51 protein-coding genes and 1 riboswitch (1 of these 52 cut by a window edge) are annotated in these 57,671 nt (G+C 46.3%); of the genes, 9 read left to right on the forward strand and 42 right to left on the reverse strand.

What is annotated here, in order from left to right; translation table 11 throughout:
- Positions 1-66: 66 nt before the first annotated feature.
- From MHH76_RS20850 to tenA, 4 genes are read right to left on the reverse strand one after another with little or no spacing between them, the layout of a single operon-like run.
- The gene (locus MHH76_RS20850) at positions 67-801 is read right to left on the reverse strand and encodes an energy-coupling factor transporter transmembrane component T (RefSeq protein ID WP_020453499.1); all 735 of its coding nucleotides are present in this window, start codon (positions 799-801) and stop codon (positions 67-69) included.
- A complete protein-coding gene (locus tag MHH76_RS20855; protein ID WP_020453500.1) occupies positions 798-2,390 on the reverse strand; it encodes an ABC transporter ATP-binding protein in 1,593 nt (530 codons plus the stop codon). Before MHH76_RS20855 ends, MHH76_RS20850 begins: the two co-directional genes overlap by 4 nt.
- On the reverse strand, positions 2,365-2,964 hold the full coding sequence (locus MHH76_RS20860; RefSeq protein WP_020453501.1) for an ECF transporter S component: 600 nt from the start codon (positions 2,962-2,964) through the stop codon (positions 2,365-2,367). The genes MHH76_RS20855 and MHH76_RS20860 overlap by 26 nt, the downstream gene beginning before the upstream one ends.
- A complete protein-coding gene (tenA, locus tag MHH76_RS20865; protein ID WP_020453502.1) occupies positions 2,961-3,647 on the reverse strand; it encodes a thiaminase II in 687 nt (228 codons plus the stop codon). The genes MHH76_RS20860 and tenA overlap by 4 nt, the downstream gene beginning before the upstream one ends.
- Before the next feature lie 114 nt (positions 3,648-3,761).
- Positions 3,762-3,866, reverse strand: a riboswitch (TPP riboswitch).
- Positions 3,867-4,070: 204 nt separating this feature from the next.
- Between tenA and MHH76_RS20870 the strand changes: the two genes are divergently transcribed.
- The gene (locus MHH76_RS20870; RefSeq protein WP_020453503.1) at positions 4,071-4,229 is read left to right on the forward strand and encodes a hypothetical protein; all 159 of its coding nucleotides are present in this window, start codon (positions 4,071-4,073) and stop codon (positions 4,227-4,229) included.
- 50 nt (positions 4,230-4,279) lie between these two features.
- On the opposite strand, the gene aceA is transcribed toward MHH76_RS20870, so the two are convergent.
- Genes aceA through yhfH form a run of 3 tightly spaced genes read right to left on the reverse strand, consistent with a single transcriptional unit; the run spans position 4,280 to position 7,335 of the window.
- Positions 4,280-5,551, reverse strand: a complete 1,272-nt coding sequence (aceA, locus tag MHH76_RS20875; RefSeq protein ID WP_020453504.1) for an isocitrate lyase — start codon at positions 5,549-5,551, stop codon at positions 4,280-4,282.
- Between the two features lie 14 nt (positions 5,552-5,565).
- Positions 5,566-7,155 carry a malate synthase A gene (gene aceB / locus MHH76_RS20880; RefSeq protein ID WP_020453505.1) on the reverse strand — a complete coding sequence of 530 codons (1,590 nt, stop codon included), beginning with the start codon at positions 7,153-7,155 and terminating at the stop codon, positions 5,566-5,568.
- A gap of 42 nt (positions 7,156-7,197) precedes the next feature.
- Complete coding sequence (gene yhfH / locus MHH76_RS20885) at positions 7,198-7,335, reverse strand: protein YhfH (RefSeq protein ID WP_023856901.1); 138 nt, start codon at positions 7,333-7,335, stop codon at positions 7,198-7,200.
- A gap of 214 nt (positions 7,336-7,549) precedes the next feature.
- Between yhfH and MHH76_RS20890 the strand changes: the two genes are divergently transcribed.
- Positions 7,550-9,730 (forward strand): glycosyltransferase family 39 protein, encoded by a 2,181-nt coding sequence (locus MHH76_RS20890; RefSeq protein ID WP_165688288.1) that lies wholly within the window; start codon positions 7,550-7,552, stop codon positions 9,728-9,730.
- A gap of 154 nt (positions 9,731-9,884) precedes the next feature.
- On the opposite strand, the gene MHH76_RS20895 is transcribed toward MHH76_RS20890, so the two are convergent.
- From MHH76_RS20895 to MHH76_RS20990, 20 genes are all read right to left on the reverse strand, one after another.
- On the reverse strand, positions 9,885-11,825 hold the full coding sequence (locus tag MHH76_RS20895; protein WP_020453507.1) for an ABC transporter permease: 1,941 nt from the start codon (positions 11,823-11,825) through the stop codon (positions 9,885-9,887).
- Positions 11,815-12,576: an ABC transporter ATP-binding protein gene (locus tag MHH76_RS20900; RefSeq protein ID WP_020453508.1), complete on the reverse strand. Its 762-nt coding sequence runs from the start codon at positions 12,574-12,576 to the stop codon at positions 11,815-11,817. The genes MHH76_RS20895 and MHH76_RS20900 overlap by 11 nt, the downstream gene beginning before the upstream one ends.
- 101 nt (positions 12,577-12,677) lie before the next feature.
- Entirely contained in the window at positions 12,678-13,682 is a 1,005-nt protein-coding gene (locus MHH76_RS20905; protein ID WP_020453509.1) for an ATP-binding protein, read from the reverse strand.
- A 5-nt stretch (positions 13,683-13,687) separates the two neighbouring features.
- Complete coding sequence (locus tag MHH76_RS20910; RefSeq protein WP_020453510.1) at positions 13,688-14,374, reverse strand: response regulator transcription factor; 687 nt, start codon at positions 14,372-14,374, stop codon at positions 13,688-13,690.
- 107 nt (positions 14,375-14,481) lie between these two features.
- The gene (locus MHH76_RS20915; protein WP_020453511.1) at positions 14,482-15,891 is read right to left on the reverse strand and encodes a glycoside hydrolase family 1 protein; all 1,410 of its coding nucleotides are present in this window, start codon (positions 15,889-15,891) and stop codon (positions 14,482-14,484) included.
- 40 nt (positions 15,892-15,931) lie between these two features.
- Positions 15,932-17,776 carry a beta-glucoside-specific PTS transporter subunit IIABC gene (locus MHH76_RS20920; RefSeq protein ID WP_020453512.1) on the reverse strand — a complete coding sequence of 615 codons (1,845 nt, stop codon included), beginning with the start codon at positions 17,774-17,776 and terminating at the stop codon, positions 15,932-15,934.
- A 329-nt stretch (positions 17,777-18,105) separates the two neighbouring features.
- Positions 18,106-18,585: a hypothetical protein gene (locus MHH76_RS20925; protein WP_224066772.1), complete on the reverse strand. Its 480-nt coding sequence runs from the start codon at positions 18,583-18,585 to the stop codon at positions 18,106-18,108.
- Positions 18,586-18,666: 81 nt separating this feature from the next.
- Positions 18,667-19,656: a choloylglycine hydrolase family protein gene (locus MHH76_RS20930; protein WP_020453514.1), complete on the reverse strand. Its 990-nt coding sequence runs from the start codon at positions 19,654-19,656 to the stop codon at positions 18,667-18,669.
- A 133-nt stretch (positions 19,657-19,789) separates the two neighbouring features.
- A complete protein-coding gene (locus tag MHH76_RS20935; protein ID WP_230368479.1) occupies positions 19,790-21,151 on the reverse strand; it encodes a glycoside hydrolase family 43 protein in 1,362 nt (453 codons plus the stop codon).
- A gap of 158 nt (positions 21,152-21,309) precedes the next feature.
- A complete protein-coding gene (locus tag MHH76_RS20940) occupies positions 21,310-22,755 on the reverse strand; it encodes a DEAD/DEAH box helicase (RefSeq protein ID WP_043054509.1) in 1,446 nt (481 codons plus the stop codon).
- A gap of 137 nt (positions 22,756-22,892) precedes the next feature.
- Positions 22,893-23,495: a hypothetical protein gene (locus tag MHH76_RS20945; protein WP_023856889.1), complete on the reverse strand. Its 603-nt coding sequence runs from the start codon at positions 23,493-23,495 to the stop codon at positions 22,893-22,895.
- An 18-nt stretch (positions 23,496-23,513) separates the two neighbouring features.
- Positions 23,514-24,293: a hypothetical protein gene (locus MHH76_RS20950; protein ID WP_006639697.1), complete on the reverse strand. Its 780-nt coding sequence runs from the start codon at positions 24,291-24,293 to the stop codon at positions 23,514-23,516.
- Positions 24,294-24,307: 14 nt separating this feature from the next.
- Entirely contained in the window at positions 24,308-25,900 is a 1,593-nt protein-coding gene (locus MHH76_RS20955) for an LXG domain-containing protein (RefSeq protein ID WP_043054510.1), read from the reverse strand.
- Positions 25,901-25,917: 17 nt separating this feature from the next.
- Positions 25,918-26,187, reverse strand: coding sequence for a YwqI/YxiC family protein (locus tag MHH76_RS20960; protein WP_020453522.1), 270 nt, complete (start codon positions 26,185-26,187; stop codon positions 25,918-25,920).
- 9 nt (positions 26,188-26,196) lie between these two features.
- A complete protein-coding gene (locus MHH76_RS20965; RefSeq protein WP_023856887.1) occupies positions 26,197-26,589 on the reverse strand; it encodes a DUF5082 domain-containing protein in 393 nt (130 codons plus the stop codon).
- Between the two features lie 782 nt (positions 26,590-27,371).
- Complete coding sequence (locus MHH76_RS20970; RefSeq protein WP_025810546.1) at positions 27,372-28,673, reverse strand: pyrimidine-nucleoside phosphorylase; 1,302 nt, start codon at positions 28,671-28,673, stop codon at positions 27,372-27,374.
- 30 nt (positions 28,674-28,703) lie between these two features.
- Complete coding sequence (locus MHH76_RS20975; protein ID WP_020453525.1) at positions 28,704-29,885, reverse strand: NupC/NupG family nucleoside CNT transporter; 1,182 nt, start codon at positions 29,883-29,885, stop codon at positions 28,704-28,706.
- An 81-nt stretch (positions 29,886-29,966) separates the two neighbouring features.
- Positions 29,967-30,638, reverse strand: a complete 672-nt coding sequence (gene deoC, locus MHH76_RS20980) for a deoxyribose-phosphate aldolase (protein WP_020453526.1) — start codon at positions 30,636-30,638, stop codon at positions 29,967-29,969.
- Between the two features lie 125 nt (positions 30,639-30,763).
- Positions 30,764-31,702 carry a sugar-binding transcriptional regulator gene (locus MHH76_RS20985; protein ID WP_043054511.1) on the reverse strand — a complete coding sequence of 313 codons (939 nt, stop codon included), beginning with the start codon at positions 31,700-31,702 and terminating at the stop codon, positions 30,764-30,766.
- A gap of 138 nt (positions 31,703-31,840) precedes the next feature.
- Entirely contained in the window at positions 31,841-31,966 is a 126-nt protein-coding gene (locus MHH76_RS20990) for a hypothetical protein (protein WP_257419523.1), read from the reverse strand.
- Positions 31,967-32,252: 286 nt separating this feature from the next.
- Between MHH76_RS20990 and MHH76_RS20995 the strand changes: the two genes are divergently transcribed.
- The 5 genes from MHH76_RS20995 to MHH76_RS21015 are packed head-to-tail and all read left to right on the forward strand — an operon-like array spanning position 32,253 to position 39,262.
- Entirely contained in the window at positions 32,253-33,335 is a 1,083-nt protein-coding gene (locus MHH76_RS20995) for a hypothetical protein (RefSeq protein ID WP_043054614.1), read from the forward strand.
- Complete coding sequence (locus tag MHH76_RS21000; protein ID WP_043054512.1) at positions 33,316-34,155, forward strand: diguanylate cyclase; 840 nt, start codon at positions 33,316-33,318, stop codon at positions 34,153-34,155. Before MHH76_RS20995 ends, MHH76_RS21000 begins: the two co-directional genes overlap by 20 nt.
- On the forward strand, positions 34,145-35,875 hold the full coding sequence (locus tag MHH76_RS21005; protein WP_043054513.1) for a DUF2334 domain-containing protein: 1,731 nt from the start codon (positions 34,145-34,147) through the stop codon (positions 35,873-35,875). The genes MHH76_RS21000 and MHH76_RS21005 overlap by 11 nt, the downstream gene beginning before the upstream one ends.
- Positions 35,868-37,130 (forward strand): glycosyltransferase, encoded by a 1,263-nt coding sequence (locus MHH76_RS21010; protein ID WP_043054514.1) that lies wholly within the window; start codon positions 35,868-35,870, stop codon positions 37,128-37,130. The genes MHH76_RS21005 and MHH76_RS21010 overlap by 8 nt, the downstream gene beginning before the upstream one ends.
- Before the next feature lie 5 nt (positions 37,131-37,135).
- Complete coding sequence (locus MHH76_RS21015; RefSeq protein WP_043054615.1) at positions 37,136-39,262, forward strand: cellulose biosynthesis cyclic di-GMP-binding regulatory protein BcsB; 2,127 nt, start codon at positions 37,136-37,138, stop codon at positions 39,260-39,262.
- 30 nt (positions 39,263-39,292) lie between these two features.
- On the opposite strand, the gene MHH76_RS21020 is transcribed toward MHH76_RS21015, so the two are convergent.
- From MHH76_RS21020 to iolA, 15 genes are all read right to left on the reverse strand, one after another.
- Positions 39,293-40,582 carry a valine--pyruvate transaminase gene (locus MHH76_RS21020; protein ID WP_035338060.1) on the reverse strand — a complete coding sequence of 430 codons (1,290 nt, stop codon included), beginning with the start codon at positions 40,580-40,582 and terminating at the stop codon, positions 39,293-39,295.
- On the reverse strand, positions 40,579-41,817 hold the full coding sequence (locus MHH76_RS21025) for a DUF6421 family protein (RefSeq protein ID WP_043054515.1): 1,239 nt from the start codon (positions 41,815-41,817) through the stop codon (positions 40,579-40,581). The genes MHH76_RS21020 and MHH76_RS21025 overlap by 4 nt, the downstream gene beginning before the upstream one ends.
- Positions 41,814-42,380 (reverse strand): prephenate dehydratase domain-containing protein, encoded by a 567-nt coding sequence (locus tag MHH76_RS21030; RefSeq protein ID WP_023856878.1) that lies wholly within the window; start codon positions 42,378-42,380, stop codon positions 41,814-41,816. Before MHH76_RS21030 ends, MHH76_RS21025 begins: the two co-directional genes overlap by 4 nt.
- Position 42,381: 1 nt before the next feature.
- The gene (locus tag MHH76_RS21035) at positions 42,382-43,659 is read right to left on the reverse strand and encodes an ATP-grasp domain-containing protein (RefSeq protein WP_043054516.1); all 1,278 of its coding nucleotides are present in this window, start codon (positions 43,657-43,659) and stop codon (positions 42,382-42,384) included.
- Positions 43,616-44,554: an EamA family transporter gene (locus MHH76_RS21040; protein ID WP_020453537.1), complete on the reverse strand. Its 939-nt coding sequence runs from the start codon at positions 44,552-44,554 to the stop codon at positions 43,616-43,618. The genes MHH76_RS21035 and MHH76_RS21040 overlap by 44 nt, the downstream gene beginning before the upstream one ends.
- A gap of 206 nt (positions 44,555-44,760) precedes the next feature.
- Positions 44,761-45,639 (reverse strand): class II fructose-1,6-bisphosphate aldolase, encoded by an 879-nt coding sequence (gene fba / locus MHH76_RS21045; RefSeq protein WP_023856876.1) that lies wholly within the window; start codon positions 45,637-45,639, stop codon positions 44,761-44,763.
- A gap of 21 nt (positions 45,640-45,660) precedes the next feature.
- On the reverse strand, positions 45,661-46,497 hold the full coding sequence (gene iolI / locus MHH76_RS21050; RefSeq protein WP_023856875.1) for a 2-keto-myo-inositol isomerase: 837 nt from the start codon (positions 46,495-46,497) through the stop codon (positions 45,661-45,663).
- A 66-nt stretch (positions 46,498-46,563) separates the two neighbouring features.
- Positions 46,564-47,430: a sugar phosphate isomerase/epimerase gene (locus MHH76_RS21055; protein ID WP_023856874.1), complete on the reverse strand. Its 867-nt coding sequence runs from the start codon at positions 47,428-47,430 to the stop codon at positions 46,564-46,566.
- Between the two features lie 23 nt (positions 47,431-47,453).
- Positions 47,454-48,488: a Gfo/Idh/MocA family oxidoreductase gene (locus MHH76_RS21060; protein ID WP_020453541.1), complete on the reverse strand. Its 1,035-nt coding sequence runs from the start codon at positions 48,486-48,488 to the stop codon at positions 47,454-47,456.
- 23 nt (positions 48,489-48,511) lie between these two features.
- Positions 48,512-49,816, reverse strand: coding sequence for an MFS transporter (locus tag MHH76_RS21065; RefSeq protein ID WP_020453542.1), 1,305 nt, complete (start codon positions 49,814-49,816; stop codon positions 48,512-48,514).
- Positions 49,817-49,828: 12 nt separating this feature from the next.
- A complete protein-coding gene (iolE, locus tag MHH76_RS21070) occupies positions 49,829-50,731 on the reverse strand; it encodes a myo-inosose-2 dehydratase (protein WP_020453543.1) in 903 nt (300 codons plus the stop codon).
- Between the two features lie 13 nt (positions 50,732-50,744).
- Positions 50,745-52,658: a 3D-(3,5/4)-trihydroxycyclohexane-1,2-dione acylhydrolase (decyclizing) gene (gene iolD, locus MHH76_RS21075; RefSeq protein WP_020453544.1), complete on the reverse strand. Its 1,914-nt coding sequence runs from the start codon at positions 52,656-52,658 to the stop codon at positions 50,745-50,747.
- Between the two features lie 31 nt (positions 52,659-52,689).
- Complete coding sequence (iolC, locus tag MHH76_RS21080; RefSeq protein WP_020453545.1) at positions 52,690-53,667, reverse strand: 5-dehydro-2-deoxygluconokinase; 978 nt, start codon at positions 53,665-53,667, stop codon at positions 52,690-52,692.
- Between the two features lie 27 nt (positions 53,668-53,694).
- Positions 53,695-54,510: a 5-deoxy-glucuronate isomerase gene (iolB, locus tag MHH76_RS21085; protein WP_020453546.1), complete on the reverse strand. Its 816-nt coding sequence runs from the start codon at positions 54,508-54,510 to the stop codon at positions 53,695-53,697.
- 74 nt (positions 54,511-54,584) lie between these two features.
- Complete coding sequence (gene iolA, locus MHH76_RS21090; RefSeq protein ID WP_020453547.1) at positions 54,585-56,048, reverse strand: methylmalonate-semialdehyde dehydrogenase; 1,464 nt, start codon at positions 56,046-56,048, stop codon at positions 54,585-54,587.
- A 469-nt stretch (positions 56,049-56,517) separates the two neighbouring features.
- Here iolA and MHH76_RS21095 point away from each other — a divergent pair, with 469 nt between their 5' ends.
- Positions 56,518-57,282 carry a DeoR/GlpR family DNA-binding transcription regulator gene (locus MHH76_RS21095; RefSeq protein WP_020453548.1) on the forward strand — a complete coding sequence of 255 codons (765 nt, stop codon included), beginning with the start codon at positions 56,518-56,520 and terminating at the stop codon, positions 57,280-57,282.
- A gap of 83 nt (positions 57,283-57,365) precedes the next feature.
- On the forward strand, positions 57,366-57,671 hold the 5' portion of the coding sequence (locus tag MHH76_RS21100; RefSeq protein WP_020453549.1) for an aldo/keto reductase. It continues 630 nt past the right edge of the window; the window shows 306 of its 936 coding nt (coding positions 1-306); it begins with the start codon at positions 57,366-57,368; its stop codon lies beyond the right edge, outside the window.

Here is a 57,671-nt window from a genome sequence, read left to right on the forward strand (position 1 = left end):
TTTACATTTTACAGAATGCCCGATTTATAAAAAAAGAGCCGCAGTGCGGCCCTGTAAAAAACCCTCTTAAAAAATGAGCAAAATTCCCGCTGTGACTGACGCCAGACCCGCAAAATAAACGAAGTCTTTTCCGGAAAGCCGCGCTGTTTGATAGTAGGTGCGGTCTTTTGCACCGGTAAACCCTCTCGCTTCCATGGCAACGGCGATTCTTTCCGACTTGCGGATGCCTTGCGAAAACAAAGGCAGCGCATAGCGAATAAACGCCTTCCAGCTGTTTTTTTGCTTATAGCCCCTGATTTTGTGCGCCGCCTTCATTTGCGAAAGCTCAGACTGAAAAAGCGGGACAAAACGGAAGCCGGCCAGCAAGCCATAAGCCCATTTAGGCGACAGCCTGCATTGATGAACCAGGCTCATAATAAACTGCGTCAAATCGGTTGTTGATGTAAACAAAAGACCGTATGTGACAAACCCGAGCATCCGGAGCGCGATTGTCAGCCCATTGCCGACGCTTTCCTCGGTGACGCGGAACCAGGCCCATTCCCAAATCGTTTCCTCGCCTTTTCCAAAAGCGGCCATCATCCAAAAGACGAGAATAAAAAAGACGAGATAAGGCAACAGCCGCTTACTTAAATAAGACAAAGTCCATCCCCCGAAAAAAATTCCGATGGCAACCGCAAACAGCCAAATGAATAGAGTCGGTTTCGGATTTGAAACAAACATGAGCAAGCACATGACCAGGAGGTGGGAAAAGAGCTTGGCGCTCGGGTTCAATGCCGAAAGAAGTGAACCATTGCTTTTCATACGGGAACCCTCTCCTTTCTTTCATGCATGAACCGGTAATGAAGCGGCGGTATCAATGAAAAGCGGCGGACGAGGCCTTGATCAGAAAATAATCGATACGGCGTTCCTTGAAATGCCGCTTTCCCTTGATGAAACACGATGACACGGCCGGAATGCTCATCTACGATGTCCATGTCGTGCGTCACCATCACAATCGTCGTTCCCCGTTCCTGCCGTTCCTTTAACCGCTTGATTAATTCTTGCGCCGTCCTTTCGTCCTGACCGAATGTCGGCTCGTCAAGCAGCAGCAGATCCTGGTCAAACAAAAGCATTGTCGCAACGCTTAAACGCCGTTTCTGCCCGAGGCTTAATGTAAAGGGGTGCGCTTTTTGATGAGCGTCAAGTCCGAATTCCCGCAGCAATTCAGCCGTTTTCTTTTCGACCCGGTCCTCCGGCCATCCCCGCTGCCTCGCCCCGAACGCGATCTCGTCAAACACCGTGTCCCGAATAAATTGAAGCTCGGGATTTTGAAAAACAAAGCCGGCCTTCTCATAGAGCGTACGGTCGGACCATTTCTTCAGCTCCCGATCCTCAAGATAAAGGCGCCCTTTTTTGACGGCTTCAAGCCTGATCAGACTTTTTAAAAACGTACTCTTTCCGCTCCCGTTCTCGCCGATGACCGAAATCCATTCTCCCCTTGGAATCTCAAGGGTGATGCCGTCGGCAACGATCTTTTTCCGATAGCCGATCGCCGCGTCGTCTGCGCGGATCAATATGTCTCTGTCAGCTGTAGGCCTGTTTTTCGCCTCCTCCTCTTTCATTTTCAATGTAGAAGAGAGCTTGACGGCGAGCGGATGATCATCTTGTGTGATGACATCTTCCCATACCGCAGGGTACAGTTTCGGCTGCCAGATGCCCGCCGCTTTCATCTCCGGCTGAAAATGTTTCACGATTTCTTCCGGCTTTCCGTCAGCGATGATCTGTCCCTTTCCATTGAAAAGAATGACGCGGTCCATCCACTCGATACAGCCGTCCAGCACGTGTTCGACGAACACCATCGTCTGTCCGCTTTTTCGTGAAACGTTACGAAGCAAGGCAAAGATGTCTTTCCGGCTGGCCGGGTCCAGCTGCGCCGTCGGCTCGTCAAAAAACAGCACTTCAGGCTCCAGAGCGAGCAGGCACGCTAATGCCAGTCTCTGCTTCATACCGCCTGACAAGGTTTCGATCGGCGTTTTCTTATCTATCTTTAATCCGACTTGCTCCATCAGCTCCGAGATGATGCCGTCCATATCTTTTGGGGAGACAGACCGGTTTTCTAGGCTAAAAGCGATTTCCTCATCAACATGAAGCATGCAGAACTGCGAATCCGGATCCTGAAACATAACGCCGGCGCTCTTTCTGCGATTGACCTCTCCGCTGACCTCAGCTTCGACATGTTCAGGAATGATGCCGGAAAGCACGGACAACAGTGTCGATTTGCCGCTTCCGCTCGGACCGAGTATCAGCACTTTCTCTCCCTGCCCAATCGACAGCGAGACCCGGTCTAGGACTGTTTCAGGACGATGATAAAAACGGACGGAAAGGTTACTGCATCCGAGAAATGAACGCATCGGCATCATCCTTCTTCCGCTGTTCCTTCATGATCTCATACTGATTCAGGACGCCCGTTTTCGCAAGCGCTTCGACAACGGCTTTTGCCAGCCAGCCGCCGAGTACAATGCCGCTGATGATTTGGATGATAAGCGTCATGATCAGCGTTTGCGTCGTATAGTAGGCAAAACCGTTCGCCATCAGGCTGTATGTCATGCTTCCGACCGCGGCAAGCGCACCGGAAAGCATAAGGGTAAACAAGTTGTAACGCTTATAGCGAAAGATCGCAAAAGCGATTTCCGCACCGGCTCCCTGGAACACACCGATTAATAATGCTGACAGTCCAAAGTGGCTTCCGGTCAGCAGTTCGACCGCCGCAGCTGCCGTCTCGGCAATCAGCGCCGCACCCGGTTTACGGATGATATAAGCGACAATCGGGCTGGCGATCACCCAAATGCCGAACATAAAGTTCGCTCCGACAGGCCCGACAATAGCTGAAACAGGGATCCACAAGGTGGACCATCCTAAGTAAATGACGCCGCATGCAACGGACAAGATCACTGCCATCACGACTTCTTTCATGTTCCAATTCATCGTCTCACCGCCTCCATTTCCACAGGCCAATCTTCAACTGTATAAGCCATCTCCCAAAAGCCGTATTCAAGCTGACAACTTTGCAAAAAAAGCTCCTTCATTTTTTCTTTTTCAGCCTTGCCCGCTGTTTCGGCCCATTCATCCAGGCGGGCGCAAAACTTCGTCGTGATTGAATCGGTTCGGTCTCCGTAAAAACAGATCCAGTCATAAAATGGATGCGACGGGTCAGGCTGAACGTCCATCATCAGTTTTTTTCCGATCTCCCAATATGTCCACGGACAAGGCAGCAAGACGGCTAATATCTCTCCCAGCGTGCCTTCGTGCGCCGCCGTCAGCATATGGCGGATATAATGATGGGCAGAAGGCGCAAGCGGATAGCCCTGCAGAGATTCATACTCCACCCCCGCGGCCCGGCACAGGTTGTTGTGCGGGTGCACTTCGCTGTTTAATACAAATGAAATCTGCTCATGAAACATCTCCATGTCTTTCCGGTTTTGACACTTGGAAATTGCAATTCCGTAGATTTGAATAAAAGCGTTCAAATACTCGTAATCTTGCTTCACATAATGAATAAGCTGCTCCTTTTTCAGCTTGCCGGACGCCAGTCCCAATACAAACGGATGCTCAAAAATGGCTTCAAAAATAGGGTCTGCCTCGCGGCGAAGTTCTGCAGAAAAACTCATGTAGATAGCCTCCTCAGCAATCGGTTTTATAAGGAAGGCACAGGGGGGAGCGAGCCGCTTTATACGCAAAAAAGCCGCCCCAAAATGGAGCGGCCTTTGTATGATGAAATCATAAAGACACCGGCTCCACTTCCCTACGCTAGTATGAACTAGATCAGGTTCAAAGGGTCCAAGATCGCTACTTGTCTCAGCCGGCTTACGGCTCCCCTAGTGGACTTCCTATTACATTAACTTTTACTCTACACATCAATGATTATGATGTCAACCTGAGTTTTTCAGTTTTATTCTTGTATAAAACCGCCGGGTTTCATACAGAAGATGCAGCGGGTAAAAATATTTATGGAAAAATGTTAATTTTCTGAAACCTTTTGCGGGCTTGTTCGTCTAATATAGTGAAGACAAAAAAATTTGGAGGGGATATTTATGATGATGTTTATCTTGATTTTGACAATGGCTGTGTATTTGTTCTATTCTTTCAGCAAAGACAACCGGCCGGCCAAAAGAAACAACAAGAATCATCAGACACTGACTGTTATTAGGGAAAACCCTTTTACCGCCCCTTCCAATGATGTCAATTGCTAACTTGATAGACAACAAGCAAGCCGCCCAATGACGGGCGGCTTTTTACGTTTTTAGGATTGAAATTGTTCCGCTTCAGTCGATCCCTTCAGTGCAGTGGTTGATGAAGTCCCGCCTGTCACAACCTGGGCGACTTCATCAAAGTAGCTCGTTCCGACTTCGCGCTGATGCCTTGTCGCCGTATAGCCGTGGACTTCGCTGGCAAACTCGGCCTGCTGCAGATCAGAATACGCCGCCATTCCGCGGTGCTTATATTGACGGGCCAATTCAAACATGCCGTGGTTTAAGGCGTGGAAGCCTGCCAGTGTGACAAATTGAAATTTATAGCCCATTTCACTGAGCTGTTTCTGGAAGTTCAAGATGGTGTTGTCATCCAGTTTGGCCTTCCAGTTGAACGAAGGGGAGCAGTTGTAGGCGAGCAGTTTGCCCGGGAATTTTTCATGGATCGCCTGTGCAAACCGGTGGGCTTCTTCAATATTCGGCTCAGACGTTTCACACCAGATCAAATCGGCATACGGCGCATACGCCAAACCTCTCGCAATCGCCTGATCAAGACCCGGCTTTGTTTTGAAGAACCCTTCCGCTGTTCGCTCTCCCGTCAAAAACGGCGCATCATATGAATCGACGTCGCTTGTGATCAGGTCGGCCGCATTCGCGTCCGTACGGGCAATAAGAATGGTCGGGACTCCCATCACGTCTGCGGCGAGGCGCGCGGCAATCAAATTACGCACCGCCGTTTGCGTCGGAAGCAGCACTTTCCCGCCCAAATGCCCGCACTTTTTCTCAGACGACAACTGGTCTTCAAAGTGAACTCCCGCGGCGCCGGCTTCAATCATACCTTTCATCAGCTCGAACACATTCAGCTGTCCGCCGAAGCCCGCTTCAGCGTCGGCCACAATCGGAGCAAACCAATCGATGTCTTCTTTTCCTTCCATATGGTGAATTTGATCGGCGCGCTGCAGCGTACGGTTGATTTTTTTGACGACTTCCGGCACGCTGTTTGCCGGATAAAGGCTTTGGTCAGGATACATGCTCCCTGACAAATTGGCATCGGCCGCCACCTGCCAACCGCTTAAATAAATCGCTTTCAATCCGGCTTTTACTTGCTGCATGGCTTGATTTCCGGTCAAAGCGCCCAGCGCCGGCACGAAGTCCTCTGTGTGGAGAAGCTTCCACAGCTTTTCGGCGCCGCGCCTTGCAATCGTGTATTCAATCTCAAGCGTGCCTCTCAGCCGAATAACGTCAGCCGCCTGATACGGCCTTGTGATCCCTTTCCAGCGTTCTTCATGCTCCCAGCTTTCTGCGAGTTGTTTTTCTTTCAGCATCGCACATTCCCCCATCATATTTTTTCATAAGCGGGTATCGTTAGAAATTCCGCGAATTCATCATCCAAAATCAGCTGTTCAAATAACTGTCCGGCCTCTTCGAACCGGCCGCTCCGAAAATGTTCTATGCCGGCTTCTTCGAAGATTTTCTGCATTTCTTCCTCTTTCATCATCTTGACCATTTCGGCGTTGACTTTCCGGCCATCGTCAAGAACCCCTTTCGGATGGCGAATCCATTGCCAAAGCTGGGCTCTGGAAATCTCCGCCGTTGCTGCGTCCTCCATTAAGTGGTCGATCGGAGCGGCGCCTCTGCCCGACAGCCATGAAGCTAAATAGCGGATGCCGGCGCTGATATTGGTACGGACGCCTGCTTCTGTAATCCGGCCTTGCGGTACTTCCAGCAAGTCTTTTTCCTCGACCTTTACGTCTTCCCGCTTTCTATGAATCTGGTTCGCCGACGGCATATGCTGATTGAATACATCGAGCGCCGTTTGAATCATGCCGGGATGCGCGATCCATGTTCCGTCATGTCCGTCTTTTACTTCACGTTCCTTATCTTCGCGGATTTTGGCAAATGCGGCTTCATTGATCTCAGGTTTGTCTTTAGCGGGAATTTGCGCCGCCATTCCCCCGATCGCATGGACGTTGCGTTTATGACACGTTTGAATCGCCAAGAGGGAGTACGCCCTCATGTTTGGAACCGTCATCGTCACGGCTGAGCGGTCTGGAAGAATGACGTCTTCCCTGTTCCTGAATTTCTTAATAAAGCTGAAAATATAATCCCACCTGCCGCAGTTAAGTCCGGCTGAATGCTCCTTCAATTCATAGAGGATTTCATCCATTTCAAAAGCCGCCAGGATCGTTTCAACGAGAACCGTCGCTTTAATCGTCCCCTGCGGAATGCGCAAGTCGTTTTGCGCATAAACAAACACGTCGTTCCACAGCCTTGCTTCCAGATGGTTTTCGATTTTTGGAAGGTAGAAATAAGGGCCGCTTCCTTTTTTGATCAGCTCTTTTGCATTATGGAAAAAATAAAGGCCAAAATCGAACAGGCTTGCTGACACGGGCTTGCCGCCGATCAGCACATGCTTCTCTTCCAAGTGCCATCCCCTCGGTCTTACAATGATGACGGCGGGGTTTTCTTTCAGCTCATAGCGTTTGCCCTGTTCATTCGTAAAAGAAATCGTCCCGCGAACCGCGTCCCGCAAATTAACCTGGCCTTCAATGCAGTTTTTCCAAGTCGGCGAGTTCGCATCTTCAAAGTCGGCCATAAAGACTTTGGCTCCTGAATTTAAAGCATTGATGACCATTTTTCTGTCGACCGGGCCGGTGATTTCAACCCTGCGGTCCTCCAAATCCCGGGGGAGCGGGGCGACCGTCCAGTCCGCCTCGCGGATGTGCTTCGTTTCCGCCAAAAAACCGGGATTCTTCCCTTGATCAATTTCAGCCTGCCTGATCGTTCGCAAATGCAGCAATTCCCGTCTTCTTCCCCCGAAATGTCGTTCAAGACGTCCGATAAACTCCAGCGCTTCTTTTGTCAAAATCTCTTCATACTGCGGATTCATCGATCCGGTTATCTGAGTTCTCTTCTCCTCTGTTTTCATGTCTCCCTACCCCTTTACATGCATTGTTATAAAACAGTTTGCTTACTCGCCTTTTTTGGAAAGACAGCGCTCACATTCCATAAAGTAAGATTCAGCCTGCTCCTCCATCTTTTCACCGCATTCAGGGCACGTTTTTTTTGGAAGCGTTCTGAAAAATTCCATCGGACTTTTCAAGCTCATTTGTGTCACTCTCCTTTTTATAGAACAGTTTTATATTTTTTATTTCTGTTGTAGTACAGTATACAGCGCAAAAAGAAAAAAGTACACACCTTTTTCCAAAAAATATTTATTTTTTTCCATTCAAACAAAAATAGATTGTTCTCTTTTTATTCATAACTTGTTCATATTTTTCTTCTAGAATAGGGAACATAAAGAGGTGAAAGTGATGATGAAAATAAAAAACAAACAACTTGATGTCACTCTGATTCTGATTTTGTTGGCAGCTCTTATTCTGAATACATATAACATTTGGCAGGACAATGCCGCCAACCAGTATTACTTGGCGGCGGTCAAAAGCATGACGCAAAGCTTCCACAATTTCTTCTTTGCGTCATTCGACTCTTCCGGATTCGTATCAGTAGATAAGCCGCCCCTCGTTTTATGGATTCAGACCATATTTGCGAAAATCTTCGGCGTGCATACGTGGAGTGTGATTTTGCCGCAGGCGCTTGCAGGTGCGGGTTCCGTCTATCTGCTATACGTACTGATTAAACCGAAATTCGGAAAAGGAGCCGCCCGCATTTCAGCGCTGGTGATGGCGCTGACGCCGATCGCGGTTGCCGTAAGCCGGACGAATAATATCGACAGCATGCTCGTCTTCACGCTCCTTTTTGGTACATGGTGCCTGATGAAGACGGTCAAACAAGGCAGGCTGCTCTGGCTGCTCGCTGCATTTGGCCTCATCGGCCTCGGGTTCAATATGAAGATGCTTCAGGCATTCATGGTGCTTCCCGCGTTCTTGCTGTTTTATCTCATCGCGGCCCATGCGAATTGGAAGAAAAAAATTGTGTCCGCTGTTTTATCGCTTATTGTTCTCACCGGCGTTTCGCTTTCTTGGGCGCTTGCTGTCGACTATACATCGGCCGACAGCCGCCCGTATGTCGGAAGCAGTCAAACCAACTCCGTGCTTGAACTGGCTTTCGGCTACAACGGCACAGAGCGGCTGCTCGGCCAGACGACGGGCAACGCCCGCGGCGATATGAACGGTTTTAGAGGAGACATGCAGCAGCCGAACGGCAATGCACACACTCAGAACGGGAACAATGCAGCCGACAGCTCCAATGGACAAAATGGCGCGATGCAGCCGCCGGGTGCAAGCAGCGCGACCAACGGCAATGCGCAAACTCAAGACGGAAGCCGTTCATCCGACGGCTCCGATGGACAAAACGGTGCAATGCAGCCGCCGGCTGCGGGCAACGCGACCGATGACGGTTCTCAAGGAGCAAACGGCGGCAGTCAGCCGCCAACCGGAGGCGGACCGGGTGGAGGCAACGGCGGGCCCGGTGGCAATGGCGGACCGGGTGCAGGTCAAGGCAGCGGACAAAGCATGAACATGTTCGGCACCGGTGACGCAGGACCCCTGCGGCTCTTCCAATCTGCTTTATCGGGCCAAATCAGCTGGATGCTTCCATTCGCATTATTCGGACTGCTCGGCATGATCATCAGCTGGCTCCGCAGCCGCCGTGGAAAAGCAGGCGAAATGAAAGAAACAATCTTTTGGGCTGCATGGCTCGTTCCTGTTGCCGGGTTCTTCAGCATCGCCGGATTCTTTCACCACTATTACTTGATTATGCTGGCACCGCCGATCGCCGCACTGTCAGGAATCGGATGGTACGCGATGTACGGCCTTTACAAAAGTCACAAAGACTGGGCAAGCTATCTGCTGCCGGCGGCCGTTCTGACAACGGCAGCATTCCAAGTGTATATTTTAAGCGCATATACAAGCCAAATCGGCAGCGCCTGGATGTATGTCATGGGCCTCTTGGGGCTGGGTGTCACCATCGCCTTACTGATGCTGAAGCGAAGTCATCCATTCGGAAAGCAGCTCACCATCATCAGCTTGTGCGTGTTTCTTTTGACACCGGTCTATTGGTCGGCAACACCGATCCTTTACGGAGGAAACAGCGTTCTTCCTGAATCGGGGCCTCAGCTGCAAAGCTCCAACGGAGGCGGAATGTTCAGCTCGGATGTGGACACAGGATTGCTCACATACCTCCGGAAAAATAATACCGGCGAAGAGTACCTGTTCGCGACATTGACAACGGTAACCGCAGCTCCGTATATCATTAATGCCGACGAAAATGTCATGGCGCTCGGAGGCTTCAACGGCACAGATCCGATCTTGTCGGTCAGTGAGCTGAAAAACCTCGTCAAAGAAGGAAAAATAAAATACTTTCTAATCAGTGACAACTCAGGCAACAGTGAGCTCGTCTCCTGGATTAAAGAAAACGGAACCGAAATTTCGTCTGATGAATACAACAGTACCACGAACAATACAGACCGCTCCGCACAACAGGGCGCAAGGGGCGGCCCGGGCGGCGGACAGCAGCAAACACTCTACAAGGTTGAGCTGTAGGAAATATGAGGAAGCCCATCGGACTCATCCGATGGGCTTTTGATTATGCTTTTCTAAAAATAACCGGCGGATGATGTTCAATATGGTCAAGAAGTTTTTCTCCATATAGGGTCATCGTTTGCCGCCGACCTGCACGAGATTCCACACGGCTCAGCTACAGCGCCGACTTGATCACTTTCTTACCGTAAAGAACGGACAGCAAACCGAAAATAGAATACAGAACGGTGTACAGCACCATCACGATGATCATCGGCGTCCGCACCTCTGCTCCGAATAAGAACCAGCCGGATTGGACAGCAAAGTAACTGTGAGACAGGCCGATAACCAATGGAATTCCGAAATTATACATTTGCTTGATTCGTATCCCCTTCAGAAGATCCCCGCGCGTGAAACCAAGTTTTCTCAAGATCGTGTAATTCGGTTTCTCATCTTCGCTTTCGTCCATTTGTTTAAAGTAAAGGATGCATCCTGATGTGATCAGAAACGTAAGTCCTAGAAATCCTACGATAAACATGGCAAGTCCGAAAAGCGATTTTTGAGCTGTGCTTGCATCGAGGAGCGATAAATGCTGATCGTTTTGATTCACTGTTGCAAACAATTCATTTGCCTGCTGAATCTGATCTTCATCTTTTAAATTGATCCCGTAAAAAAGACTCGACTTCTGCTGTAATTTTGGATCTTTGTCTTGGCTCAGACGTTTAAACAGCGCATCATCCACAACGGCTACAGGCAATCCGCCGCTGGTAAAGTTGAAGGATAAGAGCGACTCTTTTCTCAAGCCTATATAGTTTAATGGGATTGTCTCATGCCTGCTCTTTACCTTTACGGCACCGGTCTCTTTTAAAGCCATAAATTTCTGGAGAAGGTCGGTATACCCTGAGAAAATGACGTCTCCTTTATGCACGTCAATCCCGTCAATTTGTGCATCGCTGACCACAGCAAGAGGTAATTTCCCCGGGTCGCCAGCCATATTTTCAGGATCCCCTTCGACAACTTGTTCCAGATTGAAAGTCGCCTGAATGACATGAATTTCTTTTTTGCTGTATGGAATGTTGTTTTCATCCAATAGTTGTTCGAACCGTTTTGCATCCTTTTGATTTGTCATAGCGAAATCAGCCGCCACATTTTGTTCGGCGGCTTTCTCTGCAGAGTAGTACGAAATATAGCACAAGGATAACAAACCGATCGCCAGTGCCGTAACAGTGGTGATGATCGTTAATAATAGAGCGTTTGATTTCAGCCGGAACATGATCGATGAAAGGGACAGCACTTCATAAATATTTAAGTAGCCTCCTTTGCTTTTGCGGATGATGTTGGAGACAAAGCTGACCGATCCTTTATAAAAGAAGTACGTTCCGATGATAACGGTACCGAGAATAAAGCTCATCGCATAAAACAGCTCATCTATGGTCTTGAATTTTCCGCTGAACAACTCAGTAGAAATGTAATATCCCGACAAAATAAACAAGATGCCCAATAAACCAATGATCATTTGAAAAACGGATATTCTCTTTACCTTATCTTCCGTAGCTGATGTCGCTTTAAATAATGATAAAATGCTTTGCTTTTTGATAAACGTATAATTCATCACCATCACCAGCAGGTAGATTCCGCAGAATACAATGACAGTTTGCACAAGCGCTTCTCCGGAAAAATTCAATTCGGTTTCAGCTTGAACATCTACTATTTTAAATAAAGTCATAAGCACGAGCTTTGAGATCGAAAACCCGGCAAACACCCCAATGACCAAAGAGCCGAAATACAGCATGACATTTTCCAAACTTAAAATGCGGAAGATTTTTTGCTTCCTCATGCCGATTAGCTGGAATAAACCGATTTCTTTGCTGCGCCGCTTAATAAAAATCGTATTGGCATACAAAATAAAAACTGCTACTACTGCCACTAGAAGAATGGAAGCTGCTTTCAAAGCCGCTGCGCCTTTTATCGATGCCTTCACTTCATCGATCGCCGGATCATATTGCAGCGTAACAAACGCAAAATAAAGCGCCACGCTGAAGATTAACGCAAACACATAAAGGTAATAGTTCCGTATATTCTTTTTCAGGTTGCGGAAGATCAGCTGATTAATACTCATGCTGAACCCCGCCTAACACGCCTTGCGTTTTCATGATGTCCTGAAAGAACATCTGCCTGTCTTGTCCGCCTTTATTCAGCTGCGTATAAATTTGTCCGTCTTTAATGAAAACCACTCTGCTGCAGAAGCTCGCGGCGACGGGATCATGGGTGACCATAATGATTGTGGCCCGGCGCTTTTGATTTAACTGGCTCAGCTTGTTTAACAAGTCTGATGCGGATTTCGAATCAAGCGCACCGGTCGGTTCGTCAGCGAAAATAATGCTCGGTTCATGAATAAACGCCCTGGCTGCTGATGTGCGCTGTTTTTGCCCGCCGGAAATTTCATTCGGATATTTATTCTTCAGCTCAAAGATGCCTAATTCTTTCGCGACTTCCTCAAATTTTTGACCGGCTTCTTTTTTTGATATTTTCGTAATCGACAGCGGCAGAAGGATATTTTCTTTCACTGTCAGCGTATCGAGCAAATTGTATTCTTGAAAGATAAATCCTAAATGCTGCTTCCTGAATTCAGCAAGCTGTTTTTCCTTCAGATTCGTCATCTCAGCTTGGTTGATGTTAATCGTTCCGCCGCTCACCTGGTCAATAGAGGACAGAACATTGAGCAATGTTGTTTTGCCTGAACCTGACGGGCCCATAATACTGACAAATTCACCCTTTTGGATCTGAATGTCGATTCCCTTTAACACTTCGTGTTTATTGTGCTTATTTCCATAGCTTTTTCGTATTTTTTTCGCTTCTAAAATCATCATTTTTAAAATCTCCTTTTGACTGGATATTTTTATTATAGAAAGGAGGACAGCCGTTTTCCTTCGATTCAGCGAACAAAAAAGAAAAGCGTGTGACACTTTTGTCACACGCCAAGCACACGGGAAAATTCGTTCCGCTTCGGAAAAATCAGCGTAAAGGTTGTCCCCGTTCCTGGTTTAGAATCAACCTCGATATGAATCAGGAGCGGCTTTGCCGCTTTTTTCGCCAAATACAGCCCCATTCCCGTGGCGGCCTGATCATGATGCTCCGTTGTTGATGTGAAACCTTTGTCAAACACACGCGGTATATCTTTTGGATCGATGCCCCGTCCAAAATCTTGAACTGCGAGATGCACCTGGCCATCTTGTTCATAGCTTTTAATCAAAATATCGGATGCTTCGCTGTATTTCACTGCGTTTGTCAGCAGCTGCCTCATGATAAAAGACAGCCATTTCGCATCGCTGAGCACTTCCCCGGCCTCAAGCTGTATATCAAACCCGATCCCTTTTGGAATGCACCATGATTGCAAATCTTTTAGTTCTTTAAAGATTAAAGGTTTGAGCTCTAGAGCTTCAAGAGACAAGTCATTTTCGATAAACGACATCCGCTTTTGATGAAGCTGGCGATCGAGCAGCAGGTGAACGCGCAGCCATTCATAGTCGAGTCTCGATTTTAATGATTGATCGTCAATCGTCTCCATGATCAAATGCATGGCGGTAAGCGGCGTTTTGACTTCGTGTATCCAGGCCATGAGCTCATCTTTTTCATTCTCCAATGCCAGGCGATGCTGCGCCGCCTCTTGCTTTAACTGTTTCGTTTGTTCGGCTATGCTTTTTTCAATCATCGTTTCGAAAGGCGTTTCCGCCTCTCGAATGTTTGTCACATCGAGATTGTGATCCCATTCTTCCAGGCTTTTATAAAACTTCGTTTCCCTCCGAAAGCGGACAAGTACAAAAACGATAAAAATAAATGAAGACAAATAGGTCATATATAAAATCGATGCAAAAGGAATGGATGAATCGACATAAGCGATAAACAGAAAGACGATCTGCTGCAAGACAAATATGGCGATCCAGCTTCGCCTCTCGGTCAAAAACGCTTTCAGCATTCTCATCATCCTTCTTCTTTCGCCATATAGCCCTGGCCGACCTTTGTCTCAATATATTGCCCCAAGTTCAAGGTATCCAGTTTTTTTCTCAAACGGTTTACGTTGACCGTCAGCGTGTTATCGCTGACAAAACGCTCATCGTTCCATAAGCTTCTCATCAATTCTTCCCTGCTGACAATTTTGTTTTTTTGGTCGATCAATTGTTTTAAAATGAACATTTCATTCCTCGTCAACTCGATCGACCCCGCCTTATTGCTGACGCGGTTTTGCTCGGGATCAACGGTTGCACCGCACCACGCTTTCTTCAGAATCTCAGGCTCCGTATTATAGTCGTAAACACGGCGGAAAATCGCCTGGATTTTGGCAATCAGCACGTCAAAATGAAACGGTTTCTGAATATAATCATCTGCTCCAAACTGCATGGACATGACCATATCAGCCGGATGGTCGCGCGAAGATAAAAAGAGAATCGGAACGTTGGAACGGGAACGGATCTGCCGGCACCAATGAAACCCGTCATATTTCGGCAGCTGAATATCGATAATGACGCAATCGGGCTTAATCGCCGCAAACTCCTGCATCACTTCGCTGAAATCGTCGATGCCGTACACCTCGTATGACCACCCGGTTAACCGTTCTTTTATTTCCTGAAACAGCGATTCATCGTCTTCGATCAACAGCAGTTTAAACATTTGCCTCACCGCACTTTTTGTCTTTTTTCTAAGTCAAGTGTATAGCAAATCGTTTTCATGCGCTACAGAGAAAAAAGCTGTCCTGTAAAGGACAGCCATTTTAAATATCACAAACTCTCGCCATTCGTTTCGATCACTTTTTTATACCAGTAAAAGCTTTTCTTTCTCGTTCTTGCAAACGTGCCGTTTCCTTCATTGTCACGGTCGACATAAATATAGCCGTAGCGTTTTTTCATTTCGGCGGTGGATGCGCTGACCAAGTCGATCGGGCCCCATGATGTGTAGCCGATTAAGTCGACGCCGTCTGCGATCGCTTCTCTTACTTCTTTTAAGTGATCGCGCAAATAGTTGATTCTGTAGTCATCTTGTATCGAACCGTCTTCTTCGACGACATCGACGGCGCCGAGCCCATTTTCAACAATGAAAAGCGGCTTTTGATAGCGGTCATACAATGCATTCAGCGTAATGCGGATTCCTTTAGGGTCGATCTGCCAGCCCCATTCGGACGATTCAAGGTACGGGTTTTTAACCCCTCCGAGCAAGTTGCCTCCCGTTTTTGCCAAATCTTCCGGATTCGTGCTCGCAACCATTGACATGTAGTAGCTGAAACCGATATAGTCGACTGTGTTTTCCTTCAGAATGTCTTCATCACCTTCAGCCATCTCAATCGCAATTCCATTTTCCTTAAAGAAGCGCTTCATATAGCCCGGATAAGCTCCGCGTGCCTGTACGTCCGAGAAAAACAGCGTTCTTCTCTCATTTTCCATCGCGGCGAGCACGTCTTCCGGTTTTGGCGTCATTGGGTATGTCGTCGTTGCGGCAATCATACAGCCGATTTTAGCGTCCGGAATAATATCCTTGCCTGCTTTTACCGCAAGGGCGCTTGCAACAAATAGATGATGCGCCGCTTGGTACATCGCATTTAACTGGTTTTCGCCTTCTTCAAATACAAGGCCACCGCCTGTAAACGGCGCATGCAGGACCATGTTGATTTCGTTGAACGTCATCCAATATTTCACTTTGTCTTTATAGCGGGTGAAAACCGTTTTCGCATAATGTTCATAGCACTCGATCACTTTCCGGTTTTTCCAGCCTCCGTATTTTTTAATTAAACCGAGCGGCATTTCATAGTGGGATATCGTCACGACTGGCTCAATATTGTATTTTAATAGCTCATCAAAGAGGCGATCGTAAAATTCGAGTCCCTCTTCATTCGGTTCACTTTCATCACCGTTAGGAAAAATCCGCGTCCAGGCAATCGATGTCCGAAACGCTTTAAATCCCATTTCGGCGAAAAGAGCGATATCTTCTTTGTAGCGGTGGTAAAAATCGATGCCTTCGTGATACAGGTTCAATGACTCCATCGACTCATCGAATGGATACATAACCCCGTTCGGCGACACATCAGCTGTCGAGAGCCCCTTTCCGCCGACATTATAGGCGCCTTCTACTTGGTTTGCGGCAACCGCTCCGCCCCATAAAAAACCATCAGGGAATTTTTTCGTTTGTTCAGTCATATCCTTTCACCTCATCCAAATTTGTCGAGCTTTCCTCTCTCTACGCCAGCGCGATCAGCGCTTCCTCAATGTCAACGCTTTCATCTGTTTTCAAAGACTTGATCGACTGGTACCGGTCCGTATTTGTGATGATAACCGGCGTGATTAACTGATAGCCTGCATCCTTAATCGCATCCATATCAAATGAGACAAGCTGGTCTCCCGGCTTTACAGCGTCTCCTTTATTGACATGCACGGTAAAGTGCTCACCGTTCAATTTCACCGTATCGATTCCGATATGGATAATAATTTCTGCCCCATTGTCGCTAGTGATGCCGAGGGCGTGCTTCGTTTGAAAAACGGTCGTGATCGTGCCTGATACAGGCGACACCACTTTGCCTTCTTCTGGCTCAATGGCAACACCTTTTCCCATGACTTCTCCTGAAAATGTCGCATCATCCACTTCACTCAATGCTTTGACTTCGCCTTTCAGCGGGCTTTGAATAATTTCACTACCGCCAGTCGTAGAAGAAGCAGCCGCCGGTTCATCGGCTTCATCTGACGGAATGTCTTCAAATCCCAATACAAAAGCAAACGCTGTAGCGGCAAAGAACGCGATGACGATCCCGATCATGGCCTGTATAAAAGTCGGACCGATAAACGTTGTAATTCCCGGCAAACCGACGTTTCCGCCAATAATATATGCTGCTACGCCGGTGATGCCGTAAAATGCACCTCCGACAGCGGCGCCGAGAAGCGCAGAAACAAACGGCTTTTTCAGCCTCATGTTGACACCGTACATCGCCGGCTCTGTAATCCCCATCAAAGCCGTGATGCTTGTCGTCAGCGACAATGATTTGAATTTCTTATTTCTGGATCGCAGGAAGACGGCAAATGACGCGCCAGCCTGCCCCATATTCGCCAAGAACATCGCAGGTATCAAATAATCGTAGCCGTTTTGCGTAATGTTGTTGAACATAACCGGAATGAAAGCATAGTGCATTCCTGTCATGACGATCAAAGAAAACGTTCCGGCTAAAAGGATCATCGTGATTAAACCGGCGTTTTCAAATAAACCGTTCACACCGATTGACAGATAGTTCCCTGCAATCGCACCGAGCGGACCGACTGTAATTAATGTGACAGGCACCACAATCAGCAGCGTCAGTGTCGGTACAAAAATCATCTTCAACGAAGTCGGGGTGACTCTGTCAATCCATTTCTCAACGTAAGATGCAATCCAAATCGCGAGCAGGATCGGAATGACTGTGGACGAATAAGTGGCAGCGGTTACAGGCAATCCGACAAAAGAAATGCTTTTCCCTGAACCGAGGAGCGCTGTCAGATCGGGATGCAGAATCGCCGCTCCGATCGCCGCCGCAACATAAGGATTGCTGCCGAATTTTCTCGCGGCGCTGACCGCCAGCAAAATCGGCAGGAAGTAAAATGCTCCGTCGCCGATAGCCGATAAAATGGTATGGACCTGGCTATTTTCACTCATCCAGCCGAACGTGACGGCGATAGCAATGATCCCCTTGATCATACCCGCTCCGGCAATCGCCGGGAGAATCGGCGTAAATACGCCTGATATCACATCAAAAATGGCGGACAGCACGTTTTTCTTTTTGCCGGCTTGCTGCTCGCCCGCTTTTTCATCGCTGAGCCCGCTGTTGGCAATGATCGCTTTGTACACCTTAGGGACATCATTTCCAATGATGATTTGAAACTGCTGGCCGCTGATGTTGGTGCCCATTACAGCCGGAAGACTTTCCAGTTTCGCGCGGTCTGCCTTCGCATTGTCATAAAGGTTGAAACGCAGTCTTGTCATGCAGTGAATCACGCTCTGTACGTTCTCTTCACCGCCCACGAGTTGTAAAATGTCCTTCGATACTTTATTATAATCCATATGAGTACCTCCTCTTTTGGGGGAATCTGCCGGACTGAAGGTGGCCGCCTTCACCCGGCTTTTTTATTGGCTTGGAACCGCAATGAATCCTCGGAATCTCACATCACCTCCTCATTTTGGGTATAAAAAAAACCTAAATTACGCCGGCTTGAATGGGACGATGTCCCAGAAAGCTGTACGCAACTTAGGTTTTGCCTGCAAAAGCAGTAACAATCCTTAAGAAACTTGCTGATATTAGTTTGTAACTATACTGTAGCACCTGTTTTTGTTCATGTCAACGCTTTCATTACAATTGTCTCATAAAAAATAGAATACACGCAAACTAGAAACTAAGACTTTATACCTTTATTTCTATGTTTTCTAGCTTTCGCCGCCTTTTTCATAAGCAATGCAGGGTTTCGCCTTGCTTTCCTTCGCGCTGCCGGCTGTGCAACTGCGTCTTTCGGTTCCTGCTGCTTATGAAGAATGAATCCGGCGGCCATGAACGGAATCCCTGATAAGTTTGTGAAAATGTTTTTAATGCCCATCGCTAAAATAAAAGAGCCCCATGGAGAAAACGGATCTTTTTTGATTTTCACGTAAGCGGTGATTTCCAGGGCAATAAAAATGACCGACTGTACTAAAATTACAATCAACAAGCTCAAAATGAACAAGAGAGCCAAATTAAACAACGTGCCTGAGTAGATCATCAACTTCAGCGCGGCCACGAAAGTCCCAGCCTCCATATATCCGTCTGTGACATTCGGATTCCAAACGGCATAAACGTCAAATTGATGTTTGAAATGAAAAAACAAAAATAATATAAACAACCAATATATGCTATGTAAGCTAATGCCTAATAAAATGAGTCTGTTTGCTGCTTTGTTTTGCAATATTGTTCCTTCTTTCGTTTATGATTGAAGAGAATGAAACGTCTCTTCCTGCTTTGGCGGAAACACCTTTATTTCGTTGCTGTCCAGGTCTTCCTGTAATATGCAAACCTTTTGAATCTGCCTGTTTTGATAATGGTGAAAATAGTAGCTGCACGTCTCGCTGCACATCACCGCCGTATATTGGGTGTAATCGTCTTCGCCATTGTCAGTTATGACAATCCCTTTGGGAATATTCATATGGGAGAGAATATGAAACGCGGCAGAAACGCCTTCTGTTTCATCGGACACGGGCTTCATGTGCTCTTTCAAAACTGCTGCCCTGACAAAACGGGATGGCGGTGTAAAGTCTCCCGGCAATCCGGACAGCCCGGAACCTTGGCCAAAAGCCGACAGCGTCAGGTCTCCCATCTTTTTCGCGGCAAACTGTCCCGGCTGAAGACCGATATAATTACGCAAATTGGTCAAATGCCAAGGAAAATCCGGACTGTTCGTCAGCACGCCGACCGGATTATCATGAATTTGAATGCCTCCGGCCGCCGGTTCAACAACGATGCTCGCACCGGAGCGGTCCGTTAATAGCCAATGAAGCGGCGTCACCGTACCGAGCAAGCTGACCTCTCTCTCAACAATGTTTACGGAAACAGCCGCTTTTTTCACTTCCTCCAAATCGTCGCATTCCGACAGCACCCATGTCACAAATTCGTGCGGCGCAAGATTGCGGCATTGCTCTTTCGTCTCGCTTTCATACACAGCATAATCCGGGAAATAAAGCGCCGCGCAAGACAATCCTTTTTCATTCACACCATCAGCAAACAGCGCATTATTGAGCCTTCTGCCCATCCCGATAAACGCATACCGGCCGGCATGCTCGCTGCCGTCTGCTTCACTTTTCCATTTGTAGCGACGCGGATGCAACAGCACTTCCCCATTAAGCTCAAAATCAAAATCCATCGTCCTCGCCAATAAATGCTCCCGACCCGCAGTCGTCAACGTGATACTTGTACACATGGCGCTCCATCCTTTTTGTTTGATATTACACTTCGTGAACTATTTTTATGTTATCGAATTGGAAAAGATTCGTCAAAATGAAAGGGGTTATTTATAAAAATGACCTCCAGAACAGAGGTCATTTTTAATCACATCATTTACTCCCCCAAACCGCATCTCCCTCACGAGACAACGCACTAAACGTCATCACCTTCCGCTCAGAAGCTGCATCCCACTGGCGCAAAAATACGCCATCATATGTTTTTCCGTCGAGCTTGAGTTCGATTTTGTTGTCTCCCGTGTTCTTCCACGTCCCGGCCGCTGCGCCGGTTATTTTGCCGTTTTGATTTAAGTGGATTTCTTTCGATTCTTTAATATCTGCAGATATGTCTTTTCCATGACGCACCAATTCGTAGGCGCCAATCACATCTGACTTTTTCACCTTGTCGAGCTTCTCTCCGGCATAGCGGTGAGGGGCGGCAACCGGCCAGCCTTGTTTGTTCATCAACAGTTGGTGGACGCGGACTTCGTGCTCCTCGCCCCGTCCCGGGAAGCGGGTGTGGAAGATTAAATACGATTTGCCGCTTTTTTCATCGTAAAAGGCAGAGTTATGGCCCGGCGATACATAGCCGTTTTGATTGCTAAATGAGAAATTCCCCATCAGTTTGACACCGTACGGTTCGATTGAGCGATCGTCAAAAAACGTTCCTTCTTTGCCGCGGACGTCAATCATCGCATGGCCTTCTGCGTCATAATAAGGGCCGTCAGGGTTTTTTGAGCGGGCGACGCGAATGTTGTACCCGCCGTCAGCGGCAAGCCCTCCGAAGGACATGTACAGGTAGTAATACTGTGTTTCAGGATTGTAGAGAATGTATGCGCCTTCAATCCGGCTGTGATTGCCGCCGATCAGCTTTTTGCCGTACCCCTGTCCCGGAAGCGGAAGTCCGGTTTTCTTATCCATTTCTAAAATAAAAATTCCCCCGGAATAGGAGCCGTACACCATCCACAGCTTTCCTTTTTGATCAAAGAATGTATGCGGATCGACGACATTTGGGTGCTTTGTCGCGTCATAAGGCGTGCCGTCATTGCTGATCCCGTCCATTCCCGACTTCAGGAAAATGCCTTTATTTTTGTATGGGCCTTCAATGTCGTCCGCGACAGCAAGTCCGAGCGCAGATCTCGGAGAATCCCCGCGGCAGGCGTTGTAATACATATAAAACTTGCCGTCCTCAAGCTGGGTGACATCAGGCGCCCACAACGTATCAGTTTCAGCCCATTCAAAGGCCTCTTTTAATTCTTCATATACGTTCGGAATCAGAGGATTGCCATCGTGGACACTCGAGGAAATTTGCGTCCATTTCATGAGGTCCGTCGATTTGGCCGAAGCTAAATGGGAGCCGAAGACATAGTACGTGCCATTCGCTTTAATAATGGATGGATCGTGAACCGCCACTTCTGAAAATACAGGTTTTTGAGTTTGTGCAGAAGCTTGGTTTGGCGCGAAACATGCAGCCATGATGAAAAGCAATGCAAGGACTTGGATGAAACACTTTCTCATATTCATTTGTTCTCCTTTCTTTTGAAGCGCTTTCATTTTTTGACAATTCATCATATGCTGCTTATCCAAGGTTTATTACGAACAAAAAAGCTCCCGACAAAGTCGGCAGCCTAAGTTTATTTCCTCGCTTTATGCACTTTCAGCAATTTCCCTTTCACGGTTGTGTTTTTCATCGCTTCTAAGACGAGCGGTCCTTTGCCGTTTAAAATTTCAACGAATGAACCTTGCTCTTGTATCGTGATAATCCCAATATCCTCAGCGGAGACGCCGTCAATTTTAGCAATCGTCCCAACGAAATCAACAGCTCTCAGCTTCTTCTTTTTTCCCCCGTTAAAGTAGAGTCTCATAATTTCTTTATTTAACGATTCGCTCTTGTCCTGTTTAAGCTCAGGCTTCCTATTGATTTTCTTTTGAAATGCCGCTTTTGCCCGTGCAATTTCTTCTTTTGACGGCGCCTCAATAATAGGAATGGAAAAACCGATATAGTCTTCAATGTCAGCGATCATCCTTTTTTCACGCGGACTGGCAAGCGTAATCGCTTTTCCCCGGCTGCCGGCTCGGCCTGTTCTTCCGGTACGATGCACATAGCTTTCTTGATCTAATGGCAGCTCATAGTTGATGACATGTGTGATGTTCTCAATATCGATGCCCCTTGCCGCTACATCTGTCGCGATTAAATAGCGAAACGCTCCCCGTCTAAAGCGGTTCATCACGGCAAAACGTTCCTCCTGAGGCATGCCGCCGTGAATTTTCGCGCACGGATAACCCAAACCGGCTAAGCGCCGCTGCAACTCATTCACTTGCTCCTGTGTGCGGCAAAAGACGATGCAGCTGTCCGGATTCTCAACAATGAACAGATCCACTAAAAGCGGAAATGAATCATTTTCATTTACAAAGATCAGTTGATGCTCGATATCTGCAGTTGTCGTACCGCCTGCTTGAATCTCGATTTTCAAAGGATCTTTCATATATTGAAGGGATAGATGCTCCACATCCTCCGGAAAAGTTGCTGAAAACAGCATCGTCAGCCGTTCTTCAGGCAAATGGCGGATGATCGCTCCTACTTGATCGATAAATCCCATATTCAGCATTTCATCGGCCTCATCGATGACAAGGTATTTCAGTTTTTCTAATGGAAAGGTCCCTTTTTCAATGTGATCCAATACGCGTCCAGGTGTCCCGACAACGATATGGCATTTTTGCTTGAGCTCTGTTTTTTGCCGTTCAAAGGACGATTTCCCGTAAACAGCCGCTGCTTTTATTCTTTTATAGCGGCCGATGTTCGTCAAATCCTCCTTAACCTGAGCGGCAAGCTCGCGCGTCGGTGTCAAAACCAAAGCTTGTGGTTTGTTTTCTTCCCATTCGGTTAGCTCGCAAAGCGGAATTCCGAACGCGGCCGTCTTCCCGCTCCCCGTCCGCGATTTCACCACAACATCCCGCTTTTTAAGCGCCGCGGGAATCACTTCGCTTTGCACCGCAGTCGGCTGCTTATACCCTAAATGATCGAGCGCTTTCGTAATATCGCCGCTTAATGCATAGTCTGTAAAACTGGCTTTGCTCATGTATGAACTCCTTTTGGTCATATGATTTCCAGTGAATGATGGTGTTATGAATGTGATTATACGCGAATCATGACTGATTTCAAAAAGACATGAAAAAGAGGCTGTAATAGACACAGCCGCAAGAAACACCTACAATATCAATTGTTTTCAAAAATTAATCCGATCATAGTAAGCTCCCACAGCAAAGCAGCGATGAAAATGACGCCCATTAGACGCTGTAATACAAAAGGGAGGCGGGCTAAAACGATTTGGACTTCATAATTTAAAGAGGAAACCAGAATGGCTACATATCGAAAAAAGTCGGTGACTAGCCCATTTGATTCATCATATACATTGGTTTCATATAGCTTAATGATTAATGTTGGTACAAACAAAGAAACAAATGCAAACACCATGTTGATTGTTAAATATATGATAAGCGCAGAATTCGGATACGGTATATCCCCTGACATCGCAAATCCAAAAAATAAACTAAAAATAGAAAAAACAAATATACCTATTGGGATATTGGTCTTTCTTATAGCCCTTGAAGGAGGGCGCGTAACTGTCTTTTTTGTTTGAAAACCATATACCAACGAAAGTAAAATGATAAACAGCTCGGCAGTGAAAACAAACATAAAGAACATAACATTGGCGTCTTTTTCCCAATAAGGTTTATTCAACAACAATAAAGCAGTTAACAACAAAAGAATAAAATTGCTTCTCAGCCAAAGGAATCGGCTTTTTTTAAAAGAGAACATAAATAGAAATCCTTTCTACTATAAATCATAAAATTCATTCATTGTATCCACTATTTTCCCGAAATATTCGTCGACTGCCACTGGTTGAAGATATAGCGAGCCAGTTTTTTTAATATTTTCATAATCTAAATGCCAAATGAAATTATCACTTCTTAATAAAAAAGCAACTTGATCTAATCTTGTTTGATTTTGAATATAGTCACTTTCTACAAAAGAAATATTATCGAGCTCTTGGTTGTTTGCTAAAAAATCAAAAGAAAATTGACTTATAGTTGGATGCGTTTCCGGGTCTTCTGCCATTCTTTTAATAACGGCAGCTTCAACCTCGTGAAACTCGTCAAATGAACCTTCATCCATTTCAAAAATTTCATGTTCTGGTTTTTTATCTATATATGAATGATAAAACATTTTCAGCATTTCTAAAAACAGCTCTCTGCTTCTTAAAATCGAAAAACAATGATTTTGGTTTTCAATCTCCTGGACAATCAGTTCATCTTTTTGGATATGGTGTATTATCATCACCTTTTTTCGATGGATACAGCGAACTTTTCGCTTTGATTGAATGAGTAAGTGAATCAGGTTTTCTAACCCTTTTTGTAAATTAGATTCTGTGTCATCAGCCCAATATCCTCTCTGTTTTAAAAGATTTTCGGCTTGAATTGAAAATGGCTCAATATCTTTTTCATCTTGAATCAACTGCTGATCATTGATAATATCTTCAGCAGCTTTTTCATATCTACACAATAACAATGCAGCAACGAGTTCATTTGTTGTTAATATAATTTTAGAGTCTAACATTATACTCCTCCTTATTACCTGAACCAGCTAGTGACAAATTCCTTTGCACCTGAGAGTCCGTCTGAAATTGTATCTGCCGTTTCAGAGGCCTTTTGACTTAACCATTCACCAGCTTCCTTACCTTTATCTTCTATCCAACCTGCAGCATCTTCTCCCCATTCTTTTACTTGATCTCCCGCAATTATGGATCCAGTTATACCAATACCAGCTCCAATTGCTCCTCCAATAAGAGTGCCAGGACCTGGACATATTAATGAACCCAGTCCAGCTCCGCTAGCGGTCAACGCTCCAACTCCAGCATCCATTCCAATCCCTGCTGAAAATCGGCCAAATTTTTCGAACCAAGATTTATCTTTATTATCATCACTAAAAAACTCAGCTCCATTTGTAGTCAAGGAGAATATTGTTCCAGCATAAGGTATTTTTTTGGCGAGTTTTGTAATACTAGCTTCATCCTTAAACTTCCCAAGAGTCCCTTTCACATCAAGCTTAGTCTTATAACTCTTCAGTTCCTCTGGCTTATGCTTTAGGAAACTTTGGCTTTCTAAAATCTTTTCATATGATATTCTTGTTGTGTTAGGCCCCAACCCAACAATCTTTCTCAAAAGGCCGCTTGGTTTATTTTGAAATTTGCCGAGCCATTTTTTGATTGGTTTGCTTGAGTTTGGATCGCCTTTTTTCAGGATATTGTAAACAAACTGAGCCACCTTGGAATCGTATTTTCCGTTAGCTCTCTGCGTCCATTTCGGAGAGGCTTTCACACGGAAGTTTCCTTTTCCGTCTTTTTCAAGCTCAAGCATTTTCGTCGCCAGTACATTCACGGCTATGACGCCTTTTGTTACAGCCAAAGCGCCGTTTCCTGTACCGATTAAATCGAGCCATTCAGCGATTCTGCCCATCATTGTCGGATCGTCTTGTTTTTCTGCTAAATCAACGGCTTCGTCAATCATTTGTTTAACGACATCTGTTTCAGAAAAGTAGTTTTCAACCTCTTTAATCGTTTTTTTAGATAGGATCGCGCCTCCCTTTGACCAAGTGTTCACTTTTTCAGTGAGCTTGGAAAGCTGAGCGATCGAATTTGACGATTGTTTTAATATAGAATTAGTATCACGATCAAGCTCTTTTAAATCAGACACTGTGTTGTTCACATGTTTTTTTGCTTCGGAAATATGCTCATTAAATGATGCCAAAGAGATAGATCCGCCCCCAATCAACTGGCTGATTTTATCAAATTCGTCATTAATCGAATCAACCGTATCATTCGTTTGACGTTTCAGTTCTGTTAAGCCCTTCTTGACGTCATGCGTCAGAAACTCTTCTTTTACAAAACCCTCTGTCGATTCATAGGTTCTGATTTTTGCTTTAATATCTTTTAAATTCTGTATGTATTGATCAATAAAGTGCTGAAAATAAAGCAGCACGGGAAGATGAAGAACCGAAAAGTGTTCTTTGATCGCATTTCCGCCTTCTCCTTTTAATGCATCATCAAGCTCTGCAATTTTTTGTACACTTTCCCTTATGGCATTGATTTCTTTTTCCTCTTGCTTTTTTTCCTTAATCAATTGGTCTATCGCGTCAATGACTTCAGAGACATCTAAAACTTTCAAGAGAAAACCAGCCCTCCTTATTTCATTTTTTGAGAGATATTTTTATCAGTATCAATCAGGACTTTAATGTTTGACCATGCGTCCTTTTCAACTGAAGATAGCGCCTCCTTGTATTTTTTTAATAGCTGCTCGTATTCCTTTTCGATTTTTTTTATTTTGTTCACTACATCCATTGAAGAATTAGTGATATCGGCTTTTGAACCTGCTATCGAAAGTGCGCTGATTTTTGTCTGAAGGCTTGAAAACGCCGTTTTGACTTCTTCTGCTTTTACCTTTATTTCTGCCATTCTTTCACCTCAATGATTGACTTGTTTTTTTATATCTGTAAGCTGTTGTTTTTGTATACTTAGAAACATCTCCATATTAGAGATTTGCATTTCAAGATTTTCAATCTCTTGCTCAATATGTGAAATCAGACCATCTGTTTCTCTCTGTATATTTTGATAGCTGTGTGCAATATTTGATCTTATATTGATAAATTGATTTGTATGTCTACCGTTCCATATATGCGAAGTAATATCTGGCTGATTGATGAGATTGGCATTGTTTGAAAGGGTGTGAAGTTCACCGGTAATAGCTGTTTTTGCTTTTTTCAGTTCAGCGATTTTGCTTTGTGTATCCTTTATATTGTGAGATAAAGAAGAAATATCTTTTTCCAAAGAAGCGATTTTAGCAGCATGGTTTGACATATCGGGTTCACCTCGTTTTTCAGAAAATAAACGTCTGCACGTTACTATTCGCTTATTCCACAGTATTTCGGTTAGGTATATTGTTGCTCTCCGATTGAATCCAACGTTCTTATAAATCAGACCTTTTTCATATTACAATATCATCCAAAATAGGTAAATAGGATAATGGACTTGGTTTTTTTGGATTTTCTTGAATTGATCCATTCAAGCTTCTCACAATGTTCTTTGAAATAGCATCAGGTGCTTAGTTCAAATGACCTTCTTCAAATCTTGCCATTAAACAAACAGCACACACCCAAGGTTTTCTCAAAATATCCGTTTTTAAAAACCGCCGGATTTTCCGGCGGTTCCCTTTTAACTGCTCCATTTCTTGAATTTTTTGAAATATATACAAAAGGAAATGATTCCGCCAATTATGCCTGTCAAAATTGCCAATATGAATGAAATAAACAACAAACCCAAATACCCCCATCCCAGCGCTTCATCCTGGGAAGGTTCGCCCGTCACAAAAGATTGCATGTAAAAATGCGACAGTATGGCGTATAGGATAAATGAGCATATACCTATAAGGATAAAGATTAAAACACTAATACCAGAAGATACTAGAATACGTTTGGCCACGTTTAAAAAAACCTCCTATTTATCTATACCTTTCCGTCCATGTAAAAAGATGACACCTAAGACGTATTCATGCTACAAGAAAGATTAAAATAGGTAAATGAGAAAAAAAGCCCATAAAAACAGCACACACCCAAGGGTATGTGCTGTTTCTGCATGTTCTTCTATTCCGTAATCACCGTATGCACGAGCTTCGGCGCTTCGGCTTTTTCAGCGATTTGAATGTTGTCGTAGACTTTTGCGATGACGTCATCGACATTTTCGCGGTTTGCGTATAGGGTAACCAATGGTTCGCCTTTTTCGACTGCGTCGCCGACTTTTTTGCGAAGCATGATACCGACGGCGAGGTCGATTTTGTCTTCTTTTGTTGCGCGGCCGGCGCCCAGCAGCATGGCCGCGACGCCGATTTGATCGGCGACGATTTCAGACACGACGCCCGCTTCTTTGGCAGGAATGTCGATTTTGTAGGCAGCCTGAGGCAGCTTTTCAGGGTTATCCGCGACAGAACTGTCGCCGCCTTGGTTCTGAAGGAAATCCTTGAATTTTTGCAGCGCTTTTCCGTTTTTCATTACATCGATCAGTTTCTCTCTTGCTTCGTCAAGGGTCTCTGCCTTTTTGGCAAGAACGACCATTTGGCTGCCCAATGTTAAGACAAGCTCAGTCAAGTCTTCCGGACCTTCCCCTTTTAATGTATCGATCGCCTCTTTCACCTCAAGGGCATTTCCGATGGCAAACCCCAGCGGCTGGGACATGTCAGAGATGACAGCCATCGTTTGGCGGCCGACATTGTTTCCGATGCGGACCATCGCTTTTGCAAGGTTGACGGCGTCTTCATCCGTTTTCATAAAGGCGCCGGCGCCTGTTTTGACGTCAAGGACAATCGCGTCCGCCCCCGCGGCGATTTTCTTGCTCATAATCGAGCTGGCAATCAGCGGGATCGAATTGACCGTGCCTGTCACATCGCGAAGGGCGTACAGTTTTTTGTCAGCAGGCGTCAAGTTTCCGCTTTGGCCGATGACGGCAACCTTGTCGCGGTTGACAAGTTTGATGAATTCGTCTTTAGAAAGTTCCACGTGAAACCCTTTGATCGCTTCGAGCTTGTCAATTGTTCCCCCTGTGTGTCCAAGGCCGCGGCCCGACATTTTGGCGACCGGGACGTCGAGAGCCGCAACAAGCGGCGCAAGTACGAGCGTCGTCGTGTCGCCGACGCCTCCTGTTGAGTGTTTGTCGACTTTGATGCCTTCAATCGCGGAAAGATCGATCGTTTCGCCTGAGTTGACCATCGCCATCGTGAGATCGGCCCGTTCTCTGTCCGTCATGTCCTGAAAATAGATGGCCATCGCCAGAGCGCTCGCCTGATAGTCAGGAATGCTGCCGTCTGTGTAGCCTTTAATGAAAAATTGAATTTCTTCTGTTGTCAATTCTTCTCCATTTTGTTTTTTAGTGATGATATCAACCATTCTCATTGTGATCACCAGTCCTTTTTTCAATGTTTATCAATAGATCAATCCTACAACGGTCGCTGTCAAGAAACTGACGAGCGTTGCGCCATATAGCAATTTCAAGCCAAAGCGTGCGACGACGTTTCCTTGTTTCTCATTCAGTCCTTTAACAGCGCCGGCGATAATTCCGATCGATGAGAAATTGGCAAATGAGACGAGGAAGACAGAAACAATCGCTTCGGTGCGGCCGCTGAAATGGAAGCTGCCTTGTGCGAGAGACTGCATCGCGACAAATTCATTTGAGACCATCTTGGTTGCCATGATACTTCCAGCATTCACCGCTTCATGCCATGGAATACCCATCAGGAAGGCAAACGGCGCAAAAATAAATCCGAGCAGTTCCTGGAATGATATGCCTAGTGCGGCGCTGAAAATGCCGTTAATCATTGCGATGATCGCGACAAATCCGATCAGCATAGCGGCCACGACGACGGCGACTTTAAAGCCGTCCATAATATATTCGCCCAGCATTTCAAAGAAGGATTGTTTTTCCTCTTCCTGTACCTCTACCATATCATGTTCTCGATCGACTTCATAAGGATTGATAATCGAAGCAATAATAAATCCGCCGAATAAGTTCAATACGAGCGCGGTGACAACGTATTCTGGCTTCAGCATCGTCATATAGGCGCCGACGATAGACATCGAGACAGTTGACATCGCTGAAGCGCACAGCGTGTAAAGTCTGTGCTTAGGCAGCAGCCCCAGCTGCTTTTTTAACGAAATGAATACTTCAGATTGCCCCAGTATCGCCGAGGCCACGGCATTGTATGACTCAAGTTTGCCCATCCCGTTGATTTTGCTAAGCGCAAGACCAATATATTTTATAATGAACGGAAGGATTCTCCAATATTGCAAAATACCGATTAAAGCAGAGATAAAAACAATCGGGAGCAGCACGCTGATGAAGAATGTGGATTCATTCACATTCACCAGCCCGCCAAAGACAAAATTCACACCTTCTGCGGCATATTCAAGCAAATACCCGAAGCCTTTGGCAAACCCGCCGACGAGATAGTTTCCGACGCCCGTGTTCAGCAAAACATATCCCAATGCAAATTGCAGCACGATCATGACGATAACCGGACGGTACTTCACTCTTTTTTTTCCGCTGCTGACCAGCCATGCAAGCCCTAAGACGACAAATAAACCGATGAGCCCGATAAGATATTTCATGTTTTGATCCTCCTGAGGATGTATTCGCTTACATTTTTGTGTCTGTGCGCAGGAAGCTTTCGCTTCCCGCCGCACTGGATCTTAGTAGTTATCTTCATTTTTTCCTTCTGCTCCGCTGACGATGGAAACGCCTGCACTTGCACCGATCCGGGTCGCTCCGGCTGAGATCATGCTTTCAACGTCCTCTTTTGTTCGAATGCCTCCAGATGCTTTGACACCGATGTCGGGTCCGACTGTTTTCCGCATGAGGGCAATATCTTCCGCTGTCGCTCCGCCGGTTGAGAACCCGGTTGAAGTTTTGACAAAGTCGGCACCGGCAGCAACAGCCAAGCGGCAAGCCCGCTCTTTTTCCTCGTCTGTCAACAGACACGTTTCAATGATGACTTTAACAAGCGCTTTACCTTTTGCGGCTTCAACGACTCCGCGGATGTCCGCCTCGACAAAGTCATCGTCTCCGTCTTTTAAAGCGGCGATGTTGATGACCATGTCCACCTCTGTCGCGCCTTTTGCGATCGCGTCCTTCGTTTCAAACGCTTTTGTTTCTGTCGTGTTGGCGCCCAGCGGAAAACCGATGACTGTGCAAACATCGATTTCCGTTCCTTTCAGCTCTTTGGCGGCGAATTCAACCCATGTCGGGTTGACGCAAACTGAAGCGAATTGGTGCGTTTTCGCTTCTTCTATTAATTTTTCAATCTCGGATTTTTGTGTATGCGGTTTCAATGCTGTATGATCAATGAGATTTGCAATCGTCATATACTAGCACTTCCTTTGTATAAGATAGTTTCAGCATAACCGATTTTTGAACAAATGTAAATTACCATATGAAATTTTGTTCAATAGAAAATAAAGTAAAATCCAGGCTGTTCTTCCTGGACACTTTAATCATCTAGCAGTTCTTTCGCCGTATGCTGATCAATAATCAGCACATTGGCATATTTGCCTTTTAGTGCACCATGAATAGCGGCTTTTTTCCGGCTGCCGCCCGCTACGAGAATCGACCGTTCTTTTTCCCTCAAGTCAGCCAATTCAATGCCGATCGTCCGCGAGTCGATAGCATGGCTGCAAATGTTTCCCTCCGCATCAAAAAAGCGCGAACAAATATCGCCGACTCCACGTTCTTTCAGAAGGGCTTTTTCCTCATCATGAAAATACCCCAGCCTGAACAGCAGGGCTTCATCACGGACTGTGCCGACTGTAAATAACGCAATGTTCGCCTGTTTGCCCATTTCTATGATCCGCTTAATGTGCCTGTCCCGCTCTACCATCTGTTTAACTTCCGGGTTGTCAAACACGACCGGAAGCGGCAGATACCTCGGCATCGTTTGAAAGGCTTCGGCAAACAGCTGAATCGTTTCAGACGAATAGGTGTTGACACTTGAGTGGCTGATTCCGCCTTTCAGTTGTACGACCTCTGCGCCCTTCACTTGTTTGGGCTGCATATTTTGAGCGATTTGGTACATTGTCGTCCCCCAGCTGACGCCGACAATGTCGCCGTCCTTGACTGCGCCGTGCATGTATTCGGCCCCGAAGCGGCTGAGATAATGCGTGATGGTCGTATAATCCGCGGTCGGCGAAAAGACAACATGCGCTTCAAGGAGCCCGTATTTTTCCTCAAGCATCGCACCGAGCGCATCCATATCTTCAAACGGATCCATGACGCGAATTTGGACATACCCCTTTTCCTTGGCGAACTGCAGCAGCCTTGATACCGTCGGTCTTGAAATCTGCAGCTGTTCGGCGATTTGCTGCTGGCTGTAGTCAGACTGATAGTAGAGCCTCGCAGCTTCAATGCTCAATTGCTGTTTTTCCTTGTCCATCACGTTCCTCCCCTTTAGTAACGCTTTAACCCATATTATATAGGTTCATGCTCCTTATCATCCAGCTGAATTGCAAAAAGACGGCCCGGCCGGCCCATGCGCCACTACATATGCCCATGTCATGTCTTTATCCGTTATTTATGCATCTTCTGCTGCTGTCAGTTCTTCAGCTTGTTCAAGCATACAGGCGTCATCCGAGTGCTGATCAAACAAAAGGCAAGCGCGCTTCAGCTGCGCCTGTCCGCCGGTAAAACACGGCTTCATCTCATAGCTGAATCAATACCTCACCAAGATTTTTTCTGGTCGCTCTGATCTCACACAGGCTATCCATTCACGTCCTCCGTTTATTTCTTTCGGTATTTTTTATGAAAATCAATACAAAAATCCTACTATTGCTGGAAAAATATTTTATTATTGGACTTACGACCTCTTTTTGGATAGTCCTAAAAGATCAAAAAAATCTATCAATCTCCATTTTTTCATTTATAATAAATAAGTCAAAATCATTCTCAAAAAAAAACATTCGGGGTGATCTATCGTGAAAGCACCCGTGAGGTATATATGGATTGGTATGATCCTGTGCTTTTTATCGGCCAGTCTGGCCGTCGGTTGTATCAAAGCTGAAGATCAGTCAGATGATGACAAAAATGATGAAGCGCTGCAGCCTGCTGAACAATTCGTTTACCATCATTTAATGAGCGATCAGGGGCTGATCAAAACCAGCTTTTCTGACCAGCCTGTTTACTTGTCGGAATCGCTTGGCTTGTGGATGGAGTTTTTGATCAGCAAAAAAGACGGCGATCATTTTCATGAGCAATATCAGCACCTGACCGAATCCTTCCTTATGAAAAACAACCTGGTCTCATGGCAAATCCAAAACGGCCAGGCAAGCGGGGTAAACGCCTTGATCGATGATCTCAGAATCATGGTGAGCCTCGATCAAGCGGCAGCTCTATGGGGAAACAGCGAGTATAAACAAACCGCTCTGAACATCGGTTCCGCATTAAAGACGCTCAACATGAACAACGGGATATTGACGGACTTTTACGACTCCGCCTCTCAATCCGCATCAAAGGATATCACGCTTTCCTATATCATGCCAGATGCGCTATCCGTCTTGAAAAAAAACGGAGTGATAGATAAGGAAACCGAAAGGCGGAACGCCAACATTCTTTACCGCGCCCCTTTGAAAAACGGTTTTCTTCCGAAAGTGTACAGTACAGAAACGAAAGCATACACCTATGACCATGAAGTCAATCTCATTGATCAGCTTTACACAGCTTGGCATTTACCGCCGAAGGATCAAAAAGCCGCTGTATTAGCGGATTGGCTCAAACAGACGTTTCAAACCGGCGGCAAACTGTATGGCCGGTACTCGATCGATACAAAAAAGCCGGCGGTTCAATACGAATCTCCATCCGTCTACGCTTTGGCGATATTATTTTTCATCAACCAAAACGAAGATCAAGACGTCATCAAAGCGCTGTACGATCGAATGAATGATTTTGAAATTCTTGATTCGTCTGAGACGTATTATGGGGGATATATGAGCGGAAATGATACGCATTCTTTTGATAATCTGCTGCCCCTATTAGCCGAAAGGAAGCTTTTAAATGAAAATATCATTCAATGATTCGCAAAAAATGTTCGCTTATATGACGGGGCTTGCAGCAGCTCTTGCGTTGTTCATCCATTATGTCTCAGCCCGGCAGTCCGAATCCATTCTCATCATTTGCATCACACTTGCCATCATCGCAGCGGGAATATGGCTCGGATCGATTTACGCACTGGCTGGGACGATCATCGTCCTGTTTGTTCTCGGAACTTTGATGATGTTCCTTCACACAGACGCTTCGTCTGAAACGGAATTGCAAACCCTCGTCATCTGGGGAATAGCGCTTTTGCTGTTCTCCTTCATGTCAGGGAGAATCCATGACATCGCGATCGGACTCCACCGCTCTGTCAAACACCTTCAAGACGAGATCAATAGCTTCGTTGCAATTGACAGGGTGACAGGCTTTGATAATAAACAGAGGATGAAGCTGGAGCTCTCGGAAGAAATCAAGCGGGCGGAGCGGTATGGCAACTCGTTTGTTTTTTTACTGCTTCAAATGCATTATTTCAAAGAGTTCAAATCCCTGTACGGAGAAAACGAAACCGACCGTCTCTTTCAATTTGTCAGCAGTCAAATCAGATCATGTGTCCGGGAAACGGATAAAAAATTCCGTCCCGCCGAAGAGCGGTTCGGCATCCTGCTGACACACACGCCTGTTGAACATATGCCTGCCGTCCTTGAAAAACTGAAGAAACAGCTGGACACATACCAGCTGAAAAACGGCAAGTATGTCACCTTGACCTTCCACGTGTGCCACTTATCATATCAAAACGATTTAAAGACTGCTGAGCAATTTTTAGAAGAACTAGAAAACGAGATGATGATGAATGAACTGTAAGCGGATATTACTTCTATACGCGGCTGTACTTATCCTGGCTGCGGCTTTTCATGTTCCGGACACCGCCGAGGCAAAGCAGCAGGAGCGCAGTATTCTCATCGTCTATTCAACATTGGATGGCAAAAAATCAGCCGATGTGAAAATGCTCGACCTTATCGCCGGTCATTTTACATCCCATGTGACCGTTGTAAATGATGCGGATGTCAAAGCTGCGGATCTGGCAGGAAAAGACCGCGTCATCTATTACGGACAAACGAAAAGAAAGCTGAACAAGAAGCTCGCGCAGCTGATCAGCTCCTTTCAAAAACCTGTGACAGCGATCGGCTTTAACGCCGGGCAGTTCAGCCAATTTGCAGATCTTTCGCTGAAAAGCGAAGACAATGTGTATCAGATTCGCAGCACAAATGAGGAAAACGATACCTCTTTAGAAAGCGGAATTCGTGTCCTTAAGGTATCAGGATTGAAGGGAAAAGCGTTGTACACATACAAAGCTGACGACGGAAAAGCTCACCCTTTCGTATGGAAAACCGGCAAAAGTAACGTGTACATTGGTTTAACCGATTTGCTCAACAACAACCTCCTCGCCGCTAAGCAGCTCAGACAGGCATTTGGTGAAACCCCGGACAGCACGCTGTTATATTTGCGGCTTGAGGATATCAGCCCAATGTCGGATGAAAAACTGCTGCTCCAAGCCGGGGCTTATCTGCATAAACGAAATATTCCTTTTATCCTTTCTGTGATTCCGGTATATGTCAATCCTGAAACGGGCGACAAAGTCTATATGTCTGAAAAACCGAAGCTTGTCAACGTGCTGAGGAAGCTGCAGGATATGGGCGGCAGTGTAATTGTTCACGGGTATACCCATACATACCGCTACAGCGAAACCGGTGAAGGATTCGAGTTTTGGGATGCTAAAGCCGATCAGCCGATCACATCGCAAAATGCGAAAGAGCCCGCGACCCTTTTGCAAAAGGAACAGAACTTTCCAAATGAAGAAGCATATCAAAACTATTTGAAGCCGTTCAGAAAAAATGAGGAAACGTACACGCGGCAGAAGCTGACGAACGCTATTGAAGATCTCACCGCGGAAGGGCTGTATCCGCTCGCGTTTGAAGCGCCGCACTATACGATGTCAGAGCACGGCTATCAGATTGCCTCACAGTATTTCACAAGCTTGTTCGGCCAGGTTCAGCTTAGCGATACAACATGGAAAACGTCAGGCGCCGGGCCTTTTGTTACGAATCCGGCTATGCTCCATGGGATGACGCTCTATCCTGAGACCATCGGCTATGTTGATCAATCGGAGCAAAATCCGCTCGGCAAAGTCGAGGAACACATCTCTCAAATGATCGATTTTGAAGGCGGAGTAGCCGGCGCATTTTATCATCCTTATCTTGGAATGAAATATCTTCCTGAGCTGGTTGATCAAATGGAACGCATTCCGAACAGCGAATGGCTCGATATTAAAAAGACAAAGCAAACCGTGAAAACAGATAAAGTGGAAATTCACACAAGCGGAGATGGAACGATTCAAGTAAAAAGCAAAGTCAGCGCCATTGAAACGTTTTTCGATCATCACCAGCAAAGCCCGCTGGAAAAGGCGCTTTGGATTCTCTCCCTTATTGTGCTCTTGTTTGTTGTCATGTTTGTGAGCTATACCCTTTACTTGAGAGCCACATTAAAAAAACGAATCTTTAAGGAGAGAAAAAACCGTGGGTAATGTTCTGTTCCTAGTCTCGTTAAGCTTAATATGGGTCATGCTTCTGTATCACATGTTTCTGATGCAGGGCGGATTCCGCCACTATATGTCATTCGAACGGAACATTCCGAAGTGGAAAGAGAACGTGAAGGATCTCCCGAAGGTCAGCGTTCTGATTCCGGCGCATAACGAAGAGGTCGTGATTCGGCAGACGCTGAAGGCGATGGTGAATCTTTATTATCCGAAGGATCTGCTGGAGATTATCGTCATCAACGACAATTCATCCGACCGGACGGGCGACATTGTAGGTGAGTTTTCCAGACAATACGACTTTATTAAAATGGTCGTGACCAAACCTCCGCATGCCGGAAAGGGAAAATCGACGGCGCTCAATTGCGGTTTTGCCGAATCAAGCGGGGATGTCATTTGTGTGTATGACGCCGACAACACGCCGGAAAAAATGGCTGTTTATTACCTTGTCCTCGGGCTCATGAATGATCAGAAAGCCGGAGCAGTGGTAGGAAAATTCCGCGTCATCAATGCGGCGAAAACATTGCTCACAAAATTTATCAACATCGAAACGATTTGTTTCCAATGGATGGCACAGGGCGGAAGATGGAAATGGTTCAAAATCGCCACGATCCCCGGCACCAATTTCGCCATCAGGAGAAGCATTATCGAACAGCTGGGCGGCTGGGACGATCAGGCGCTGGCGGAGGATACCGAGCTTACGATCCGGGTCTACAACCTCGGCTACCACATCCGCTTCTTCCCGGCAGCCGTCACTTGGGAACAGGAGCCGGAAACGTGGAAAGTCTGGTGGCGTCAACGGACAAGATGGGCGCGCGGCAACCAGTATGTCGTCCTGAAATTTCTGGCTCAATTTTTCAAGCTGAAGAGGAAACGGATTATTTTTGATTTGTTTTATTTCTTTTTTACTTATTTTTTGTTTTTCTTTGGCGTCATCATGTCAAATGCGCTTTTTGTGATCAATTTATTTTATAATCTGCATCTTTCATTCGGTTTTTTGTCTATCATCTTATGGGTTTTGGCTTTCTTTCTATTTATGACGGAGGTCATGATTACACTGAGCATCGAAAAAACAGAAATGAACAGGCAGAACTTTTTCATCGTTTTTCTGATGTACTTTACATACTCGCAGGCTTGGATTGCGCTCGTGATTTATTCTTTATTCGTAGAAATCAAGCACCGCCTGTTCAAGCAAGAGGTTAAATGGTACAAAACAGAACGATACAATCAAAAGAAAAGCGGGTGACTTTTTTGAAATATATCATCATATGTCTTGCAAGCCTTATGCTGATCACGGCGACGGGACAAGCTGCAGCTGCCAAAGACGTTACAGTAGACGGCTCGATCCTCGGGGAAAACAGCCGGAAACAAGCCAAACAGCAAGTTCTCACAAACGATCTCTTGACCTTGTACGGGGCAAAAGACAGCGCCGAGCTGACGTATCAAATTCCGGCGGGCGCCTCCTCTGCCCATCAGCAGCTCACACTTGAATACGAGGCCTCAGACCTTTTAATTTCACCGTCTTCTTTAACAGCCGAGATTGATGGCGAACCGGTCAAAACGGTTAAGCTTGCAGGGAATACCGGGAAGAAAACGCTGAAACTCGCGCTAAACAAAAGCCAGTCGTCTCAAGGGTTTCACAGCTTATCACTGAAGTTCTACGGAGTGGTTCATGAAGGCGTCTGCGTCAGACAGGACTCCTCCGGAAACTGGATCAAAATTTACCCGGACAGCCGTCTGAATATCGGGGAAAAGAACGAATCTAAAGGAGTGGCGCTCGAACATTATCCTTATCCGTTCGCCCAGTCCGGCAGCTCCGTGGAAAAAACGGCTATCGTCATTCCGGACCATCCAAGTTCGGCTGAAATTGAAGCTGCAGTTAAAACAGAAGCCTACCTCAAAACGGTTGACAATAGCATCAGCACGAAGATCTTGGGCGAATCTGACCTGGCGAAAATCGACAGGCCGACGATTATGCTCGGCGTCCAGCATCACTGGAGCGGCAAAGTGAAAAAGCTGTTGAAACAAGCGAAGCTCGACGCAAAAGGAGACAAGCTTTTGCTTGCGGAACGGATGCTCAAAGCAAAGGATAAGCAACAGCCTGTATTGTTTGCGGCTGCATCATCTGATGATGTTCTTTCTGAAAAAATCAGCGTCATCACCGACAAAACGTATGCCGCCCAGCTCAGCGGCGACACGCTGGCAATCGGCAAACTGCAGCAGCATAATAAACGGGACGGCGGCAAGCTGACACTCGAGGATTTCGGGACGGGGGATTTGACAATCGGTTCCGGACAGACATCTTCCGAGCATTTTTATTATCCAGCACCGGCGCTATTAGACAAGAATCAACCTGCAAAGCTTTCACTTACGATGAAAAAATCGGAAACGATTCAAAAGCAGGCCCGTCAAAGCGACTTAGCTGCGGAACAGGCGGAGCTGAAGGTCATGATCAATGGTCAGCCTCATTCCGTCGGACTTGACGATTTAGGAAAAGAAGACAAAAACGGCTTTTACCATGTTTCTTTAAAAGTCGATCCGAAACTTTTGCAAAAAAACCGTTACATCGATATTCAATTTGCCACTTCAGGGTTGAAAGAGAACAACCCCTGCTATGCGGGGAACGGTGACAAGTGGATTTTCATCGATAAACAGAGTGCATTGTCTTACCATGTCAGCGACACGTCAGCTTCAGCCGATTTTCAAGAGTGGCCGCTTCCCTACGCGGGAGATCAGGACAACAAAACGCTGATGATCCTGCCCGACAAGGCGGATCAGTCAAAGCTTCATGAACTTTCACTTGTGGTCGGCTCCTTCGGCAGCGAAGCCAGGCAGGCATTCACAGTGAAAACATCCGCTGAAGTCAAACCGGATGACATGAAAGGAAGAAACATCATCTTCATCGGAAGTGTCTATCAATTCTCTCTGCTGAAGGAAAAAACATCCAAATTGGCTGTTCCGACGGCGAAAAACGGGGCATTTGATGTGTCATCTTTTCAAATGCTGAATGAAACGACGAAACAAATCGCGTTTACTCAAACATCGCTTTGGGATTCAAATTACTCGATGGCTGTTTTCGCGCCGTTTAAAGGGCAAGGCACAGCTGTCACAAAAGAAATGATCAACTTTTTAAACAGCAATGATTTCGCAGCAACCGTCGTTAATGAAACGGACAGTCATCAGCTGTTTACAAACCATCAACAGCTGACAGCAAAATCAGCTGAAACCAAGACGGATGATAAACAGGAAAGCAATCAGCAACATGTGATGTACATTGCCATCCTGATCGTGATCATAGCGGCAGCGGTTATTCTGATTTTGACAACCGCCAGGCGGAGAAAAAGAAAGGCCAATGGCGGCGGAAAGATTGACGAATAAAACAGGGGCTTGCTTCTAGCCCCTGTTTTTTTATAAGTATTCAACCTGCTTCTCATATACATCCTTCACAATTTTAGCTAAAATATCGATTCCCCTTATGATATCTTCATCCGCCGCGGTTAGGCTGATTCGTATACACTGGTGCGAATGCGCCATGGGGCGGGATTGGTGGTGAAAGAAAGATGAGCCGGGAACGATGATGACTCCGTCGGCTTTCATATACTCATACAGCGCCGCATCAGTCACCGGCAGGTCTTCAAACCACAGCCATCCGAAAAGCGCCCCTTCCCCTTGATGCAAATACCATTTGATGTCTTTAGGCATCTTGCCTAAAAGCATATCCTTAAGCAGCTTGAATTTATTGCGGTAATACGGCCTGACTTCATTTAGCGACACGTCGGCGAGGCGCCCGTCATTCAAAACAGATGCCGCCATATACTGCCCCAGCCTAGAAGAATGGATCGCCGCATTAGACTGGAATGCTTCCATTGCCTGAATATACCGGGACGGCCCGATGGCGATTCCGATCCTTTCACCAGGCAGGCCTGCTTTTGAAAGGCTCATACAGTGGATAATCTGATCGTTGAAAATCGGTTCCATGTCGATAAAATGAATCGCCGGAAAAGGCGGAGCATATGCGGAATCAATGAACAGCGGAACATTCGCTTCTCGGCAGGCGTCTGAAATGAATGCTACATGTTCGCCAGGCAGGATGTTTCCGCAAGGATTGTTCGGCCGTGAAAGCAAGACAGCGCCAATGCACGGATCGGTCCTCATCCTCTCTAAAAACGCCTCACGGTCGAGCTCATATCGAAACGTATGATCATCCAATACCGAGATGAGAGGAGGTATCCCCTCAATCATCTCCCGCTCCAACGCCGCTCCGCTGTATCCTGAATAGTCGGGAAGCATCGGAATCAAGGCTTTTTTCATCACAGACCCGCTTCCCATTCCGCAAAACGAATTAATCGCCAGAAAAAACAGCTGCTGACTTCCGGCTGTAATCAGCACATTCTCTTTTCGAATGTCGGCGCGATACCGCTCTGAAAAGAAGCGGACAACACTTTCAATCAGTTCATCGGTTCCATAGCTCGATCCGTATTGGCCGATTACTGAAGAAAACCTGTCATCGTCGAGCAGATTGGCAAGAGCCGACTTCCACATGGCTGACACGCCGGGCAATATCATTGGATTGCCCGCACTTAAATTAATGTATGACCGATCTCCGCCGGCTAGGACTTCCTGAATATCGTTCATCACAGCCCTGACCCCTGTCTTCTCATTCATTTTCTCTCCGATTTTGCTTAATGCCGGCTTCACGCTTCCAGTCTCTCCCGCTCAAACCGAAGACGGGCGGTTTCGATTTTCTTATTGATCTCGTCAATGAAATATTGTTCCGGAACGCTGAACCGCTCGCCTTCACGCCCGGGAGGCAGGTATTGTCTGACATAGCGTTCCGCCGCCTCTTTGTATGCAGAGTCATCCTCGATCTCTTCCAGCTGTTCGATTTCAGCCACAAGCTTTTTTAAATCGTCCATGCATCGGGAAAGATCAAGCGACACGGGTTTCTCTTCTCCTCTTTGAATGGAATGGCCGTTTTCAATGATCCAGCTGAACAGAAAATAGCCTGTCCCGGAATCAAAATTCCGCGTTGCATTATGCTGGCTTGGATAGCGCAGCAGCCGTTCATACAAAACAAATTCGATTATTTCCTCCCAGCCGTCATATTGCCGCTCCCACAAAGTGAGGATCGCTTGGCAATCGACCTTGACTTCTTCTAAAATGCCTGCGAAAAAATTCATTTTCGCCTGAATATGCAGATGAAAAGGTTTTTTTCCGCAATGATGAAAATAGTCATGAAGGTAGCCCCACAGCACCCTTGCTTCATATGTGCGGTCGGGGGAAAGCTGAGCCGACTTGAAAGGCGCATGTTCAAAAATGGCCCTCGCTCTTTTCAGCGTATCCTCATGGTAAATGTGATAAAACTTATTAAAATAGAAAATCGCGAATGTCTGTGATGTAATGTTCTCTTTTGTTTTCACATTTTCCGGGAAGAATACGATACATTTTTCTTCCGTGAACCCCTTTGTTCCGGCGAGAAGCTTGAGCGATTGGCAGCCGTTTTCAGGATGGGGCAGCTCTTCTTCTATCGGCCTCATCATGGCAGGTTCTTCACGAACGGCCAAAAAGGCTTCAAAATAACAGCCTTTCGCATGTGGCCCATTCGGCGTCACGATCGGCGCCGCAAAAAAGGTCGTCTCCTGATCATTCGGAGCCCGGTAAGCCGTCAATAACCGGTCAAAATACGGCGTCTCCTCTAATCCGCGTCCGATCCAATCCAAGACGTCCTGTTTAAACGCCTCTTTTGCAGCCGTTAGGTGAACCGCTTCATAAATGGTTCCAGCGTCTTCTATCAATTGCAGCAGAAGCTGTTCCGCCCTTTCGTGACGCTCTGTAATCTGTCCTTTATCATTTTGGTACGTCTGTAATTCATGAATGTTCGGTACAATCTGCTCGTTGACCAAGTTTACAATGTCCCCTGTCAATGTCGTCATCGGCTTCCTCCTTCGATTGATTTAAGCCCGTGGATCGTAAAACACATCGGCACTTCTCCAAAATCTTGAATGACTTTCAAACGGTGTTCATCAGCTGCTTTAATCGTCGTGATACAGCCGTCAGCCGCGTTTGAAGCGCAGGCCAGGGCCGCTTGTGCATTGCTGGTGACAAATTGGACTTGACTGCTGAACAGCTCCGCCAGATGGGCGGGAGCAGGGTGTGAAGCGACGGTTTGAATGTCAGATGCCATCGTGTGCTGTTTTGCGGCAAAAACCATGTTGTATGTCGGCATCACAAAACTGTCTATGATCTTTAAGTCAGCGAGATTCTCGAATACAATTTGATGCAAAAACGGGTAAACGGCGCAGCCTAAAAGAACTGAATTTTCTGTCGATTTAACATGAGGGAGCGCTTCTTCCAACGTTTCATAAAGCCTGACTTCCCCGCGAACCCCTTTGTTTTTGAGCCAAAGCAGGCCGGCTTTTTCGCAGTTCGTGCCTTTGGGACCGAGCGTATGGACAATCATCACGGCTTGTTCTTCCTGCACTTTAGTCGAGATCATCTTAACCTCCTATTGTACCCGTCAAATTATTTTGATATATGATATGAAGCTCATCATCCAGTTCCCGGTAGAAAGCTGCGCATTCTTCATATGAATGATGGCTTGTGAATATAAATCCGGGATAACCGGAAAAATGCGGGTACGGCAGAATTTTCGCGCCTTTTCTAATAAATTGAAACACCCGCTTTACCTCCGGCCTCTGTTTGACTTCTTCCAGTCCGTCGATTTTTTCAAAAGTGCCGGAGCCCTGTACAGGAATGATATAATTGCCGGCTGTCCTTACAGGCCGGATCTCTTCTTTAAACTCGCTGCTCTCCAGCGGCTTTATTGCGTTTTGCAAGACAAGCTGCATAAAATTGATGCCCGTGCTCTCTTTGACGATGTAATGCGAAACCCCTGAACCGCCGATTCTGGCGCCCACCTCGATAACATAAGGTGTTCCGTCCTTGTCCAGCCTCAGCTCCGTATGAGCCGCCCCCTGATGAATGCCCAGCGCTGAAACGGCTCCTGTCACTTCCTTAACAATCGCAAGGCGCGTCTCTTCTTTCAATTGAGCCGGAGCAATATAGACGCCTTCTTCAAAAAACGGACCTTTGCTGTTCCCTTTGTATCCAATCGAAAGAACATGTACGTTTCCTTGAATCGACAGCGTTTCAATCACAAATTCCGGCCCATCGATAAATTGCTCGGCTATGATGCCCGTTTTGCCGTGTACGAATCGATTAAGGTCCGTCTCGTTAACAGCCTCGACTTTCCTGACGGCCTCCTCAAGCTCCTTCCTATCATCAACACGGACGACGCCCTGGCTTGAAAAGCCGTTGACCGGCTTAACAACTAATGGATAAGTCAGTTTCCTGTCTTCGAGATCAGCGAGCGTATGGAACTCGTGGAAAACCGGCGTATTCAGGCCGTTTTGCTGAAGGATGCTGCGGGTTTTATTTTTATTGCGGCAGTTTTCCATTGTTGTGAAAGAAAGCCCCGGCAGATTCAAAGCTTCAGCGGCTTTTGCCGTGAAAGGCAATGCCGGCTCAAACAGTGTCACAACGCCGTCAAACGGAAATTCGACAAATGTCTGTTTGACGATTTCCAGCGCCTCTTCTTCATCTTCAAATAACGGCAGCGGCACACAGCGTTCCACAGCCGGAAGATTGCCCGGGAAATCTTCGGCTGAATTGTAAAAGAACGTGACCTTCAATCCTAAATGCTCAGCTTCTTCAAAAATAAACGGCAAGTGCTTATTTTGACAAATGATGGCCAAGTTTTTGTTTCGTATCGTCAATTTTCGCGATCCTCTCTTCTTTTTTTAAGTTGATGAACATCACACCGAATATGACAAACAGCGTTCCTAAATAAATATTCGCATTCAGTTTTTCATCCAGAAACAGAAATCCGATATAAAGCGCAATGACGGGGGAGATAAACAAGTGGGAAGTCGCTTTTGAGATGTGCCATTTTTTAAGCAGATAAATGTTGATCCAAAAACCCAATATCGAGCCGACAACCGCTAAATAAAGAAGCGCATAAAGGCTCACGCCGGAAAACGTTCTTGTCCCGCTTTCAAAGATGAGGCTGCTGATGAGCAATACCGCTCCGCCGCTCAGCATCGAAAGGGAGTTAAAGCTCAAGATCGGAAGCGAACGAATTCTCTGTTGTACTTTGATTTGAATAAAAGCCGAGCCAAACATCGCACACAAAATCACAATCATGGCGACGATTTCAATAACATCGACTTTGATCAACAGCTGATTGCCAAACACGATTGTAATGCCAAGCAACGCAAGGCAAATGCCCCATTTCTGCAATTTCGTCGCCGGTGTCCCTTTGACAAGGCGGTTGATCATCAGGGCAAAGACTGAAATGCTAGCCGCTAATATAGACACCAACCCGCTCGGCAAATAAAGAGAGGCCCAATAAACAGATCCAAATGGAACGGAAAAATACATGATGCCGTTCAAAAACGACAGCACCAGCAGTTCCTTTGACAGCACAAACTGCCTTCGTATCAAAAGAAACGCCGCGATCAAAATGCTTGCGATCATAAACCGCATGCCCGCGGACCAAAATGGAAGGCTGTCACTCAACCCGGCTTTTTGAAAAGCCCATGTCGTCCCGCCGATCAAACATAATACGATAAATAAAATATGAACCCGATACTTTAAAACGTTTGTCCGCATAGCATTCACCTGATTTTGTTATTGTCTTGCTGTCATTTATTTTCAGAAAATAAAATCTTTTCTGATCAAAATGGATTATGAGGGAAATTATAACTATTATATCAATTACAGTCAATCATTCTTTTGAACCTTTAGAATATCTTTACAAATACTGCGCACAAAAAAACACTCACTTCGATAAGTGAGTGAGGCGATACGGGTCTAGATTATATTTCTATCTTTTGGGTGCATACCGCTTTTCCGGATGACCCGAATTCTCTCATTTTATGTTTGACCGTTTCTTTGACTGCGCTGATCCCTGGCGTCATATAGGCGCGGGGTTCATATAAATCGGGATTGTCTTTAAACATGCTGCGCGTTTTCTCGGTCCAGGCGACCATGCATTCGGTATTAATGTTGATTTTCGCATGGCCCAGACGGATCGTTTTAGCGATTTGATCAGCCGGGATGCCCGAAGCTCCATGAAGAACAAGCGGAATGTCCGTCACCCGTGAGATTTCTTCCATTTCCTTAAATCCTAAATTAGGCTCGCCTTGATATTTTCCATGAACAGAGCCGAGCGCGGCTGCTAAAGCATCGATACCGGTTTCTTTGACAATGCGTTCGCATTCACCGATGTCGGCATACTGCACCCCGCCGATGAGCCCGTCTTCCATGCCCCCTACGGTGCCAACCTCTGCTTCAACCGAAACATTGCGAATTCCGGCGTATGACACGACCTCTTTTGTCATGGCGATGTTTTCATCGATTGGTGAATGCGAGCCGTCGATCATGACTGAGCTAAAACCGGCGTCAATCGCTTGCTTGCAGCGCTCCGGATTTTTGCCATGGTCAAGGTGAAGGACGACGGGAACGGAGATCGACATTTCCTCAATCAAAGCCGCAACCATTGCGGAAACCGTCTTAAATCCGCCCAAATAATCGATGAGCCGGTCTGAGGCGGCTGCGATGACAGGTGAGCGTTCCTCTTCCGCCGCCTGTAGAATCGCTTTTGTCCATTGAAGGCCGTTAATATTAAATTGACCGATTGCATAATGATGTTCCTTTGCTTCTTGAAGAAGTTCTTTCATGGAAACGAAAGCCACGTTCACCCCTCCTATCCCGTATTAAATCTTGAAGTATTTTGAAACAACTTCAACTGTTGTTTCTTTGGCCGTTCGAATCGTTTCTTCCGCGCTCAGCTTATAGTATTCAGGTCTGAACAATTCAACTGACACGACATCCGAAAAACCGATGTCTTTCAAAGTTGATAAGTGGGCATCCAAGTCGATGGCCCCCTGTCCCGGCCAAACGCGGTCTTCATCTCTTAAAAAGCCGATTGGGAAGTCTTCCGTATCATCGATATGATAAATGAAAATCTTCTTGCCGTCCGCCTTTTTTAAATCCTCAATGTCCGAACCCATTGCATGGAAGTGGAAGCTGTCAAGAACAAGGCCAACATTATCGCGGTTCACGGTCATGACGATATCATAGGCCTGGCTGAACGTATTGACTGTGCACTCCGGATGACCGACAAACTCGACAGCGATCTTTACACCGTACGGCTCCGCGATGTCTGACAGCTCTGTCAGCACTTCGACGGAGCTCGCTTTAATATCTTCTTTTAAGATTTTTTGTTCGGTGACAAGCGGTACCGCGACCACATATTTCACACCAAGCGTTTTGCATGTTTCCATCATGCCTTTAAATTCTTCGATGATTTCACGGTGCCCTTTTTCATCGCGGTTGTTGAAAAAGACAAGGGCATTCAAGGCCAGCGGCTTAATATGATGCGTCTGAAAATACTCGGCTAACTCTGAGAGAGAATGGTCTTTTAAATATTCGGGCAGCTTATCCATCGTCCGGATTTCGATATAATCGTATCCGTGCTTCTCACAGTATTCGAGGTCTTTTGCTAGGTTTGAATTTTCTAATGTCGTTGCTTCATTAAAGCATAGCTTCATATTAGATTCTCCTTATCTAAATATCCTTGTGAAGAGAGAGTTCGGCGGGGCGCCGAACTCAGGGGCTTATCCTAGTAATTCCTGTTTCAGCTTTTCAAGCATGAATCTGCTTGATTCATCCGCTCTTTCGTCAACCCAGGCAAACACGGCATTCGTCGCTATTCCGTCGAACTTCATCTCTCTCAGCTTTCTGAAAATCGTATCAAAATCAACCTCGCCTTGGCCAATGTCCAAATGCTGGTGAACCGTTACTTTCGCGTCAGGCGGATTGACGATGTAGCGAAGGCCATGAGCCGCTTTATGATTATAAGTATCTGCAAATAAAACATGCGTGAGGCGGTCGCCGGCTTCGTCAAACATTGTCTCGATGTCGCCTTTTCCGTCGTCATAGAAGAATGTGTGCGCAGTCGAGTAGACAAGATTGATCCAGTCCTTGTCAAGCGCTCGGATCATATCCATCGCACCTTTGTGTGTTTCGATAAAATCGTATGGATGGGCTTGAAGATTGAGTTTAATGCCTTCTTTTTCAAAGACTGGCAGAAGCTCATCCATGGATTTGATAAATTTTTCTTCACTTGTTAAAGGATCGTATTTTGAACCGCTGAATTCGCTGTTCATCAAATCGACTTCAAGCTCAACCGCAATTTCGATCGCCCTTTTCCAATTGCGCACCGCTGCCTGACGGCGATCTTCATCAGGACCGGCCCAGTGGTAAAGCGGAAGGAGCGATGAAAGCTTAACACCGGTATCTTTTAAAAGCCGCTTTAATTGTTTGATTTTAGCTGAATCGACTTTCGGATATTTATAGAATGGACAAAAATCTTCGCGCGGCGATAGTTCGATATATTCGTAGCCAAGCTCCGCCGTTTTATAGACCGTTTCCTCCAAAGTTAAATCATCGCGATACATCGATGGATCCAATGCTAATTTCATACTTTTCACTCCTCGGAAAGTTTTTATTTTTGAACAGTTGTAAACGTTTGATAGAATTTCGGTTTCTCTTGAAGCGCCACAGGTTCTTTCTGTCCGGATTCCTGAGCTTTTACGCAGGCATCCGTCGTCACGGCGGCGATATAGCCGTCCCATGCAGTCGGCCCGCTGACCTCGCCTTTCTGTTGGATCGAGTCAATGAAATCTTGGATTTCTACATCATAAGCGTCTACAAAGCGGCGCTGCCAATCCATGAGAATATCCGTCGAGAATTTGCCGTCTTTTCTGAGAGAGATGCTTGATGGTTCAGGAAGCTTCACGATTCCGTCTTCTCCGACGATTTCACACTGGATATCGTAGCCGTATTTGCAGTTGACATAGATTTCCGCATTGATCACGACTCCGCCTTTCGTTTCGATGATGACGATTTGCGGATCACGCAAATGAGGGAGCGCGTTTTTCGATTTTTTCGGATAAATGACCTGAACGGATTCGTAATCGTCATTGATCAGCCAGTGCAGGGCGTCTATTTCATGGACAAGCGTATCGACAACAGCCATATCTGTCGTATAGTTGTCGCCTACAACCGGGTTGCGGTGCGCACAGTGGATCATGAGAGGCTCGCCGATGACCCGGTTGTCGATCGCTTCTTTCAGCTGTACGTAACCGCTGTCATAACGGCGCATAAAGCCGACTTGAACGAGACGTTTGCCCGCTTTGATTTCTTCATTGACGATCCGCATGCATCCTTCCGCAGTCGTCGCCAGAGGCTTTTCGCAAAATACGAATTTGTTCGCTTTAATCGCTTTCAAAACACTTGATTCATGTGCCGGTCCCCAGCTTGTGACTAAGACTGCGTCTACATTTTCGGCTGCAATGAGACTGTCGTCATCCGGATAGACCTTTGCATTCAGGCTGTAGTCTGTTACAACTTGCTGAGCTGCCTCCTGGTTTACATCGGTGACCGCGACAATTTCGCCGCCGGCTAATTTATTCGTGATGCGGTTGATGTGTTCTTTTCCGATTGCTCCTGTACCAATAACACCAATGCGTAATTTCATTGATAGCCACTCCTTCAAAATAATTACATAATTTTTCTTGTTTGCACTTGCCCAGCTTGAGCCGGAGGAGTCCCATACAGCTCTTCCTGAATTTGTTCAAGCGACTTACCGGATGTATTCGGTGCAAAAAAGAGCCCGATGAGCATGCTGGCCGTTACACATCCAAGGAGAATGGCCGCCATAAATGCAATTCCAAAATTCGAGATGATCATTGGAACGAAAAGGCTCCAAGCCCCGATTGAAATACGAACGAGGAAGAACATCAATCCTTGTGCAGATGCGCGATATTCCGTCGGGAAAATTTCACTCGCCCATAATTGATAATTGGCCTGTTGCCCGGCCCCATTGTTTAGGCCGATCATCACGATAAAGAGGATGAGGATCGGCATGCCCTCTGCCGGAAGCAGAAACAATGACCAGCCGATCACCGCTGCAAATGCGGAGATCCCAAACACTGTCTTCCTGTATTTGTCTGCAAACGGCATGAAGATAAAAGCGACGCCAAGCCCGGTGAAAATAAACAGCCCCATCTGCAAAATGTTTGCCATGGTCGCTGACACATCGCCGACCTGCTGATAAATGTAAGGCATAAAAAACCCCATGACACCTGCAGCCAGATTCCAAACCAAGTACACGCCCATTAAAAATAAAATGCTTTTCAAATACTTAGGCTGAAGCAAATCGAGATAAGACGCCTTCGGCTTCCTGACGGCTTGAGCCGATTCGGATTGACCCTGCCAGGCATCGGATTCCGGCAGCCTTTTTCGCAGAACATATGTGATCAATGCGATAACGAGCAAATGCCCAAACACGATTTTATTGCCCAATAAGCCTATATCACCGAGGAGGACCGACAGCAGCAGGACCACAACCGCTCCCGCCGCCCATGCGACCTGCGCAACCCCGCAATGACGGGCCCTGTTTTTCTTAGGTGCGTTCTCCGCGATGATCGTCCAGGAAGCCGTAATATCAGCTCCTACCGATAAACCGATAATAATGTAACCGCTTAACAAAAAGGGGAAGCTGGTGCCGAACAATACTAAACAAATCCCCAGTGCATAAACCAGCATACTGTTCGTATAGACAGCCTTTCGGCCAATCTTGTCGGCCAAAAAGCCTCCGAGCAGCGCTCCGATTGCCGCTGAGATGGCGTTGGCGCTAAACGCGCCGAGCAGTCCGATCTGTGTATCAGAAAGCTTTAGGTAACTGACCCATAAAGATAATCCTGCCGATCCTGCGACAATGGAGCCTGCATCAATGTAATTTGCCAAAGCTGCTGCGACGGTTCGTTTATTGAATGGTGAGACTGCTGCACTTCCATTGCTCAATTTAGAGCCCCCCTAATTGGTTGCTGGGACATTCAACAAGTGACGATCGATGTACTTTCTGGCGATCAATGCGTATTCAAGCGGGTTGGCAACATCGGGATCCTGCTCGGCTTCCACAACGATCCAGCCGGAATAGCCGTGCTTTAATAGCGTTTGATAGACTTCTCTAAAATCGATGCAGCCATCGCCTGGAACAGTGAACATCCCTTGCAAAAACGCCTGTTGGAACGATTTTCCTTCCTGCTTGCATTTCTCTATGATCTTGAGGCGCGCGTCTTTAAAATGAACGTGGCCAATACGGTCCATATGCTTCTCTAGTATGTTCATATAATTTCCATCTGAAATGTAGGCATGCCCAGTATCATACAGAAGGTGCACGAGGGCCGGGTCAGTTCCCGCCATGAGCCGGTCAACCTCTTCCTCTGTCTGCACGCCTGTGCCGAGGTGATGATGATAGACAAGCTTCAGGCCGTACCGGCCGGCGATTTCCCCGAGGTGATTTAACCCTTCAAATAGCCGCTGCCATTCTTCATCGGTGAAATAAGGTTTTTCTTTAAACACGTTTTTATTCAGGCCCTGCACGCTGTACGTCTGTTCTGATACGACCGCAACATCGGCATGGACGTCTTTCAAGTACTGGCAGTGAGCCGCAAATTCCTTGGCTGCTTCTTCAATGCCGTCCCGAATGATATAGCTGCTGAACCACTTGCCGGCAATCCTTAGATTTCGCAGCTCGAGCTCTTTATTGAGAATGGCCGGTTCCGGAAAAAAGCCGCCCACTTCTGTGCCTTGAAAGCCTGCAACAACAATGTCGCTCAACAAATGCTGAAGTGTGTTTCCCGCGCCGATTTCCGGAATATCATCGTTCCGCCACCCTATGGGGGCGATGCCCCATAGAATTTGTGTCTTGCCCATCCTGGTGCCTCCTTTAATACTGCTTTGCAGATTTCAGCATTTTTTCTTTTGCTTCATACGCCTTTTGCACGCTTTCCTGTTCGGAAACCTCTGCAACACCTACGTGCCACCAGCTGTCATAGCCGTCCGTCATCGTCTTCGGCAACACCTTCATTTCGATCAATGTTGAGACATCTTGTTTTTTGGCATCTTCAAGCGCCGCTTTTAATTCTTCAATCGTGTTCGCTTTGTAGGTTTTTGCTCCATACCCTTCGGCCACTTTCGCGTAGTCGACATTGAGAATCTGATTGTCTGCTGTTCTGAATTCGCAGAAGTAGCTGCCGCTTCCATGGTCCATTTGCAGGTTGTTGATACAGCCGAATCCTGAGTTGTCAAAGAGCAGCACGTTGATTTTTTTATTATATTGAATTGCTGTAATGAGCTCTGAGTGGAGCATCAGGAAGCTTCCGTCTCCGACCAGTGAATAAACCTCTCTATCAGGATGAGCCAATTTCAAGCCGAGTGTTCCCGATACTTCATATCCCATGCAGGAATAGCCGTATTCCAAGTGGTACGTATTCGGTTCGTTTGAATGCCACAGCCGCTGCAGATCCCCCGGCAAAGAGCCTGCTGAACAAATGACGACGCTGTCCGGATCAACTGTTTCATTGATCGCGAGCAATGCCGTTGTTTGCGGGAGCTCGGTTTGCAGCACATCCGCGTATTCGTTGAGTATTTCTTGAGAAAAATGATCTTTAATTTCAGGTGTGAAGTTTTCACGCTTAAATGTTACCTTGCTCAAACGGTCACGCTCAGCAAGCCACTCGTCTTTCAGTTCCTTGATGATCGAACCAAATTCGCTCTTATAGCCTTCCAATAAACCGTGCAGCTTGCCGAGCGTTACTTTTGCATCGGCAACGACTTGGAAAGCATCCAGTTTATATGCCTGCATTCTGCTGACATTGATGTTTAAAAACTTTGAGTTGTCAAAGTCAAAAGCGGTTTTTGATGATGTCGCGAAATCGGTGTAGCGCGTGCCGATTCCGATGATCAAGTCAGCCTCGCGAGCCGCTTTGTTTGCCGCCAGCGTACCTGTGATGCCCATTCCGCCCAAGTTGTTGGCAAAATCAGCTTCCACTGTGGATTTCCCGGCCTGGGTTTCCACCAGCGGAATATTGTAAGCTTCAGACATGGCGATCAATTCGTCGCGCGCTCCGGAATATTTCGCTCCGCCGCCGACCAAGATGAGCGGTTTTTTGCTCGACTTGATCAGCTCCGCCGCTCCCTTCAGTTCACGCTCGCTCGGCTCTTTGCGATCAATATAGTGAACGCGTTTCTCAAAAAAGCTTTCATCGAAATCATAGGCTTCCCCTTCAACATCTTGAGAAATGCAAATCGTTGCAGGACCCGCCTTTGCAGGATCTGTCATCACTTCAAAAGCGCGAATCAGACTGCTCATCAACTGTTCAGGGCGCGTAATCCGGTCCCAATATCTCGAAACAGGCTTCAAAGCATCGTTCGTCGTAATCGCCGCACTGTATTCCTGTTCTACTTGCTGAAGAACAGGATCAGGCTGTCTTGTTGCAAATGTATCGGCCGGAATCAAGAGGACCGGAATATTGTTCGCAAGCGCCGTACCTGCAGCTGCCACAAGGTTAGCTGCTCCCGGTCCGACTGATGTTGATACAGCATAGATCTTCCTCCTCAGCATCTGCTTGCTGTAAGCCATTGCCGCATGTGCCATTCCCTGCTCATTCTTGCCTTGAAACACCTTTAAATGACCCGCATCCTGTTCAAGCGCCTGGCCGATGCCAACGACGTTCCCATGGCCGAAAATCGTAAAGATCCCCTCGACAAACGGTGTTTCTTCACCATCTACATGGATGTACTGCTGATTTAAGAATTTAATTAACGCTTGTGCTGTGGTTAAACGTATTTTCTTGCCCACAAACGATCCCACCTTTATTCATATTCTTCATTTAAGACTGAGCCGCGATAAGCTCTTCAATCTCGGCGACTGTCGGCATCGCTTCAGATGAGCTGTGCTTGGAAACAACAATGGATGCGGAAGCGCTTCCGTATTTCAGCGCAGTTTCAATATCTTTGCCTGAAACGAGTCCGTAGAGGAAAGCGGAAGCGTATGAATCCCCCGCTCCAAACGTTTTTAAGACCTTCGTTTTGTATGCTTTCGCCCGGAAGATGCCTCCGGATTTGCTGTATGCATATGAACCTTCGACACCGTGCTTGATAACGACAAGATCTGCGGAATGTGCAAACAAATGCTGAACAGATTCTTCATTGCTGCCGCCGCTCTTATTTTCCATTACATCAAACTCATCACGCGTTCCGATGACAATGTCTGATTGTTCGGCAACAAGCGTATAGTAAACGGACGTTTCCTCCGCAGATGTCCACGTATATGGACGATAGTCAAGCTCAAAGACCACTTTCACTTGATGCTTTTTCGCCAGCTGCACGGCTTTCAGCACCGCTTCGCGGGAAGGGCTTTTAGCCAGCGCCGTACCTGACACAAGAAGCATCTTCGATTTTGCAATATAGTCTTCGTTCACTTCAGAAGGGGCAAGGTAAAGATCTGCAACATCATCCCTGTACATTAAAATGCTGCATTCTTCAGGGCTTAAAATTTCTGTGAAAGCAAGCCCCGCTTTATGTCCGTCTTTATCAACCGCCATTTGTGACGTATCGACACCCGTATTTCTCATATAGGTTTCGATGAATCTGCCGTGCTGGTCATCCGGAATCTTCCCGATAAAGCCGGTCTTCAATCCTAATTTGGAACTGCCGATTGCAATATTAGCCGGGGAGCCGCCGACATATTTTGAAAATGTCATCGTCTGCTCCATCGGCCTGTTGTATTCGACTGCGTTTAAATCGATACATGCGCGGCCGATCGCTACAATGTCAAATTCTTTCTCTTCATTAAACGTATACCTCATCTTCAACAGCCTCTCCTTGCCTTATTGTTAGCGTTCCAAAATCCATTCATGGTCAGGGTCGTTATGAAACTTCCATTTCCGCGTCGGCCCTGCCATCACGTTTAAATAATAGGATGTGTATCCGTCAGGCACCCCGACAGGATGGTATCCGGCCGGCACGATGACAACGTTTCCATTTTCAACAGTCATCGTCTCGTCGATAGAACGGTCATCTGTGTAGACGCGCTGAAATACAAAGCCTTGCTGTGGGTCAAGTTCATGGTAGTATGTTTCTTCTAAAAAGGACTCTTCAGGCAGGTTGTCTTGATCATGCTTGTGCGGCGGATAGCTGGACCAGTTTCCGCTTTCAGTGTAGACTTCGACGACTAAAAGGCTGTTCGCTGAAGGATCTGAATCCGGAAGTATGTTATGAACGGTTCGTTTATTGCTGAATTTCCCGCGGTTTTCAATACCGTTGTCTTCAGCTTTGATCAGTTTCGTCGGCAGCTGATTTTCAGAAGGGGAATAGCACAGGGCAACTCTTGCCTCTGTAACCGCGGTAATGCCGAACTTGCGGTCATTTGACACATACACGCTGTCGGTCGGCTTTCTTTCGAAAACGCTTTCTCTCGTGCCGATATTTTCAAATGTCTGTTCATGATCGGTTACGGTAATCTTTCCGGTAAGCGCGACGATGCAGCATTCTTGTTTGCTCAGCGATTCTTCATAGCTGGATCCCGGTGCGAGATCAAGGACTTTAAACTCGACATAACTGAGATCCGAATTCGATTTTTTCACTTCGTGTACAAGCTTCACGCCTTGTGACAGCTCATTCGCCTGCGGCTTGCGCAACAAATGACTCATGGATAAAGCCTCCTTTTCAAACTTGAAACATGATCCGAACAGCGCGGGAACCGCGCCGCTCGGTTTTTTCACAATTAATTGAAGTCAGGCGCCGGATATCTTGCAGTGACGACCTTTTTGCGCGTATAGAAATCGACGCTGTCTTTTCCGTTCGCATGCAATGTGCCAAAGAACGAAGACTTCCATCCTGAGAACGGGAAGAATGCCATCGGAGCCGGTACGCCCAAGTTGATGCCGAGCATTCCCGCATCAATGTTTTCACGGAAATAGCGGATCGCATTCGAATTCGATGTGAACAAACATGCGCCGTTTGCAAATTCGGATTGGTTGGCGATGTCAACCGCTTCTTTCAAGTTCTTCACACGGATGACTGACAATACGGGAGCAAAAATCTCGTCTTTCCAGATCGTCATATCAGTTGTGACATTGTCAAAGATTGTCGGGCCGACGAAATAGCCTTCATCTGTCACATTTTCACGTCCGTCGCAGACAAGTCTCGCACCCTCTTCAACTCCTTTTTGTATATAGCCGAGTGTGCGTTTCTTGTTGTCTTCGCGAATGACAGGTCCGAGGAATACACCGTCGTCTAGTCCGTTTCCGATTTTGACTTCAGATGCTTTCTGAACCAATTTCTCCATGAATTCATCTGCGATCCCTTCTTCAACCGTCACTACTGCACATGCCATACAGCGTTCGCCGGCAGATCCGAAAGCAGCGCCGATAATATTTGTTACCGTGTCTTCAAGATTGGCATCGTTCAGAACGATGGTGTGGTTTTTAGCGCCTGTCAGCGATTGAACGCGTTTCAGGTTTTCGCTTCCTTTTTTATAGACATATTCTCCGACCGGTTTTGAACCGACGAATGAAATCGCTTTAATTTCCGGGTGTTCGAGAATGCCGTTTACTACATCATGAGCACCGTATACGACATTGAAGACCCCTTTAGGAAGTCCGGCTTTTTCAAACAGTTCAACAAGCTTTTCCGTCAGGAGCGGCGTCCGCTCGGAAGGTTTCAGAATAAATGTGTTTCCTAACGCAATGGCCATCGGGAACATCCAGCACGGTACCATCATCGGGAAGTTAAATGGGGCAATTCCGCCGACGACTCCGATCGGGTAACGGTAGTTCGCCGCTTCAACATCGGTTGCAATTGAAGCAAGTGAATCTCCCATCATCAGGGATGGCGCTCCAGCTGCAAACTCGACATTCTCGATGCCGCGTCCAACTTCGCCCAACGCTTCTTTCGTGTTTTTTCCGTTTTCAATCGTGATGAGGTGGGCGAGCTCCTCTTTATGCTGAGTCAAAAGCTGCTGAAAGTTAAATAGAATTCTTGCCCGGCGCGGAACGGCCACTTTTGACCATGTCTTAAACGCTTCAGCCGCTGTTTGCGCTGCGTATTCGATATCCTCGCGCGTCGAAATCGGCACCTGGCAAAGCACTTCTTTCGTCGCAGGATTGACTACATCTTCGTATTTGTCGGTTTTGCTTTCAACCCATTCTCCATTAATATAGTTTCTTAACTTTCTGATTTCTGCCATTCTTATAACCTCCTTGAATATTAAACATCTCCTGGTACAGATGGGGCAGGTTCCAACCATTATGTATGAATGCCGAACGGCTCTTCATTGCATAACGGATTTTCGCAAAAAACAGGAATTAAACGCTTACAAAAGAAATTAATGAATAGAACGATGATTTTATCAAAAGAACCGCAACGCAATAAAACGTTTACACTCAGAAATTTCTCAACTTTATCACGTTTTGGTCACTTCTTGGTTATATTCTAATCCGCTCTTACCCATAAGTCAATCAAAATCATTAAATTTTTCTTTTGTAAGATTTATAGAAAACCTTAAAATGATTTAGAAAAACATTGTATAATAAAAAGGAACAGGACAAATCTTGCAAAAAATAATCACCAATGTTATCATTTTTTAAACAATTATTGGTTAACTTTTGGGTTTATTATATATATTTAGCCAAATATACTAGAAGGAGATACTTGGTATGAAGTTAATGCGGATTAAAGAAATGGAAGAATATATTTTGACCAATGGCACCGTTTCGCTTGATGAGCTTTGCCAGGTCTTTAATGTTTCCAAAAACACGGTCAGACGCGACATTAACAAGCTGACCGAGAAAGGAGTCATAAAAAAAGTCTACGGCGGCGTAACGGCGATCGAAAAAACGGCCTTAATCCCATTTGAAAACAGAACCATTCAAAACAAGGATGCCAAGATGAAAATCGCGCACTACGCTTCACGCTTTATTGAAGACCATGACCTGATCTTTATCGATTCCGGCACAACGACCCAATCCATATTGGAAACTCTTGATCCAAATAAAAATGTAACCGTTTTAACGAACAGCCTCGACATTATCAACGCTGCTGCCGCGATGCAAAATATAAACTTGATCATCATCGGCAGCAACTACAAACGGAAAACGCAGTCCTTCGTCGGCATGGATGATCCGGGAACATTGGATAAATATAATATTAATAAAGCTTTCATGTCGGCAACAGGAGCAACACTTACCCATGGACTGACAAACTCCGATCTGCTTGAATATGAAATTAAAAAGAAAATATCCGAAAAAGCAAAACAAGTATACTTGCTGGCCGATCATTCCAAATTCGGGAAGTCGACCTTGCTGACGTACGCGCCGTTTCACAGATTGCACGCGATCGTCACATCTCAGGCGCTGGATGAGGAATATCACGAGTACTGTAAAGAGCGCAACATTGAAATCCATTTGGCAAAACATGTATAGTTGAATTGGACATCCTTGACCGGCTGTATCCAAGCGGCCGGCCAAGTTTATTGATCAACATATCATTTCAGGAGGGGAATCCAATGAAAAAAGTTAAAGTTGGCAAATCAGATTTGCACGTATTCCCGATTGGTTTGGGAACCAATGCCGTCGGAGGACATAACCTTTATCCGAATCTCAATGAAGAAACGGGAAAAGAATTGGTGCGGGAAGCGATCAGAAACGGCGTCACATTTTTAGATACCGCCTACATATACGGCATCGGCCGTTCCGAAGAATTAATCGGCGAAGTCCTCAAAGAATTCAACCGCGAGGATGTCGTGATTGCGACAAAAGCCGCCCATAAGAAAGAAGGCGACGATTTTGTCTTTGACAACTCCCCTGCATTT

The organism is Bacillus sp. FSL L8-0193 (assembly GCF_037976065.1).
Taxonomy (GTDB): Bacteria; Bacillota; Bacilli; order Bacillales; family Bacillaceae; genus Bacillus; species Bacillus paralicheniformis.

Excerpts from the sequence above, each read along its gene's own strand:
- MHH76_RS20850 (WP_020453499.1), bottom strand. The coding sequence starts at position 801 with ATGAAAAGCAATGGTTCACTTCTTTCGGCATTGAACCCGAGCGCCAAG.
- MHH76_RS20855 (WP_020453500.1), bottom strand. The coding sequence starts at position 2,390 with ATGCGTTCATTTCTCGGATGCAGTAACCTTTCCGTCCGTTTTTATCAT.
- MHH76_RS20860 (WP_020453501.1), bottom strand. The coding sequence starts at position 2,964 with ATGAATTGGAACATGAAAGAAGTCGTGATGGCAGTGATCTTGTCCGTT.
- tenA (WP_020453502.1), bottom strand. The coding sequence starts at position 3,647 with ATGAGTTTTTCTGCAGAACTTCGCCGCGAGGCAGACCCTATTTTTGAA.
- MHH76_RS20870 (WP_020453503.1), top strand. The coding sequence starts at position 4,071 with ATGATGATGTTTATCTTGATTTTGACAATGGCTGTGTATTTGTTCTAT.
- aceA (WP_020453504.1), bottom strand. The coding sequence starts at position 5,551 with ATGCTGAAAGAAAAACAACTCGCAGAAAGCTGGGAGCATGAAGAACGC.
- aceB (WP_020453505.1), bottom strand. The coding sequence starts at position 7,155 with ATGAAAACAGAGGAGAAGAGAACTCAGATAACCGGATCGATGAATCCG.
- yhfH (WP_023856901.1), bottom strand. The coding sequence starts at position 7,335 with ATGAGCTTGAAAAGTCCGATGGAATTTTTCAGAACGCTTCCAAAAAAA.
- MHH76_RS20895 (WP_020453507.1), bottom strand. The coding sequence starts at position 11,825 with ATGAGTATTAATCAGCTGATCTTCCGCAACCTGAAAAAGAATATACGG.
- MHH76_RS20900 (WP_020453508.1), bottom strand. The coding sequence starts at position 12,576 with ATGATGATTTTAGAAGCGAAAAAAATACGAAAAAGCTATGGAAATAAG.
- MHH76_RS20905 (WP_020453509.1), bottom strand. The coding sequence starts at position 13,682 with ATGCTGAAAGCGTTTTTGACCGAGAGGCGAAGCTGGATCGCCATATTT.
- MHH76_RS20910 (WP_020453510.1), bottom strand. The coding sequence starts at position 14,374 with ATGTTTAAACTGCTGTTGATCGAAGACGATGAATCGCTGTTTCAGGAA.
- MHH76_RS20915 (WP_020453511.1), bottom strand. The coding sequence starts at position 15,891 with ATGACTGAACAAACGAAAAAATTCCCTGATGGTTTTTTATGGGGCGGA.
- MHH76_RS20920 (WP_020453512.1), bottom strand. The coding sequence starts at position 17,776 with ATGGATTATAATAAAGTATCGAAGGACATTTTACAACTCGTGGGCGGT.
- MHH76_RS20930 (WP_020453514.1), bottom strand. The coding sequence starts at position 19,656 with ATGTGTACAAGTATCACGTTGACGACTGCGGGTCGGGAGCATTTATTG.
- MHH76_RS20935 (WP_230368479.1), bottom strand. The coding sequence starts at position 21,151 with ATGGCTGCATGTTTCGCGCCAAACCAAGCTTCTGCACAAACTCAAAAA.
- MHH76_RS20940 (WP_043054509.1), bottom strand. The coding sequence starts at position 22,755 with ATGAGCAAAGCCAGTTTTACAGACTATGCATTAAGCGGCGATATTACG.
- MHH76_RS20945 (WP_023856889.1), bottom strand. The coding sequence starts at position 23,495 with ATGTTCTCTTTTAAAAAAAGCCGATTCCTTTGGCTGAGAAGCAATTTT.
- MHH76_RS20950 (WP_006639697.1), bottom strand. The coding sequence starts at position 24,293 with ATGTTAGACTCTAAAATTATATTAACAACAAATGAACTCGTTGCTGCA.
- MHH76_RS20960 (WP_020453522.1), bottom strand. The coding sequence starts at position 26,187 with ATGGCAGAAATAAAGGTAAAAGCAGAAGAAGTCAAAACGGCGTTTTCA.
- MHH76_RS20965 (WP_023856887.1), bottom strand. The coding sequence starts at position 26,589 with ATGTCAAACCATGCTGCTAAAATCGCTTCTTTGGAAAAAGATATTTCT.
- MHH76_RS20970 (WP_025810546.1), bottom strand. The coding sequence starts at position 28,673 with ATGAGAATGGTTGATATCATCACTAAAAAACAAAATGGAGAAGAATTG.
- MHH76_RS20975 (WP_020453525.1), bottom strand. The coding sequence starts at position 29,885 with ATGAAATATCTTATCGGGCTCATCGGTTTATTTGTCGTCTTAGGGCTT.
- deoC (WP_020453526.1), bottom strand. The coding sequence starts at position 30,638 with ATGACGATTGCAAATCTCATTGATCATACAGCATTGAAACCGCATACA.
- MHH76_RS20985 (WP_043054511.1), bottom strand. The coding sequence starts at position 31,702 with ATGGACAAGGAAAAACAGCAATTGAGCATTGAAGCTGCGAGGCTCTAC.
- MHH76_RS20990 (WP_257419523.1), bottom strand. The coding sequence starts at position 31,966 with ATGAAGCCGTGTTTTACCGGCGGACAGGCGCAGCTGAAGCGCGCTTGC.
- MHH76_RS21000 (WP_043054512.1), top strand. The coding sequence starts at position 33,316 with ATGAAAATATCATTCAATGATTCGCAAAAAATGTTCGCTTATATGACG.
- MHH76_RS21005 (WP_043054513.1), top strand. The coding sequence starts at position 34,145 with ATGAACTGTAAGCGGATATTACTTCTATACGCGGCTGTACTTATCCTG.
- MHH76_RS21025 (WP_043054515.1), bottom strand. The coding sequence starts at position 41,817 with ATGACGACATTGACAGGGGACATTGTAAACTTGGTCAACGAGCAGATT.
- MHH76_RS21030 (WP_023856878.1), bottom strand. The coding sequence starts at position 42,380 with ATGATCTCGACTAAAGTGCAGGAAGAACAAGCCGTGATGATTGTCCAT.
- MHH76_RS21040 (WP_020453537.1), bottom strand. The coding sequence starts at position 44,554 with ATGCGGACAAACGTTTTAAAGTATCGGGTTCATATTTTATTTATCGTA.
- iolI (WP_023856875.1), bottom strand. The coding sequence starts at position 46,497 with ATGAAGCTATGCTTTAATGAAGCAACGACATTAGAAAATTCAAACCTA.
- MHH76_RS21055 (WP_023856874.1), bottom strand. The coding sequence starts at position 47,430 with ATGAAATTAGCATTGGATCCATCGATGTATCGCGATGATTTAACTTTG.
- MHH76_RS21060 (WP_020453541.1), bottom strand. The coding sequence starts at position 48,488 with ATGAAATTACGCATTGGTGTTATTGGTACAGGAGCAATCGGAAAAGAA.
- iolE (WP_020453543.1), bottom strand. The coding sequence starts at position 50,731 with ATGGGCAAGACACAAATTCTATGGGGCATCGCCCCCATAGGGTGGCGG.
- iolC (WP_020453545.1), bottom strand. The coding sequence starts at position 53,667 with ATGAGGTATACGTTTAATGAAGAGAAAGAATTTGACATTGTAGCGATC.
- iolB (WP_020453546.1), bottom strand. The coding sequence starts at position 54,510 with ATGAGTCATTTGTTGCGCAAGCCGCAGGCGAATGAGCTGTCACAAGGC.
- iolA (WP_020453547.1), bottom strand. The coding sequence starts at position 56,048 with ATGGCAGAAATCAGAAAGTTAAGAAACTATATTAATGGAGAATGGGTT.
- MHH76_RS21095 (WP_020453548.1), top strand. The coding sequence starts at position 56,518 with ATGAAGTTAATGCGGATTAAAGAAATGGAAGAATATATTTTGACCAAT.